This window comes from Priestia megaterium (genome assembly GCF_009497655.1).
In the GTDB taxonomy this organism is placed as follows: Bacteria; Bacillota; Bacilli; order Bacillales; family Bacillaceae_H; genus Priestia; species Priestia zanthoxyli.
This window is the reverse complement of sequence record NZ_CP023317.1, coordinates 500,344-556,373: the sequence shown is the minus strand read 5'-3', so window position 1 is coordinate 556,373 and position 56,030 is coordinate 500,344. Positions and strand designations below refer to the sequence as shown.

General features: G+C 38.2%; 64 protein-coding genes, 1 tRNA gene and 1 riboswitch. Of the genes, 24 read left to right on the top strand and 41 right to left on the bottom strand.

Translation table 11 applies throughout. The features are described from left to right. Nucleotides 1-139 precede the first annotated feature (139 nt). Both CEQ83_RS02970 and CEQ83_RS02965 read right to left on the bottom strand, forming a co-directional pair. The gene (locus tag CEQ83_RS02970) at nt 140-583 is read right to left on the bottom strand and encodes a GNAT family N-acetyltransferase (RefSeq protein WP_098112850.1); all 444 of its coding nucleotides are present in this window, start codon (nt 581-583) and stop codon (nt 140-142) included. A gap of 17 nt (nt 584-600) precedes the next feature. Beyond that, the gene (locus tag CEQ83_RS02965) at nt 601-1,155 is read right to left on the bottom strand and encodes a PadR family transcriptional regulator (protein ID WP_028412553.1); all 555 of its coding nucleotides are present in this window, start codon (nt 1,153-1,155) and stop codon (nt 601-603) included. A 253-nt stretch (nt 1,156-1,408) separates the two neighbouring features. Between CEQ83_RS02965 and serC the strand changes: the two genes are divergently transcribed. The 4 genes from serC to CEQ83_RS02945 all read left to right on the top strand — a co-directional run bounded on the left by serC (nt 1,409) and on the right by CEQ83_RS02945 (nt 4,816). Further along, nucleotides 1,409-2,506: a 3-phosphoserine/phosphohydroxythreonine transaminase gene (gene serC / locus CEQ83_RS02960; protein ID WP_098112849.1), complete on the top strand. Its 1,098-nt coding sequence runs from the start codon at nt 1,409-1,411 to the stop codon at nt 2,504-2,506. Nucleotides 2,507-2,630: 124 nt separating this feature from the next. Beyond that, nucleotides 2,631-3,161 carry a tryptophan transporter gene (locus tag CEQ83_RS02955; protein ID WP_028412555.1) on the top strand — a complete coding sequence of 177 codons (531 nt, stop codon included), beginning with the start codon at nt 2,631-2,633 and terminating at the stop codon, nt 3,159-3,161. 549 nt (nt 3,162-3,710) lie between these two features. Further along, the gene (locus CEQ83_RS02950) at nt 3,711-4,106 is read left to right on the top strand and encodes a YtxH domain-containing protein (RefSeq protein ID WP_028412556.1); all 396 of its coding nucleotides are present in this window, start codon (nt 3,711-3,713) and stop codon (nt 4,104-4,106) included. A 113-nt stretch (nt 4,107-4,219) separates the two neighbouring features. Beyond that, nucleotides 4,220-4,816 carry an HTH-type transcriptional regulator Hpr gene (locus CEQ83_RS02945; protein WP_014461677.1) on the top strand — a complete coding sequence of 199 codons (597 nt, stop codon included), beginning with the start codon at nt 4,220-4,222 and terminating at the stop codon, nt 4,814-4,816. 3 nt (nt 4,817-4,819) lie between these two features. Here CEQ83_RS02945 and CEQ83_RS02940 read toward each other — a convergent pair whose 3' ends face one another. Beyond that, nucleotides 4,820-5,164 carry a DUF1878 family protein gene (locus CEQ83_RS02940; RefSeq protein WP_013081673.1) on the bottom strand — a complete coding sequence of 115 codons (345 nt, stop codon included), beginning with the start codon at nt 5,162-5,164 and terminating at the stop codon, nt 4,820-4,822. A gap of 476 nt (nt 5,165-5,640) precedes the next feature. Between CEQ83_RS02940 and CEQ83_RS02935 the strand changes: the two genes are divergently transcribed. Next, nucleotides 5,641-5,820, top strand: coding sequence for a hypothetical protein (locus CEQ83_RS02935; RefSeq protein WP_013055312.1), 180 nt, complete (start codon nt 5,641-5,643; stop codon nt 5,818-5,820). Nucleotides 5,821-5,855: 35 nt separating this feature from the next. On the opposite strand, the gene CEQ83_RS02930 is transcribed toward CEQ83_RS02935, so the two are convergent. Together CEQ83_RS02930 and CEQ83_RS02925 are read right to left on the bottom strand one after the other, a co-directional pair. Then, nucleotides 5,856-5,951, bottom strand: a complete 96-nt coding sequence (locus tag CEQ83_RS02930) for a YjcZ family sporulation protein (RefSeq protein ID WP_016762974.1) — start codon at nt 5,949-5,951, stop codon at nt 5,856-5,858. Between the two features lie 36 nt (nt 5,952-5,987). Next, nucleotides 5,988-6,077, bottom strand: a complete 90-nt coding sequence (locus CEQ83_RS02925; RefSeq protein WP_074682953.1) for a YjcZ family sporulation protein — start codon at nt 6,075-6,077, stop codon at nt 5,988-5,990. Between the two features lie 307 nt (nt 6,078-6,384). Between CEQ83_RS02925 and CEQ83_RS02920 the strand changes: the two genes are divergently transcribed. Next, a complete protein-coding gene (locus CEQ83_RS02920; protein WP_098112848.1) occupies nt 6,385-7,308 on the top strand; it encodes a peptidylprolyl isomerase in 924 nt (307 codons plus the stop codon). Between the two features lie 42 nt (nt 7,309-7,350). Here the strand turns inward: CEQ83_RS02920 and CEQ83_RS02915 are convergent, their stop codons facing one another. From CEQ83_RS02915 to CEQ83_RS02900, 4 genes are all read right to left on the bottom strand, one after another. Continuing rightward, nucleotides 7,351-7,533, bottom strand: a complete 183-nt coding sequence (locus tag CEQ83_RS02915; RefSeq protein WP_013055310.1) for a sporulation YhaL family protein — start codon at nt 7,531-7,533, stop codon at nt 7,351-7,353. Between the two features lie 65 nt (nt 7,534-7,598). Next, nucleotides 7,599-8,540: a 3'-5' exoribonuclease YhaM gene (gene yhaM, locus CEQ83_RS02910; protein WP_013055309.1), complete on the bottom strand. Its 942-nt coding sequence runs from the start codon at nt 8,538-8,540 to the stop codon at nt 7,599-7,601. 469 nt (nt 8,541-9,009) lie between these two features. Next, complete coding sequence (locus tag CEQ83_RS02905) at nt 9,010-10,263, bottom strand: ABC transporter permease (protein WP_033580649.1); 1,254 nt, start codon at nt 10,261-10,263, stop codon at nt 9,010-9,012. After that, nucleotides 10,256-11,155 (bottom strand): ABC transporter ATP-binding protein, encoded by a 900-nt coding sequence (locus tag CEQ83_RS02900; protein ID WP_028412559.1) that lies wholly within the window; start codon nt 11,153-11,155, stop codon nt 10,256-10,258. Before CEQ83_RS02900 ends, CEQ83_RS02905 begins: the two co-directional genes overlap by 8 nt. Before the next feature lie 141 nt (nt 11,156-11,296). Between CEQ83_RS02900 and CEQ83_RS02895 the strand changes: the two genes are divergently transcribed. Continuing rightward, on the top strand, nt 11,297-11,482 hold the full coding sequence (locus CEQ83_RS02895; protein ID WP_028412560.1) for a YhzD family protein: 186 nt from the start codon (nt 11,297-11,299) through the stop codon (nt 11,480-11,482). A gap of 40 nt (nt 11,483-11,522) precedes the next feature. Here the strand turns inward: CEQ83_RS02895 and CEQ83_RS02890 are convergent, their stop codons facing one another. From CEQ83_RS02890 to CEQ83_RS02865, 6 genes are all read right to left on the bottom strand, one after another. After that, nucleotides 11,523-11,795: an HU family DNA-binding protein gene (locus CEQ83_RS02890; RefSeq protein WP_013055305.1), complete on the bottom strand. Its 273-nt coding sequence runs from the start codon at nt 11,793-11,795 to the stop codon at nt 11,523-11,525. A 112-nt stretch (nt 11,796-11,907) separates the two neighbouring features. Further along, nucleotides 11,908-12,711: an enoyl-CoA hydratase gene (locus tag CEQ83_RS02885; protein ID WP_028412561.1), complete on the bottom strand. Its 804-nt coding sequence runs from the start codon at nt 12,709-12,711 to the stop codon at nt 11,908-11,910. A 6-nt stretch (nt 12,712-12,717) separates the two neighbouring features. After that, the gene (locus CEQ83_RS02880; RefSeq protein WP_098112847.1) at nt 12,718-14,331 is read right to left on the bottom strand and encodes a long-chain fatty acid--CoA ligase; all 1,614 of its coding nucleotides are present in this window, start codon (nt 14,329-14,331) and stop codon (nt 12,718-12,720) included. A 114-nt stretch (nt 14,332-14,445) separates the two neighbouring features. Beyond that, nucleotides 14,446-15,948, bottom strand: a complete 1,503-nt coding sequence (locus CEQ83_RS02875) for a coproporphyrinogen III oxidase (protein WP_176521409.1) — start codon at nt 15,946-15,948, stop codon at nt 14,446-14,448. Nucleotides 15,949-16,292: 344 nt separating this feature from the next. Next, nucleotides 16,293-17,171 (bottom strand): Cof-type HAD-IIB family hydrolase, encoded by an 879-nt coding sequence (locus tag CEQ83_RS02870; RefSeq protein ID WP_028412564.1) that lies wholly within the window; start codon nt 17,169-17,171, stop codon nt 16,293-16,295. Nucleotides 17,172-17,350: 179 nt separating this feature from the next. Next, nucleotides 17,351-17,701 (bottom strand): YlbF/YmcA family competence regulator, encoded by a 351-nt coding sequence (locus CEQ83_RS02865; RefSeq protein ID WP_013055299.1) that lies wholly within the window; start codon nt 17,699-17,701, stop codon nt 17,351-17,353. Between the two features lie 187 nt (nt 17,702-17,888). Between CEQ83_RS02865 and CEQ83_RS02860 the strand changes: the two genes are divergently transcribed. From CEQ83_RS02860 to CEQ83_RS02830, 7 genes are all read left to right on the top strand, one after another. Next, entirely contained in the window at nt 17,889-19,235 is a 1,347-nt protein-coding gene (locus CEQ83_RS02860; RefSeq protein WP_047751684.1) for a YheC/YheD family endospore coat-associated protein, read from the top strand. Then, nucleotides 19,232-20,311 (top strand): YheC/YheD family endospore coat-associated protein, encoded by a 1,080-nt coding sequence (locus CEQ83_RS02855; protein ID WP_028412566.1) that lies wholly within the window; start codon nt 19,232-19,234, stop codon nt 20,309-20,311. Before CEQ83_RS02860 ends, CEQ83_RS02855 begins: the two co-directional genes overlap by 4 nt. Nucleotides 20,312-20,315: 4 nt before the next feature. Continuing rightward, entirely contained in the window at nt 20,316-21,665 is a 1,350-nt protein-coding gene (locus tag CEQ83_RS02850) for a YheC/YheD family endospore coat-associated protein (RefSeq protein WP_047751686.1), read from the top strand. Then, nucleotides 21,662-22,822, top strand: coding sequence for a YheC/YheD family endospore coat-associated protein (locus CEQ83_RS02845; protein ID WP_098112845.1), 1,161 nt, complete (start codon nt 21,662-21,664; stop codon nt 22,820-22,822). The genes CEQ83_RS02850 and CEQ83_RS02845 overlap by 4 nt, the downstream gene beginning before the upstream one ends. Nucleotides 22,823-22,888: 66 nt before the next feature. After that, entirely contained in the window at nt 22,889-23,098 is a 210-nt protein-coding gene (locus tag CEQ83_RS02840) for a YheE family protein (protein WP_028412569.1), read from the top strand. 29 nt (nt 23,099-23,127) lie between these two features. Further along, the gene (locus CEQ83_RS02835) at nt 23,128-24,030 is read left to right on the top strand and encodes a PucR family transcriptional regulator (RefSeq protein ID WP_028412570.1); all 903 of its coding nucleotides are present in this window, start codon (nt 23,128-23,130) and stop codon (nt 24,028-24,030) included. Between the two features lie 139 nt (nt 24,031-24,169). Beyond that, nucleotides 24,170-25,279 (top strand): ABC transporter ATP-binding protein, encoded by a 1,110-nt coding sequence (locus tag CEQ83_RS02830; RefSeq protein WP_025752961.1) that lies wholly within the window; start codon nt 24,170-24,172, stop codon nt 25,277-25,279. Nucleotides 25,280-25,302: 23 nt separating this feature from the next. Here CEQ83_RS02830 and CEQ83_RS02825 read toward each other — a convergent pair whose 3' ends face one another. After that, a complete protein-coding gene (locus CEQ83_RS02825) occupies nt 25,303-25,545 on the bottom strand; it encodes a hypothetical protein (protein WP_034268022.1) in 243 nt (80 codons plus the stop codon). Between the two features lie 180 nt (nt 25,546-25,725). Here CEQ83_RS02825 and CEQ83_RS02820 point away from each other — a divergent pair. Next, nucleotides 25,726-25,801, top strand: a tRNA-OTHER gene (locus CEQ83_RS02820). A 37-nt stretch (nt 25,802-25,838) separates the two neighbouring features. After that, entirely contained in the window at nt 25,839-26,057 is a 219-nt protein-coding gene (locus CEQ83_RS02815) for an alpha/beta-type small acid-soluble spore protein (protein WP_013055290.1), read from the top strand. 65 nt (nt 26,058-26,122) lie between these two features. On the opposite strand, the gene CEQ83_RS02810 is transcribed toward CEQ83_RS02815, so the two are convergent. Beyond that, nucleotides 26,123-27,388 (bottom strand): hemolysin family protein, encoded by a 1,266-nt coding sequence (locus CEQ83_RS02810; RefSeq protein ID WP_108674383.1) that lies wholly within the window; start codon nt 27,386-27,388, stop codon nt 26,123-26,125. Between the two features lie 185 nt (nt 27,389-27,573). On the opposite strand from CEQ83_RS02810, the gene CEQ83_RS02805 reads away from it, so the two are divergent. Further along, nucleotides 27,574-28,194, top strand: a complete 621-nt coding sequence (locus CEQ83_RS02805) for an NAD(P)-dependent oxidoreductase (protein WP_028412573.1) — start codon at nt 27,574-27,576, stop codon at nt 28,192-28,194. 38 nt (nt 28,195-28,232) lie between these two features. Here CEQ83_RS02805 and CEQ83_RS02800 read toward each other — a convergent pair whose 3' ends face one another. Continuing rightward, a complete protein-coding gene (locus CEQ83_RS02800; RefSeq protein WP_098999426.1) occupies nt 28,233-28,430 on the bottom strand; it encodes a hypothetical protein in 198 nt (65 codons plus the stop codon). A gap of 181 nt (nt 28,431-28,611) precedes the next feature. Here CEQ83_RS02800 and gpmA point away from each other — a divergent pair, with 181 nt between their 5' ends. Further along, complete coding sequence (gene gpmA, locus CEQ83_RS02795; RefSeq protein WP_028412574.1) at nt 28,612-29,337, top strand: 2,3-diphosphoglycerate-dependent phosphoglycerate mutase; 726 nt, start codon at nt 28,612-28,614, stop codon at nt 29,335-29,337. A gap of 30 nt (nt 29,338-29,367) precedes the next feature. Here the strand turns inward: gpmA and thiD are convergent, their stop codons facing one another. The 9 genes from thiD to CEQ83_RS02750 form a co-directional block, all read right to left on the bottom strand. Then, nucleotides 29,368-30,177: a bifunctional hydroxymethylpyrimidine kinase/phosphomethylpyrimidine kinase gene (gene thiD / locus CEQ83_RS02790; RefSeq protein WP_028412575.1), complete on the bottom strand. Its 810-nt coding sequence runs from the start codon at nt 30,175-30,177 to the stop codon at nt 29,368-29,370. Nucleotides 30,178-30,199: 22 nt separating this feature from the next. Then, the gene (locus CEQ83_RS02785; RefSeq protein WP_028412576.1) at nt 30,200-31,219 is read right to left on the bottom strand and encodes a thiazole biosynthesis adenylyltransferase ThiF; all 1,020 of its coding nucleotides are present in this window, start codon (nt 31,217-31,219) and stop codon (nt 30,200-30,202) included. After that, nucleotides 31,216-31,983: a thiazole synthase gene (locus tag CEQ83_RS02780; RefSeq protein ID WP_013055283.1), complete on the bottom strand. Its 768-nt coding sequence runs from the start codon at nt 31,981-31,983 to the stop codon at nt 31,216-31,218. The genes CEQ83_RS02785 and CEQ83_RS02780 overlap by 4 nt, the downstream gene beginning before the upstream one ends. Nucleotides 31,984-31,988: 5 nt before the next feature. After that, complete coding sequence (gene thiS, locus CEQ83_RS02775; RefSeq protein ID WP_028412577.1) at nt 31,989-32,192, bottom strand: sulfur carrier protein ThiS; 204 nt, start codon at nt 32,190-32,192, stop codon at nt 31,989-31,991. Next, nucleotides 32,189-33,316, bottom strand: coding sequence for a glycine oxidase ThiO (gene thiO, locus CEQ83_RS02770; protein WP_098999427.1), 1,128 nt, complete (start codon nt 33,314-33,316; stop codon nt 32,189-32,191). The genes thiS and thiO overlap by 4 nt, the downstream gene beginning before the upstream one ends. Beyond that, the gene (locus tag CEQ83_RS02765; protein WP_028412579.1) at nt 33,300-33,923 is read right to left on the bottom strand and encodes a thiamine phosphate synthase; all 624 of its coding nucleotides are present in this window, start codon (nt 33,921-33,923) and stop codon (nt 33,300-33,302) included. Before CEQ83_RS02765 ends, thiO begins: the two co-directional genes overlap by 17 nt. A 121-nt stretch (nt 33,924-34,044) precedes the next feature. After that, a riboswitch (TPP riboswitch) is annotated at nt 34,045-34,146 on the bottom strand. A 158-nt stretch (nt 34,147-34,304) separates the two neighbouring features. Further along, nucleotides 34,305-34,520 carry a hypothetical protein gene (locus CEQ83_RS02760; protein WP_013055279.1) on the bottom strand — a complete coding sequence of 72 codons (216 nt, stop codon included), beginning with the start codon at nt 34,518-34,520 and terminating at the stop codon, nt 34,305-34,307. Between the two features lie 51 nt (nt 34,521-34,571). Further along, nucleotides 34,572-34,958: a fluoride efflux transporter CrcB gene (gene crcB, locus CEQ83_RS02755; RefSeq protein WP_028412580.1), complete on the bottom strand. Its 387-nt coding sequence runs from the start codon at nt 34,956-34,958 to the stop codon at nt 34,572-34,574. Continuing rightward, entirely contained in the window at nt 34,959-35,357 is a 399-nt protein-coding gene (locus tag CEQ83_RS02750; RefSeq protein WP_028412581.1) for a fluoride efflux transporter FluC, read from the bottom strand. A gap of 341 nt (nt 35,358-35,698) precedes the next feature. Here CEQ83_RS02750 and CEQ83_RS02745 point away from each other — a divergent pair, with 341 nt between their 5' ends. The 3 genes from CEQ83_RS02745 to CEQ83_RS02735 are packed head-to-tail and all read left to right on the top strand — an operon-like array spanning nt 35,699 to nt 37,973. Beyond that, nucleotides 35,699-36,520, top strand: a complete 822-nt coding sequence (locus tag CEQ83_RS02745; protein WP_013081647.1) for an amino acid ABC transporter substrate-binding protein — start codon at nt 35,699-35,701, stop codon at nt 36,518-36,520. Beyond that, complete coding sequence (locus tag CEQ83_RS02740; protein WP_013055275.1) at nt 36,504-37,208, top strand: amino acid ABC transporter permease; 705 nt, start codon at nt 36,504-36,506, stop codon at nt 37,206-37,208. The genes CEQ83_RS02745 and CEQ83_RS02740 overlap by 17 nt, the downstream gene beginning before the upstream one ends. 30 nt (nt 37,209-37,238) lie before the next feature. Next, nucleotides 37,239-37,973 carry an amino acid ABC transporter ATP-binding protein gene (locus CEQ83_RS02735; RefSeq protein ID WP_098112842.1) on the top strand — a complete coding sequence of 245 codons (735 nt, stop codon included), beginning with the start codon at nt 37,239-37,241 and terminating at the stop codon, nt 37,971-37,973. Nucleotides 37,974-38,007: 34 nt separating this feature from the next. Here the strand turns inward: CEQ83_RS02735 and CEQ83_RS02730 are convergent, their stop codons facing one another. Continuing rightward, nucleotides 38,008-38,952 (bottom strand): nucleoside hydrolase, encoded by a 945-nt coding sequence (locus CEQ83_RS02730; protein WP_028412584.1) that lies wholly within the window; start codon nt 38,950-38,952, stop codon nt 38,008-38,010. 179 nt (nt 38,953-39,131) lie between these two features. On the opposite strand from CEQ83_RS02730, the gene CEQ83_RS02725 reads away from it, so the two are divergent. Continuing rightward, nucleotides 39,132-40,127 (top strand): NADPH:quinone oxidoreductase family protein, encoded by a 996-nt coding sequence (locus CEQ83_RS02725; protein WP_028412585.1) that lies wholly within the window; start codon nt 39,132-39,134, stop codon nt 40,125-40,127. 52 nt (nt 40,128-40,179) lie between these two features. Here the strand turns inward: CEQ83_RS02725 and CEQ83_RS02720 are convergent, their stop codons facing one another. The 3 genes from CEQ83_RS02720 to CEQ83_RS02710 all read right to left on the bottom strand — a co-directional run bounded on the left by CEQ83_RS02720 (nt 40,180) and on the right by CEQ83_RS02710 (nt 42,543). Next, entirely contained in the window at nt 40,180-40,611 is a 432-nt protein-coding gene (locus CEQ83_RS02720) for an Rrf2 family transcriptional regulator (RefSeq protein ID WP_013081642.1), read from the bottom strand. Nucleotides 40,612-40,677: 66 nt separating this feature from the next. Next, entirely contained in the window at nt 40,678-41,007 is a 330-nt protein-coding gene (locus CEQ83_RS02715; protein ID WP_033580661.1) for an antibiotic biosynthesis monooxygenase family protein, read from the bottom strand. A 126-nt stretch (nt 41,008-41,133) separates the two neighbouring features. Continuing rightward, nucleotides 41,134-42,543, bottom strand: coding sequence for a SpoVR family protein (locus CEQ83_RS02710; protein ID WP_014461707.1), 1,410 nt, complete (start codon nt 42,541-42,543; stop codon nt 41,134-41,136). Between the two features lie 321 nt (nt 42,544-42,864). On the opposite strand from CEQ83_RS02710, the gene CEQ83_RS02705 reads away from it, so the two are divergent. Both CEQ83_RS02705 and CEQ83_RS02700 read left to right on the top strand, forming a co-directional pair. Beyond that, nucleotides 42,865-43,116, top strand: a complete 252-nt coding sequence (locus CEQ83_RS02705) for a YhdB family protein (protein WP_013055267.1) — start codon at nt 42,865-42,867, stop codon at nt 43,114-43,116. 210 nt (nt 43,117-43,326) lie between these two features. After that, nucleotides 43,327-43,935: a biotin transporter BioY gene (locus CEQ83_RS02700; RefSeq protein ID WP_014461709.1), complete on the top strand. Its 609-nt coding sequence runs from the start codon at nt 43,327-43,329 to the stop codon at nt 43,933-43,935. Between the two features lie 34 nt (nt 43,936-43,969). Here the strand turns inward: CEQ83_RS02700 and CEQ83_RS02695 are convergent, their stop codons facing one another. The 10 genes from CEQ83_RS02695 to CEQ83_RS02655 all read right to left on the bottom strand — a co-directional run bounded on the left by CEQ83_RS02695 (nt 43,970) and on the right by CEQ83_RS02655 (nt 55,881). Continuing rightward, a complete protein-coding gene (locus CEQ83_RS02695; protein WP_028412589.1) occupies nt 43,970-45,724 on the bottom strand; it encodes a phospho-sugar mutase in 1,755 nt (584 codons plus the stop codon). A 164-nt stretch (nt 45,725-45,888) separates the two neighbouring features. Beyond that, nucleotides 45,889-47,568 (bottom strand): glycerol-3-phosphate dehydrogenase/oxidase, encoded by a 1,680-nt coding sequence (locus CEQ83_RS02690; protein ID WP_028412590.1) that lies wholly within the window; start codon nt 47,566-47,568, stop codon nt 45,889-45,891. A gap of 186 nt (nt 47,569-47,754) precedes the next feature. After that, the gene (gene glpK / locus CEQ83_RS02685; RefSeq protein WP_098999428.1) at nt 47,755-49,245 is read right to left on the bottom strand and encodes a glycerol kinase GlpK; all 1,491 of its coding nucleotides are present in this window, start codon (nt 49,243-49,245) and stop codon (nt 47,755-47,757) included. 67 nt (nt 49,246-49,312) lie between these two features. Further along, nucleotides 49,313-50,140 carry an MIP/aquaporin family protein gene (locus tag CEQ83_RS02680; RefSeq protein WP_033580666.1) on the bottom strand — a complete coding sequence of 276 codons (828 nt, stop codon included), beginning with the start codon at nt 50,138-50,140 and terminating at the stop codon, nt 49,313-49,315. Between the two features lie 177 nt (nt 50,141-50,317). Then, on the bottom strand, nt 50,318-50,872 hold the full coding sequence (locus tag CEQ83_RS02675; RefSeq protein WP_033580667.1) for a glycerol-3-phosphate responsive antiterminator: 555 nt from the start codon (nt 50,870-50,872) through the stop codon (nt 50,318-50,320). A 113-nt stretch (nt 50,873-50,985) separates the two neighbouring features. Then, nucleotides 50,986-52,524: a carbon-nitrogen hydrolase family protein gene (locus CEQ83_RS02670; protein WP_013055260.1), complete on the bottom strand. Its 1,539-nt coding sequence runs from the start codon at nt 52,522-52,524 to the stop codon at nt 50,986-50,988. 71 nt (nt 52,525-52,595) lie between these two features. Beyond that, nucleotides 52,596-52,736 carry a hypothetical protein gene (locus CEQ83_RS27330; protein WP_165573913.1) on the bottom strand — a complete coding sequence of 47 codons (141 nt, stop codon included), beginning with the start codon at nt 52,734-52,736 and terminating at the stop codon, nt 52,596-52,598. Nucleotides 52,737-52,874: 138 nt separating this feature from the next. Further along, a complete protein-coding gene (locus CEQ83_RS02665) occupies nt 52,875-53,645 on the bottom strand; it encodes a L,D-transpeptidase (protein ID WP_098999429.1) in 771 nt (256 codons plus the stop codon). Nucleotides 53,646-53,834: 189 nt separating this feature from the next. Then, a complete protein-coding gene (locus CEQ83_RS02660) occupies nt 53,835-54,629 on the bottom strand; it encodes a SurA N-terminal domain-containing protein (RefSeq protein ID WP_033580669.1) in 795 nt (264 codons plus the stop codon). A 259-nt stretch (nt 54,630-54,888) separates the two neighbouring features. Continuing rightward, the gene (locus CEQ83_RS02655) at nt 54,889-55,881 is read right to left on the bottom strand and encodes a Gfo/Idh/MocA family protein (protein WP_098999430.1); all 993 of its coding nucleotides are present in this window, start codon (nt 55,879-55,881) and stop codon (nt 54,889-54,891) included. Nucleotides 55,882-56,030 lie beyond the last annotated feature (149 nt).

Sequence of the window (56,030 nt, the reverse complement as noted above, 5' to 3'; positions counted from 1 at the left end):
ATTCACTATCTATCTTATTCATAAATTACTAATTTAGTAGTAGTCATATCGATTCTATCTGCATGCCACTAAACCCTACACGTTTCTTTCACCTTACCCGTTTTAAAAATAGAAAAACTTCACACAAATGGTGAAGTTTCTAAGGTGTCTTTAGCATATCGACGTGTGGGAGTCCTTCATCTGAATAAATATCGGAAATAGGTCTAAAACCAAACGATCCATAAAATGTTTGAAGTCTGCTTTGAGCTTGAATTTTAATTGTCTTCTCGTGCAATTCATTCTCTAGAAAAGCAATTCCTCTTGCTACTAGTTCTCTTCCGAGACCTGTACCGCGCTGTGCTTGTTTTACAATAATACGTCCAAGAGAAGCTTCCTTATAGCTAATTCCTTTTGGTAAAACTCTAAGGTATGCGATAATTTTCTCATCTTCTTTTTTGAACAAATGATAAGCAAATTTGTCTTTTCCATCTACTTCTAAGTAAGCACACTTCTGTTCCACAACAAAAATAGAGGTGCGAAGCTGTAGAATTTCATAAAGCTCATCGTTTGTCAGCTCTTGAAATGATTTTATGCACCAACTCATGATCTGCTCACCTTTTCTTATTGTTCTTTTTCAATTAAATTCAGCGTACGTTCAAGCCAATTGATATAGCTTGTCTCCCGGTCTTGAGCGCGAGATAGCACCAAGTAATGACCAAATTGAGGAGAAGAAACGGTAATGTGGTGATTAACTTCTTCTAAAAGATCATCCATTCGTTTCTTTAAAAAAGTCAGCTTCATTTTCCTGCTTGATAATTGGTTATCTATTTGTTGCTTTAACTCTTCTATTGACATGGATGAAGCAAAATAAGCTTTTAACATAAATTCATCTTTAGTTGTTTCAGGAATAGGATCAATCGTAGTGAGCCACTTGCTTAGCTCGACTCTTCCTTCTTCCGTTATCGAATACATCTTTTTTTCTAATTTTTTGCCTTGAATCACCGTTTCATAGCGAATAAATCCCTCTTCTGTTAATCGCTTTAGCTCGGGATAAATCTGGCTGTGTTTAGCGCTCCAAAAATTACCAACCTCTTCTTTAAAAAGTCTGGTAATGTCATACCCGCTGAGCTCCTCCTGATTTAAGAGCCCTAATATTGCATATTTTAATACTCTCATTCTGTTCCTCCACATTATTTCTTCCATCAGTATAGCATATAAACATTTCATTTACATGTTTGCCAAAACATGTTTACGTATACTTTTTATTTATCTTTTTTCTATTATTTTCTCTTTACAGATTAATTTAAATTTTTGAAAAGTTACCTCCACAACCAATGGTTTTCATGATAGTATAATGATATTCTTTCTGACATCAGTCATTAGCCATTTTGTATGATGAGTGTTCGAACTAATTTGAGGAGGAATTAATGTGATTACGTTAAACAGAGCTTATAATTTTAATGCAGGTCCATCTGCGCTTCCCCTACCTGTCTTACAACTTGCTCAAGAGGAGCTAGTTAACTTCAAAAATACAGGTATGTCTGTGATGGAATTATCACATCGCAGCAAAGAGTTTGAAGATGTATTAACACATGCTAAAGAAACACTAACGGAATTGCTTAATATTCCAGATACACATGAAATTTTATTCCTGCAGGGCGGAGCAAGCCTGCAATTCTCTATGATTCCAATGAACTTTTTAGCTCCTGATCAAGTGGGGGCATATGTGCTAACGGGATCATGGTCAGAAAAAGCGTTAAAAGAAGCAAAGAAACTTGGAAAAACAGCAGTTGTTGCTTCTACTAAAGAAGAGAACTACAGCTCTATTCCAGCTTTAGATGATGTAAAGCTTCCAAAAGAAGAGATTGGGTACTTGCATATCACGTCCAATAATACCATTTTTGGTACACAATGGGCTGACTACCCTTCTATTGAAGGAGTAGACTTAATTGCTGACATGTCAAGCGACATTCTTTGCCGTCAAATTGATGTATCTAAGTTCTCACTCATTTATGCTGGTGCTCAGAAAAACCTCGGACCATCTGGTGTAACAGTTGTCATTTTGAAGAAAGAATTGCTTAAACGTATCCCTGAAGGTTTACCAACAATGCTGAACTATGAGACTCACGTAAAGAGCAATTCTCTTTACAACACTCCTCCAACGTTTGGTATTTATATGCTTTCACTTGTTTTAGATTGGATTAAAGAACAAGGGGGCGTTAAAGCCATTGAAGCTCAAAATCATAAAAAAGCTAAGTTACTCTACGCAAGCATGGAACGTTCAAACGGTTTCTATACTCCTCACGCTACAGAGGAAAGCCGTTCAATTATGAATGTCACGTTTACTTTACCAAACGATGAGCTAACGGCTGAGTTTTTACAGCAAGCAAAAGAAAAAGGCTTTGTAGGATTAGCTGGACACCGTTCAATCGGCGGATGCCGCGCTTCTATTTACAATGCTGTGCCGCTTGAAGCGTGTGAAGCTCTTGCCGTCTTTATGGATGAATTTGCGCAGGCAAACGCGTAATTGGCAGAATTAGCTGATTCTTTTTTCACATAAATATGTTATAATCAGTATGTAAATATATGCAATGGGCATAGACGCACTATTGGTATATTTCGAGCTTAGCTTAGAAGAGGAGAGATGAGAAATGAATACAAAAGTTTTAGTTTCTTTAGCGTTATTAGTCGGAATTGGAGCGGTTCTCCACACGGTGGTACCTCCTATTTTATTTGGAATGAAGCCAGATATGATGTTAACAATGATGTTTTTAGCAATCCTGTTGTTTCCTAGCGTAAAAAATGTTGCATTGGTTAGCTTAACCACAGCAGTTATTTCTGCTTTAACAACAAGCTTTCCTGGCGGACAAATTGCAAACTTGATTGATAAACCAATTACAGCATTTGTTTTCTTTGCATTATTTATGCTTGTGAAAAAAGCAATAGGCATGAAAACACCAGTTGCCGCTGCTTTAACAGCTGTTGGCACGCTCGTATCAGGAACCGTATTCTTGTCTGCTGCCGCGCTAATCGTCGGCTTACCGGGCGGAAACAGCGTCATGGCGCTTGTTGCTGCGGTTGTGTTACCTGCAACAGTAGTGAATACAATCGTTATGGTCGTTATTTATCCAATTGTTCAATCCGTTCTAAAACGCACAAGCATCAAAGCAAAATTATCGTAACGTCAAGAGCCTGATTTAGTTAAGAATCAGGCTCTTTTTTTACACCAAAAGCTAAGGCCCGCCAAAGCGTGGCGGACCTTTAGATAAAACGGTTCATTTATAGTATGTTGCTGATCTTTTAGAGACAACCTAAAGTCCGGCTCTTAACTTGTTGTTTAAAAAGAAATGATACAGGATGCTTTTCACTTAAATTTCATTTGCAGCTCATACAATAGGTATGAAGACTTACTATGTAATAAAGGTTTAAGTTCCCCATCCTAGGTTACATAATAAAGTATAAGCGCCAATAAAAAACTCGCAAAAGCCACTGTCGCACATGTAAGAGACTTTTGTTTAAGTACGTGTTTAGGTGGATATGATGCCGTTCTAGTCGTAAGGCTAAACCATTTAAAAGCAGCGAGAAAAAAACTCAGGCTAATCATCAAAAGAATGAATAAAGCTATCCCATGTTGATAACCTCCTTCTTTTGTATAAATCTATGCTATTTTTTTATGATTATGTCAGAAGGAAGTGTTAGCAATTACTTTACTACATAGGAGGAAATAAATAATGAGTAGAATGAAAAAACTAGCAGCTGGAGCAGCAATCGGAAGCACCGTAGCCGCTATTACAACGCTTCTTATTACTCCATATTCAGGACGAGAACTTAAACAGCGTGTCAGTTCTCGAAAAGACCGAGTTAACGCTTCACAACAAGAGCTCTCAACAAAAATAAAAGCTGTTTCTCAACAAGTACAAATGACCGCCAGAGAAGGAAATACTATAGTGAAAAATATCGCAAGTGACCTTTCTACTACCCTTGGTCAGTTTAAAGAAGAAATTGTCCCTCATAAGGAATCCATTCAGCATCATTTGAAAGAAATCCAAAATTCTTTGTCAAACCTAGAGGAACATGTACAGACAACTAAAAATCCCAATGAAAAAATTGACAAAAAAGAAGGTTAAAGCGCCTTCTTTTTTAATTTTTTAAAATTTTGTAAATTTACATCTTTATAATTTTTTATTTTATTGGCATAATAGAAGATAAATAAAAAAAGAGACTAAGTAGGTGGGAGAAGATGAAAAAGACTAGTGATCAGGATTACAGTTTGAAAGAAGCACTTCTATTTAGCCAACGTATTGCCCAATTAAGTAAAGCCCTTTGGAAAACCGTAGAGAAGGATTGGCAGCAATGGATTAAGCCTTATGACCTTAATATTAACGAGCATCATATTTTGTGGATTTCATATCATTTAAACGGGGCTTCCATTTCCGAAATTGCCAAGTTTGGAGTTATGCATGTTTCTACTGCATTTAACTTCTCCAAAAAACTAGAAGAACGAGGTTTACTTGAGTTTTCTAAAAAAGAAAGCGACAAGCGAAATACGTACATTCAGCTGACAGATAAAGGCGAGGCCATTTTACTGGATTTAATGGAACATTACGAACCTTCTAATAATTCAGTATTCAGTGGCGCACTTCCGTTGCGCGACTTGTACGGCAAATTCCCTGAGTTTATGGAACTAATGACCGTCATCCGCAAAATTTACGGTGAAGATTTTATGGATATCTTCGAGCGATCTTTCCATCATATCGAAGAAGAATTCACTGAAGAAGATGGCAAGCTTGTCAAGAAAGATAAAGAGAACCACCAGGAGACTATTTCAAACTCTTAATGGTTAGTCCCTTATCCATTGAATAATTTCAAAAAATTCATTCATCACATCTTGATAAGAAGGTTGATAACGAAGCGATTCGACCGTCTCTCTGGGAGTTAATTTATAATTCAGCATACCAACAAATTGTGTAAGAAGCGGAACAAAGTCTGTTAGGCCTTCCGCTTTTTGCTCAATATATTCGTTTTTTGTATCTTCACACAGAATTAAAATTTCCTCTACTTCCTTCTTTGTAAGCTGATTTCTTACCACTAAATCAATAAATGGTTTAGCTTCTTGTTCAGATGTCCCAGATAACAGTTTTATGTAATATTCTAAACGTGATACTCGAGATTCTAAAGTTTCCATCCGCTTCCCCTACTCCTTCAACGTTCATATATCTCTACTCCATATTGTACATGATTCATTCATGTTCTTCCAAATAATTCTTTCTTCGTCAATTACATTTCCTGTTTGAGTAGCACCGTATAAAGATTTTCATATACTGATTATGTACTCACTGCATATATTAATATAAATCCCTCTGTCCTTTTTAACAATCCTTTTGCACAATGGCTGATTGTTACTCATTTCTTATCCATTCACTTTGCTATTTCGTTTAAAACCTATTTCTCAACTTCTTAACTACCCTTTATAAAATAAAAACCGCATTTCTGTGTAAATACCTTTTGAAATTCTTTGTTCAACTGTATATATAACTATCTATTTTACCGCTTTTTTGGTAATGTTAATATAGATATTTGTAAATTCATACAAAGCTGTACTATATAAATGACTATAAGACTTTTTGTCTTCGTCACACTGATTTTGTTAGGGGGATTTTTATGTACATATTCTTTATTGTATTTGCACTATTCATTTTATTCTACATCAATGCACTAACAAATACATTGTGTATTCAAAAAGAAATTCCAGCTGAAAAACAGCCTAAAGTTTTTCGTACGATTAATGTATTAATTACCATTTTATTAGTTTCATCTTATATTGAAGTATCATTTACATAAAAAACGGTGAGATGTCTCACCGCTTTTTTATAGGCTTAGCAAAAACAGCTAGCGCCGATGATAACTAATAAGATGAATAATACGACTAATAGAGCAAATCCACTGCCGTATCCGCATCCGTAAGAACCCATATCTATCGCCCCTTTCCTTTTATATTCATCTGTTTCCTAGTGGTAACATGCACAACCAACAATGACTAATAAGATAAACAGTACAACTAATAGTGCAAAACCGCCTCCATATCCGCATCCGCTCATTTGAGCACCCCCTTTGTTTACTAATACTGCATCTTATGCATCAGCTCAAAAAACGTCTAGGCTTTTAGCCCAAACTCCATAATTTATTTCTCTTGCTTCTCGTTTGGAGATTACTCTGTGAGTTTGTCCACCATTTTGAAAACGCTTTATAAAAAAGCCATCATAAGCGTATAATCACTCCATGCTTAGTGGAAAATAAATGTAAATTTACGTGGTTTTAACTTCATTTGCTAACATCAGGAAATGTGATATAGTAAATCTTGAGTCAAGCTACATAAGTAAAAATGATGAGTAGGAGTGTTTACGTATGAAAAAAAGCTTAGTTGCACTAACAACGGCAGCCAGCCTCGTTGCTTTATCAGCATGCAGTGGGGGAAATGATGCTTCAAATGCAAACGATTCTTCAAAAGTAATTGTAGAAACAAAAGCAGGCAATATCACTCAAGGTGATTTGTATAAGCAAATGAAAGATACAATCGGACAAGACCAATTTAATACACTCGTACGAAGCGTTACCGAAGAAAAAGTATTGAGTAAAAAATATAAAGTAACGGATAAAGAGCTTGATCAGCAGCTGAACATTCTAAGAGAACAATACGGTGATCAGGTGGATTCAGTTATTAAGCAAAAAGGCGAAAAAGAAGTCAAAGATATGCTAAAAGTAGATATCCTCCGTGAAAAAGCTGCTACGGCAGGCATTAAGGTATCGGACAAAGAACTGAAAAAAGCTTATGATGAATATAAAGCTCAAAAACCTCAAATTCGCGCAAGTCATATTTTAGTAAAAGACGAAAAAACAGCAAACGAAGTAGAAGCGAAAATCAAAAAAGGCGAGGACTTTGCTAGTCTAGCAAAAGAATATTCAACGGATCAGCAGTCTGCAGCTAACGGCGGCGATTTAGGCTACTTCGGTGAAGGCCAAATGGTTAAAGAATTTGAAGAAGCGGCTTACAAGCTGAAAAAAGGTGAAGTAAGTAAACCAATCAAAACAGAGTACGGCTACCATATCATTAAACTAATCGATAAAAAGAAAGTAGAATCGTTTGAGAAAAAGAAACCCGAACTTGAGCAGCAAATCAAACGTTCAAAAGTAGATCAAGCAGAAGCGAACAAGAAGATTCAAAAAGAGCTTGATAAAGCAAAAGTGGAAGTCAAAGATAAAAATGTAAAACCAATTTTCGAAGAAGGTGCGACAGATAGTCAATCTGGCGTAGAAACTCCTCAGCAGTAATGCTAAGAGCCTGTCACTCATGTGACAGGCTCTTTTATATAATCAGATAGAATCGCTGTTGCGTCTTTCTTTTTCCACTTGCATTCTTTCGATGAAGACTTGTCCCTCTTTTTCAATAAACGAATCATCCACTTGCTTATCATGTTGTGCAGCACGAATTGCCATAAATCCACTAAAGAAAATGCCTGCTACAACTAAATAAATCCAAATTGGTAGTGTCACCATATATTGATCCCCCATCACAGTTATTTACAACCACTATATGCGAAGGAAGAAAGACTTATACCTTTTTAATCAATCGTTGGTTTATAAAATGAACGATTATCAAGTGCAAAAATACGCTCTGTAAATTCACCAGGCTTCACTTTTGTTAATGCTCGGTCCAGCATATTCATTTTAGCGTCTACATTGTCAATCAAATGAAGCATCTCAGCCTCTTTAATTAACGGCTTTTTCGGACTTCCCCACTCTTCCTTACCGTGATGCGATAATACAAGGTGCTGAAGAAGCATGACCTCTTCTCCTTCAATCGCTAATTCTTCCGCCGCTTTTCCAATTTCATTCACCATAATCGAGATATGGCCAAGCAAGTTCCCTTCGACTGTGTATATCGTCGAAACAGGACCTGAAAGTTCAAATACTTTGCCAAGGTCATGAAGAATAACTCCAGCGTACAGCAAGTCGCGGTTTAAGCTTGGATAAAGGGTTGAAAATGACTCAGCCAGCTTCAGCATAGACACCACATGGTAGGCAAGCCCCGATACAAACTCATGGTGATTTTTAGTTGCTGCCGGATATTCTAAAAATTCCGTTTGATATTTTTTAAACAAATGGCGAGTAATGCGCTGGACATTTGAATTTTTCATTTCAAATATACTCTTTGTAATATGTTCCACCATTTCTTCTTGAGATAAAGGCGCCACTTCTAAAAAGTCAGATGTGCGCACTCCGTCTTGGGGCTGTGCAGGACGAATGTTGCGTATTTTCAGCTGGTTGCGCCCGCGGTAATTCATTACTTCTCCAGCAGCTCGCACAATCTTTTGAGCAGCATAATTTTCCTCGTCATCTGGGGATGCATCCCACAGCTTGGCTTCAATATCACCTGTTTTATCCTGTAGGATTACCGTTAAAAATGGTTTTCCATTGCTTGCAATTCCTCTCGTTGAGGATTTAATTAAAAAATAAAGATCAACTTGCTCTCCTACTTCGTATTGAGCAATTCCTTTTGTCATGCCCTTTTCCTCCTTACCACTTCATTCTATGTATTTGATAGCAAAGCTCTTATCGCTTCGTCCGCTTATTTACAGCTCTTTACATTTCATTTTACCATCGCTTGGCACCGAATGCACGGGTAGACGCTTTTTCATAAGAGATGAGATTATGACACAACAAAATCAATACAATCTAAAGACAAACAGATTGGATAAAGGAGCGAGTATGAATCGCTTGAGGCACCGCTGTTGATTTCCGTGCAAGACTTCTCTTTCCGGCAGCCGCTGAGCCTCCTCGTCGCTTCCGCTTTCTCCGCAGGAGTCTTCGTCTTGCTCTCCAATACACAGCTAGAAACAACTACATACATGCAAACTATGGTCACCATACCAATAAAAAAATCCGGACGAGTTGGATTCTCCATCAAGAATCTAGATTGTTCGTCCGGACCTCCCTTCAACTAATCTACTTTTGTCTCAGCCTCTCACTTCTTTATGTTTCTTTTTTCGTTAACTGCAGCGCCTTTTTAATATCTTTAAAAGAGGTAGATTGACCATACATAAGGACTCCTCCTTTATACACACGGGCACCAAATATAGCTAAAGCAGTAATCGTCACAATCAAAATCCCTATCGATACACTCACTTCCCACATAGGAACATTTAACATACCTACACGCAAAAACATAATCATCGGAGCAAAAAACGGGATAAAAGATGTGACCGTAATGATTGTGGTTTCAGGATCACCAAGTCCAAACATAGCAATTAAAAAAGCGGCCACAATCACAAGGGTCATGGGCGTAATCATTTGCTGTACATCTTCAATACGGCTCACAAGAGAACCTAAAAAAGCCGCGAGCGTAGCAAAAAGAAAGTACCCTAATATGAAAAAGACAAATGCATACACGAATGTAGTCAGCGGAACATCATTAAATCCGAGATAAGAAAAGATGCCGTTATGATTTGTTTCCACACTGGCTTTTAACGATGTGTAGCCCACGCTCAGTATCACTGCAAGCTGTGTTAAGCTGAGCAGTGCAATTCCAATAATTTTAGCAAACATTTGTGTAATAGGTGATACGCTCGATACAAGGATCTCCATAACGCGGGATGATTTTTCAGTAGCTACTTCCATCGCAATCATGCTCCCATACATGATAACGGCAAAATAAATAACAAACAGCAGAACATACACAAGACCTCTTGCTTGATTTAGCTCTTGTTCTGTTTTGGCATTTTCAACTAACGCTTCTTTTTCAAATGAAACAGGGCTGTAAAGCTGATCAATTTGCTTTTCTTCTAAACCAATTTTCACTGTAGCCATAGCCACTTTTGTTTGCTGTACCGCCTGTTCTAAGGTAGACGAAAGATTTGATTCGGCCAAAGAGTTAGCTTTGTACACAGCTTGAGGCAGCTGCTTATCGTTTAAAGATAAAAGTAAATAGCTATCGAGCTGCCCGCTTTTTACCGCTTGCTTTGCCTTAGACTCAGACGTAAATTCTTTTAAATGAATGTCTGAATCCATAGCATTTACATTTTGTTTGAACAACGTATATACGCTTTCCACTTCATAGATGACACCCACATTTGTGCCATTATCGTCTGAATTAAAAACGTCGATAATTTTCTCCATATTTGTAAGAGCAACTAGAATAAGAGCAGTAATAATCGTCGTAATAATAAAAGATTTTGTTTTTAATTTATTAAGATATGTATGAAAAACGATGACCCAAAATTTATTCATAGGAAGCACCTACCTTTTCAATGAAAATATCATTTAATGAAGGCTCTTCCACTGCAAATTTAGATACAAATGAAAAATGTTTAAGTTCTTGAAAAATGAGTTGCGATACGGATTCATGCTGAATTTGAACAATCATGCCTTCAACCGTTTTTTTCACCTTTACAACACCTTCAAGCTCCGTAATTCTCTCAAACGGACCTTTCCCATGTATAATGACGTTTTTCTTGCCAAATGAACGCTTGATCTCCGGCAGTCTTCCATATACAACAGGCGTACCATGATGCATAATACATAAATATTCACAAAGTTCTTCCACATGTTCCATTCGATGACTTGAAAAAACAATCGTCGTCCCGCGTTTTTTCAAATCAAGTACCGCTTCTTTTAGTACCTCTACGTTTACAGGATCCAAGCCGCTAAAAGGTTCATCTAAAATAAGCAGCTCGGGACGATGAATAACGGAAGCGATAAATTGAATTTTTTGCTGGTTTCCTTTGGATAGCTCTTCTACTTTTTTTGAAGCATATTGAGGAATATTAAATCGAGATAACCAGCGCTCCATTTCTTGCAGCACGTTAGCTTTTTTCATCCCGCGCAGCCGTCCTAGATAAACAAGCTGATCTTTGACTTTTAATTTCGGATATAATCCCCTTTCTTCTGGAAGGTAACCAACTAGATGGCTTCTACTGTAAGTTAAAGATTTATCATTCCATTGGATGTGACCTGAGGTTGGTTCAATGAGCCCTAAAATCATTCGAAACGTCGTTGTTTTGCCAGCACCGTTTGCACCTAAAAAACCAAACACTTCACCCTTTGGAATTTGCAAGGATAGTTCATTTACAGCTGTAAATTCACCGTACCTTTTTGAAACTTCACGGATAGAAAGAGACATTTAATTCCTCCTTTGTAAATAAACCTATGTTTATTGTATGGAAAAAAATGATATCTGTAAACCTTAGCAGGATTTAGAGGAATAAGACGAGAAATATGTTGAATACGCTTACAATTATACTATAAGAGGAGAGTAGATTTTATGAGTACTTATACATTAACCGCTTTTGAAAAGACTGGAGAAAAATTAATAGATGAAAGCTTCGAAGCAGCTTCTGAAACAGAAGCAAAGACGATCGGCACCAAAAAGTTAGAAGAGCTTGCCTACTTAGAAAAAACACATCGATGCGTTAGCTCTAGCGGAAAACTTGTATTATTTCATCGTTAATACAAAACGCCGGAAAGGTTTAGCTTTCCGGCGTTTTATATTACTTTACAGCTTCTTTTAGTTCTTTACCAGCTTTAAATGCCGGTACTTTTGATGCTGGAATTTGCATTTCTTCACCCGTTTGAGGGTTACGGCCTGTACGAGCAGCACGCTCGCGTACTTCAAATGTACCGAAGCCGATTAACTGAATTTTTTCACCTTCACCTAGCGTTGATGAAATTGTTTCTAGTAATGCGTCAACTGCTTTAGATGCATCTGCTTTTGTTAACTCTGATTTTGTTGCCACTGCGTTTACTAAATCTGTTTTGTTCATTTCCAATCACCTCATTAGTTTCTACATTATCTTGTGTTACCACTGTTTTGCAACTTTTAAACATGCTCTATCAATATGATAGACAAAAATATTGGCTTTTAAACTAGTTCACTTAATTTTCGGAAATATCTTTTTCACTTTGATTAAAAACAGGCGCTCGCTTTTCCAGAAACGCACGTACACCTTCCTTATGATCCGAACTTTGGCTCATAGCAAACTGACTTCTTTTCTCAAGCGCAAGCACTTGCTTTAATTGTGAAATAGATGTCTCCACATAAATTCGCTTTGTTTCCTTCAAAGCACGTGAAGGTTTTTTTAGCCAATATGAGAGATAATCTTCTACACGCTTCGCCAAATCTCCTTCTTTTATTTCATCAATTATGCCAAATTGATGAGCTTCCTCTGCTTTTAATGTCTTTCCTTCCCAAATCAGCTGTTTCGCACGATGAGAACCGATGCGCTTTTCTAGTAAAAAGTGACCGCCTCCGTCTGGAATTAGAGCAATGCCGATAAAGTTCATCGCAATTTTCGTGTGTCTTTCTGCAATAATATAATCAGAAGCAAGCGCAATGCTGAGCCCTAGCCCTGCTGCCGCACCGTGCAGTACACTTATCGTCATTTGAGGCAGGCTGTATAAAGTCAGCACGGCTTCATTAATTAAATCCATCACCTGCTCAAAACGTTCTGATTGTGAAGGTGACATCATCATATTAATATCTCCCCCTGCTGAAAACACTTTTCCGTTTCCTTTTACTACTAAGAAGTCCACTTCACTTTCTTCGACAACTTTTAAACATTGAATAAACTGCTCTAGCACTTCTTCGTTTAATGCATTTAACGCATCCGGCCTGTTAAACGATATTGTGGCGACACGTTCTTGCAAAACTAGTTCTACTACTTTTAATTCGACGGTCATATTTACTCACCCTTTCTGATAATGATTGAGGACTTGTTCACGAAGCGTACGTTTTAAAAACTTTCCGACCGTTGTCTTTGGGATTTCATCCATAAATAAAATGTCATCTGGAAGCCACCATTTTGTGAACTGCGGCGCTAAAAATTTGAGCAGCTCTTCTGACGAAACGACACCTTTATATGCATCTTTTAACACGACACAAGCAACTGGACGCTCTTGCCACACCTTATGAGGGACTGCTATGACACAGGCTTCGAAAACAGATTCATGGGCAATCAGCGCGTTTTCTAGATCAACCGATGAAATCCATTCTCCTCCGCTTTTAATTAAATCTTTTGTTCGGTCTACAATTTTGATCGTTCCCTCTTCGTCAACCGTCACAATATCTCCCGTATACAGCCAGCCGTCTTTAAACGTATCTTCTGTTCTTTTATCCTTGTAATATTCAGAAGCTACCCATGGCCCCTTTAGTAATAGCTCACCCATTTCCACTCCATCCCAAGCAACTTCTCCATTTTGACCTATTACTTTCATTTCAACGCCAGGAACTAAGAAACCTTGCTTCGCTTTTACGCTGAGCTGATACTCAGGGTCTTCGCTGTACTGATAGCTTTTTAAGCGGGAGACGGTTACAACAGGGCTTGTTTCCGTCATTCCGTATGCATGCATAAATTCAATTTGATATTTTTCCTGAAATTCTCGAATGACGCTTTTTGGGGCCGCTGATCCGCCGCATAAAATAGCCCGCAAACTATCAACTGCGTAAGGCTTTTTTTCTAACTCTTGTAAAAAATTTAACCAAACGGTAGGTACTGCTGCAGCAAGAGTTACTCTCTCTTGTTCAATGAGAGAGGCAATCGTCTCTGAGGTACAAAAAGCGCCCGGCAGCACGAGCTTTGTCCCAAACCAGACCGCAGCAAAAGGAATTCCCCATGCATTTACATGAAACATTGGAACGATAGGCATAGCGGTATCACCTTCTGATAATCCAGCACTATCAGCAAGTCCTAGCGCCATACAGTGTAAATAAATAGCGCGATGAGAATATACAACGCCCTTTGGCTCTCCTGTAGTAGCAGAGGTATAACAAAGGCCTGCTGGTTCTTCTTCGCTTAAATCTTGAACAAAGGAATGCGATGCATCCCCTTGCTGAATCCAATTTTCGTAATGATACACTGGCAACTCTGTTTCTGGCAGCTCACCTTCATCTGACATAAGGATATAGGCTTCAACATGTGGAAGCCTTTGATGAATGCTTTCAAATAAAGGTAAAAAGCATTCATCAAGTAAAATGACTTTATCGCGTGCATGGTTAATGATGTATACAATTTGCTCAGAATCTAACCGGATATTAATTGTGTGAAGCACAGCGCCTATTCCCGGTACAGCAAAATAAGCCTCTAGATGTCTATGATGATTCCATGCAAACGTTCCGACTCTTTCTCCTCGCTTCACTCCAATTCGTTCTAGCATACTAGAGAGCTGCCGAGTCCGTTTTATTAACTGATTATAAGTTAAACGTTGAATCCCTTTTGAAGATTTAGAAACCACTTCTTTTTTACCAAACAGCTTTTCAGCTCTTTCCATCATAGATGGTACGGTTAACTGTACATTCATCATTAAGCGGCACCTCGCATCGTCATAATAAGAAAACGCTTACAACTTTCTTATATATTCAACAGATTCCGACATTTCCCTGCTGAAAATAAAAAAGATCACTAAAAAGTGACCTTTTTATTTCCTAAACAATTCATCTAAAATCTTGAGTTTCTCTTGCGTATAGTGCTCGAATCCATCGTTGTACGATTTTGGGTCTTTTGGATTCGCAAACCTTGTAATAATGCCTGTTTCTGGATGCACGAACTTACTGGATGCCCCGCACCCAAGGCCAATAATCGTCTGCTTTTCTTCCATGATCATAATATTGTACAGGCTCTCTTGACCAGGGAATGAATATCCAACGTTCTCTAAATTACCTAAAATATTTTTTTGGCGATATAAATAATAAGGTTCATATCCTTGTTCTTGAGTCCACTCAGTCGCTAAATCCATCATTTTACCAATTTCATAGCGATCTGCTACTTTGTATTTCCTTTTATTTTGAGTCATTTCAGACGCGCGTTTAAACGATAGCGTATGAACAGTTAAAGATTCAGGAAGCAATTTTTTAGATTCGTCTAGCGTATGCTGAAATTCTTCTACACCTTCATTTGGAAGCCCAATAATTAAGTCCATGTTAATGTTATTCATCCCCATTTTTCGAGAAAGATGAAATTTATCAATCGTTTCTTCAACTGTATGATGACGTCCAATAGCTTTTAAGGTTTCTTGAATATAAGACTGCGGATTTACACTAATCCGGTCAATATTCCATTTGTTCAAAACAGCTAGCTTTTCTTCCGTAATCGTATCGGGTCTTCCTGCTTCTACCGTAATTTCACGGATATTTTGTACATCAGGGAACGATTCATACATCTCTTCATACAGCATGTCCATTTCTTCAGCGGTAATGCTCGTTGGTGTGCCTCCGCCATAATAGACGGTTGTAATCTTGACGTCATTGTCTTTTAACCATTTCCCTACTTCACGCATCTCATAATGCAAGCCGCCTAAAAATGACGTAACGGATCCTTGACGTCCGTTAATCGCATAGGCTGGGAATGTACAGTATGCACACTTCGTCGGACAAAACGGAATGCCTATATAAATGCTTACCTCGTTCTTTAACTCATGTAAATCGGGAATAGCTGCTAGTTGACGATCCACAATATGCTGCATTAAATTAATTTTGTCATTAGTGATTAAATATTCTTCCTTTAGCTCACGATGTGCTTGTTCTTTACTTTTGCCTGACTGCAGTTTCATATGAAGCAACTTCGTTGGACGTATACCGGTTAAAATACCCCATTTTTGAACAATGTTTGTATACTCCTGTAACACAGATAAGTAGACGCGAAGCACCACATTTTTTATTTGCTTAAATTTTTCTTTTTCTGTTTCATATGGCGTAAACGATTTAGAAAGCTCTTCTGTAAACACCTTGTCCGTTGCAGCATCATGCAGCACTGCTTTCGCATAAATTTCTTCATGAACTTTTAGCTCTACTTCGACCTTCAGCTGAGCTTCGTTATCATCCTCAAAGGAGACGTTGCTTTCTTCAAAAAACAAATCTGAAATTCGGTGAAGCGGACGTAAAAAACGCTCATCTTCTATACCTTTTATATAAATGTTCAATATAATCACCTTTCAAATCAATTCTATCTAAGTAATCAGTTTACAAAACCTACGTATGTCCGGTCAAGGTGCTCAGCTCAAGGGAATATGCGGACAGGAAACAAACGGAAAAAGAAATTGAACCATAATTACATTAATTCAACCTACAGACGAACAAATGGGACAAATAAGCTCATATGAATTGCTTGTTACACTTCTGTTGATTTACGCAGGAGTCTTCGCCTTGCCCTTCAATCAACAGTTAGAAACAGCTACATACGTGAAGCTGACGTTTATCCTACCAATGAAAAAAATCCGAACGAGTTGGATTCTTCGTTCGGATTTCCCTTCAACTAACATACTTTTATTTATTTTAAACGAAAGCTGTCAATTTGATGAAGATAACCAAGACGCTGCTGCTTTCTAAATAATTCTTTCACCATATATGCTACACCATTTTCATTATTAGAACGAGTAACCCAATCCGCAAGCATTTTTAATTCCGTTGGTGAATTACCCATGGCCACACCCATTCCCGCGTGTTCAATCGTTTCTACATCATCATAGCAATTTCCAATGGCTACTACGTCTTCCATCGGTATCCCTAGACGATTTGCTACATAACGAACGCCGGCAGCTTTTGTGGCTCCTTTTGGCGTAATATAGCATCTATTTTCATTTGGATACGAAAACCATTCAATATCCGGAACTGCACTGGCAATTGTTTGCTCAGCGTATTCTTTTTCTCTACGATCTGCAAAATACACTTCTATTTTTGGAGTAGAAACAGGTTCATCACGAAGCGTATCTCCTAATGAATCTACGAACTGCACGGGATAAAAGAGCGGTTCTCCCGTTTTTAACACGCTTTTAGCTACAATATTATTAGGAAGCTTTACACGATTTCCAATTGAAAACCTTTCATGCAAAATGCGGACATGACAATTAAAATTTTCAAAAAGCTGAATGAGATTAAATGTTTTTTCCTCGCTAATTCTCTTATCTAGTATCGGTTTGTCTATCGATGTTCCGATAAAGGCACCGCTATGAGTAATGAGCATTGCTGGATGAACTTTAAGCGATCGAGCAATTTTTTTAGCAGACGGAAAATGCCTGTTTGTTACTAATGTAACGTAAACCCCTTTATTTTTCACAAATTGAATTGCGTCTTTCGTTTCTTTTGTAACGCGCCCTTGGCTATTTAAAATGGTTCCATCAATATTCAACGCTAGCAATCGATAAGCCATATGAGAACCCCTTCTTTCATAGATGTCTAATCCGTTAGGATACGGTTATAAATGACCTTTTCATGATAGTCGGCATGTGTAGCCTTGTTACTAAGCTTATGAGCAGAACTGCACAATTAGAAGGAATTTCCGCATAAAAAAAGAGGAAAAGATTTCTCTTTTCCTCTTTTCTCTATCTCTTATTCAGCCGCACCGTAAAGTTCTTCAAGTGGCTTCATGATAATTTTGTTTAATTCACCAATTACCATGCTCATACGTTGCTCAGCTTCCATTAGCTTCGCGATATTTTGATCTTGTTGAACGATTGCAACTGTTTGTTGAGCTTGCTGAACTTCTTCTTCAGTGATCTCTTGGCCCATCATTTGCTTTTGTTGCAGCTCCATTTGCATTGTACGGAAACGCTCAAATAATTGTTTTGAACCTTGATCAGCGTTTACTGCTGCATATAAGTTTTTTAAGTTTGTGTAATCGTCGCTTTGACGAATTGCTTTTTCTAAATCATTTGCTACATCATGTAAGTTTACAGACACGTTAAGTTCCTCCTAATTCAGTTCTATAATTTCTTGACTTCCCTAACTATAACAAATTATTATATAAAATTCAGCTTAAGACCTTTATTTTCTCAGAAAACGATAAATTCTCTTCACAGATTGGGCTAATTCCTCATAGTATATATCAGCATTCGCCTACTAAAGGAAAGAAAAAGAGGATTCGTTTATGAATACTTTTACCATTTCTCTAAAACCACTAGAGAACCATATGAGCGACGACATTTACATTAGTTCTGCTCTGTTCTCACGTGTGAAATGCAAGCACGAGTTTACGTTAACAGTAGGCTCCATCACGAAAGAAGTCAAAGCCACTGTTTTTCAGCATCGAGAATGCTGCTTCATGATGTCGGAAGCTCTATTTGCAGACTTTTGCTTTCCGTATGAAACGCATCAGCTGAGAGGCATTTACGAAGAGAACACGTTTAGGATGGGACCCGTGATTAGCATCGTAACAGAAGTTCGAGAAGATGAAGAACCCTTTGGCTCCATTTCTGTATTTTGTAAGGAATTTGTTCAAGCTTGCAAGGAGTTAGGGTGTTTTTGCTATGTGAGCAAATTGAGCGACGTGAAGTCATTGTCCCCTAAAGGATATGTTTATCGCGGTGATCGATGGGTTTATTCAGACGTTCCCTTTCCGGGAATCGTACACAACCGGATTCATGCCAGGAAAACCGAGCAAAGCGCTGATTTTCAAACCTTTAAAACATTTTTGAAAGAGCATGACGTTCCTTTCTTTAACGCACGCTACTTAAATAAATGGACGGTTTTTCAACAGCTTAAAGATGTTGTACACTTGCTTCCATATTTGCCAAAAACGTATCAGCTTCGTTCACGTCAAGATCTTCTTGACGCTTTGGAACTTCATGACGATGTTTTTCTGAAGCCTGTTCATGGTAGCCAAGGAAAAAATATTTTTAAAATTTCAAAGAAAGAGAAGTATATTTTAGACTATACAACGTTTACACAGACGTATGAAAAAGAATATGAATCTCTCTATGACTTATTTGAAACGCTTTATAGTCAATTAAAAAGGCAAGGATTTCTCATCCAAGAAGGAATTTCACTGCAGACATACAAACAGTGCCCTTTTGATTTCCGCATTCTCTGTCATAAAAAAGACGACTTGACGTGGAAAATCACGTCCATTGTCACGCGTGTATCAAAACCCGGCAATTTCGTCTCAAATCTTGCTCGTGGAGGGGATATTCATCCTCCTCAGCAAGTTTTAACTCAGCTCTATGATTCAAAAACGACGCGCCATATCCTTTCACTTTTAAAAGAGATTGCGATTGAAATTTGCACACAGCTTTCTCACCCGTCTGAACTTTATGCAGAATTTGGTATTGATTTAGCGATTGATCAAGAAGGAAAGCCTTGGATTATTGAAGTAAATGTCAAACCTTCCAAACAATTAGATTCAAGCGCTTCCTCTGTTCGTCCCTCAACAAAAGCACTGCTTGATTATTGTCTGCATGCAACGAATTTTCAATTTGCCAAGGAGGATTTACGATGATTTCATTAGGCTTTTTAACGATTCACCCACAGCAAGAAGTGGAGTATGTGACCGAAATTGCTAAACATGCTTCTGAGTTTTCAATTGAAATATACCGTTTTACTCCTTTTAACATTCATCCTAACACCGAAAATATTGAAGGCTTCCGCTACGATTTACAACAAAAGAAATGGATAGAAGATTCCTTTTTACTTCCTTCGTTTATTTACGATCGCTGCTTTTATCGAAAAGACTCGCTGTCTAATAAGGCTCGCCCTATTGTAAACTGGCTTAAACAGCGGGAAGATGTTACATTTTTAGGCCATGGATTGCCCAATAAGCTAGATGTCTATGAAGCCATTAAAAAAGATAGCTATTTATCTTCATATATTCCTCCTACCACTCCAATCGAAAGTGTAGAGCAGCTTGTTCAGCTGCTTCGAACAAATGATAGCCTAATGATTAAGCCTGCCAACGGTTCACAAGGTAAAGGAATTGTGAAATTAAGACAGCGTGGACGTGAAATTGAAGCTTCTTATCAACAAAATGACATTGTAAACACCATTCTATTTTCCTCTTTTCAGGAGTTTAAGAACTGGTTTACGAAAACGACCCGTGATGTATTGTATATTGCTCAGCCCCATATTTCATTTTTCCCTTATGAGCGCACTCCTTTTGATATAAGACTGCTATTACAAAAAGGAAACGATGGTGCTTGGAAAGAAATTGGAAGAGGAATTAGACAAGGTGAACGAGACTCCATCGTAACAAATGTAAGTTCAGGAGCCTCTATTGTACCTTTTGAGAACTTGCTGCCTCGCATCCCTCGCGTTCACCGTCAATATGTAATGGATGAAATCAACACCATTTGTAAAACGATTCCGTCCGTGCTGGAAAATCATTTTCCTTCTCTTTTTGAATTAGGTATTGATTTATGTATCTCGAGAGACTTCAGCATCTGGATTCTAGATTTAAATTCGAAACCAGGAAGAAAAATCGTAATGGAGACAGCTCCTGAACAAAAAGAAGTCATGTATAAAAATGTCCTGTCTTACTGCATCTATTTAGCTAACACACTATCGTATCGTAAGGAGTAATGCTATGAAAAAAACTCTTACTCGCCTTGTTGTAGTAGAGCAGCTAGGATGCGATCTTTCTGTTCCTGCATCTCTTTACAAAGACTCCTTGAAACAAGCAGCTTTTGGAACAATGACAGCTCCATGCCTTATACAATCTTCAGAATGTGAAGAAATTCAGATTTCAGCTGAGCTAATGACAAAACTGCAAATTCCTTTCGCTCATATGATGCACCCTATTATTGTGAATGAGACCATTCACTTAGGACCTTTAATTGGTGTGTTATCAGCTGGTTTTACTGGTTCTCTGCTGCGGCCAATTGGAAAGCGTTCCCTTCACTTAGCTAAACTTCTTTCTACTGCAAGTATAACAGGGGGACTTCCTTTTATTTTTGGAACTCATCATATCAACTGGGAAACCGGGACCATAAACGGCTATTTTTACGAAGAAAGCGGCTGGACACAGCATGAAGTCCCGCTTCCTAACGTTGTATATAACCGTTTGCCAAATCGAAAAACAGAGGGGTTAGCTCCTTTTAAGTTCATTAAAGAAAAGATGATGACTGATTACGGCATTCCATTTTTTAATCCTGATTTTTTCAACAAGTGGGAAATTCATGAGCTTTTAAAACTGAACGAGCAGACAGCCTATTTGTTACCTTACACGGTTGAAAGTCCTTCGTGTGAGCAAATAAAAAAACTTCTGCTTCTTCATCAAACCGTTTATTTAAAGCCGAAAAACGGAAGCTTAGGCCGCGGCATTTATACCCTATCTTTTAAGGATTCCATGTACACGCTGACTTACAAAGGAGAAAAAGGTCTTCATGTTCAAGAAAAAGAAACCTTGGAGGAACTATTATCAGAATTTGAATATTTACTTACTAATCCTTCATACATTGCTCAGCAAGGTATTTCATTAATCAAAAAAGAAAAGCGCTGTGTAGACTTTCGCGTGCATACGAATAAAGACGGGAATAACCAATGGGTGCTTACTGCTCTAGCTGCTAAAGTAGCCGGTCCCAACAGCATCACTACGCATCTTGATTACGGCGGAGAAATTGAAGCTACAGCCAAAATATTCACTAACCCTTCTTACAAAAAAGAAATTGAAAATAAGCTAAAAGATGCCGCTATCTCAATTAGTCATATACTTGAACAGGAGTTGAACGGATTAATTGGAGAGCTTGGATTCGATTTTGGAGTGGATTATCAAGGAAACGTGTGGCTGTTTGAAGCTAACTCTAAGCCCGGTCGCTCTATTTTTTCACACCCTGCCTTACGAAAAGCAGATCAACAAACTAGAAAACTTTCTCTAGAATATGCGATTTACTTATCTGGATACTATCTAAATACACCTGAAGGCATCAGCATATGATTACAATTTACTATCACAAAGAAAAGCAGCAGTGGTTTCATAATAATCCTTCAGCATCTTACACATGGGGAGTTCAAGAAATTGAACTTCCCTTTACTCAAAGCATTTCTCCTACTCAAGCTTTTCTTCGTTTAAAAGGAGAAAAAGCAGGTCCTATTGTGGGAGTTTTAACGAACAAAGCTGTTTTGGAAAAACTGAATGTAAAACAGCGTCCTTTATTAGAACTCTTACATCATACCCTGCAAGAGAAAGGCGGGCTTCTTGCTTTATTCGCTGAAGAAACAATGTCTCATCACTTCTTTGAAGGGTATTGCTTTGACGGGGCAAAAAAGCAGTGGATCAAAACAACTTTGCCGCTGCCAAACGTTATATATAATCGTTATCCAGGAAGAAAATCAGAAACCAAAAAGCTGAAATCTTTACACAAAAAAATAAAAAGCAGGCACATCCCCCTTTTTAATTCCGCTTTTTTTTCAAAATGGAAAGTGTATCAGTTATTTTCAAAACATCCACTATTATCTTCTCACCTTCCTAAAACCTATCGTTTAACACCAGAAATTGATATTGCTAAGCTTCTGCAAAAACACTCTTCTCTTTATTTTAAGCCTATTAACAGCAGTAAAGGCGCTGGAATTTTCCGATTATCTTCCGATAAGCATACGATTATTTATCAAGATCATACACGCAAAGAAGAATTTTCTTCTTTACAAGCAATTGACCTTCCCAGGTCTGCTTATCTCATTCAAGAAGCAATTGAGACGCAGCCATTCAAAGACCGGCGCTATGACTTACGTATTTTAGCGCATCACAAAGATAGCCGGTATGTTATTAGCGGCGTCGGTATTCGACATAGTCCCTATCACTCCATTACAACACATACGTTAAACGGCGGAAGCATTTCACCTTCTCAAGATCTTGAAGATGAAGTAGATACTTCCTTTCTTTCGTCTTTTGTAAATACGTGCGGGCAAGTCCTTCAAAAGTCCTTCCCTCTCATTGAAGAATTTTCTCTTGATATGGCAAAGTCAGTCCAAGGTCATTATTATCTGTTTGAAGTGAATGCAAAACCGATGATTTTTGATGAAACAGACATTCAAACGCAAGGTGCTAAACACATATGCAACATATTTTACAAATTAACAAAATTTTTAGATTAAATGATTTTTCATCTCCTTTTCTCATGGTAAGCTTATAATAACTACTTGAGAAAGGAGATTTTCTTTATGGTTGCACATTTTCAGGTTAAACCACTGTATCAAAATAATCGAATGCCGGGCTGGCACATCTCGTTTTATATGAATCGGGTTTATTACGAGGCTGATTATTTAAAAGATGGACAAATTGTATGGAAAACTGCGCTTTCTAATCAAATAGATGAAACACAATTAATTGATTATATTCATGAGCTTATGCTTTTTCACGTTTATGAATAGTAAGCTTTCACCGAAGGGAACGAGCACAGATGAAACAGCTGCACACACTATTTGGGGATAAAATGATTAAGGCTAAAATCCCTTCTCAATTTGAACGATACAAATGGTTTTCATGTGATGAAGGCTTCATTGGAATTGAACACACGGCTTTGTCTCAAAAAGAGCAGGCATTACTTTCTGCTTTTTTAACGCCTTATGATGAGGAAGTTTCTTTCCTGACGCCAGAACAATTGTATTGGTCAAACCTGTTATTTAAAGCACCTGAAAAAGTCATTCACTCTCATCATACGCACCATTCTTTTCGCTTTACCCAGTTTTTAATTAAACGTTTGTTTGAACAAAAAATAGAGTTTGAAAATGCGCTTCACGCCTTGTATTCTACCTCGATTACTGTGTTGTGGATTGATAAACAATCAGGTATCGTTATCGAAACCTTTGATGATCCTAATGACTTAACTGAAAATTTATCAGATTCTATCGAGGTGCTATGTCATGATTTTGAAACTTCAATTCAGTTCTTTGAAGGACAAATTCACTTTTTTCCGTCTTCACCGCGATTAATTTTTGAGCGTGAAAAGAAATGGTTTTATCAAATTAAGCATACAGTCGAACAAAACCATGTTATCCATTTTACCGACGTTTTACCCCATTTGGTTCTGCAAGAGTCTTCAGAGGCAATCCAAAATCATATGATACATTTACTTGACTTAGTAAAAGATGATGGAGATCTTTTAGAAACGATTAAAGTTTATTTAGAATGTAATTTAAACGTATCTCTTGCTGCTAAGAAATTGTACATGCATCGCAACAGCTTGCAGTATAGAATTGAGAAATTTATTGATCGCACACACCTTGATATCAAACACTTCACGGGAGCTGTGTCTGCTTACTTAGCTATTCTTGCGTTAAAAAATTCGCAGGATAAAAAATAAAATGAAAGGGTTTTCGTAAATAGTGCACGAAAACTCTTTCTTTTTTTTGTGCATGTTTGCCATTTACCGTTTCATTAAAAAAAATTACACTAGAGTTAAGAAAACGGTTTCACAGAGTACATACAAGGGGGAAATGGAAATGGCTGAATTACGTTTAGAACATATTTATAAAATGTATGATAAAGATGTGACGGCGGTAAAAGATTTTAACCTTCACATTCAAGATAAAGAATTTATTGTATTTGTTGGGCCTTCAGGCTGCGGGAAATCGACAACGCTTCGTATGGTTGCAGGGCTAGAGGAAATTTCCAAAGGTGATTTTTATATTGACAGCAAGCGTGTAAATGACGTTGCTCCAAAAGATCGCGATATTGCAATGGTATTCCAAAACTACGCATTGTATCCGCATATGAGCGTATATGACAACATGGCTTTCGGCTTAAAACTTCGTAAATTACCAAAAGATGAAATCGAACGCCGCGTAAAAGATGCCGCTCGTATTTTAGGACTTGAGCAATACTTAGAGCGCAAGCCAAAAGCATTATCCGGCGGACAGCGTCAGCGTGTAGCTCTAGGTCGTGCAATCGTTCGTGATGCTAAGGTCTTCTTAATGGACGAACCTTTATCAAACTTAGACGCGAAATTACGTGTGCAAATGCGTTCTGAAATTGCGAAGCTTCACCAGCGTTTGGGTACAACGACAATTTACGTAACACATGACCAAACCGAAGCAATGACAATGGCTTCTCGTCTGGTTGTTATGAAAGATGGGATTATCCAGCAGGTTGGTACACCAAAAGAAGTATATGAAAAACCTGAAAATGTATTTGTAGGCGGGTTTATTGGTTCTCCTGCTATGAACTTCTTAACCGGAACGTTAAAAGACGGAAAGGTTCAAGTAGGCGATTCTCTTCTTGCAGTTCCGGAAGGTAAAATGAAAATACTTCGCGAGCAAGGATATTTAAATAAACAAATTATTTTAGGCATCCGTCCTGAAGATTTCCATGATGAGCCTGTATTTATTGAATCTTCACCCGGCACAAAAGTTACCATTAAAGTCGATGTATCCGAGTTAATGGGAGCTGAAACCATGCTTTATTCTAAACTTGGCGGACAAGATTTTGTAGCACGCGTAGATTCAAGAACAGATATTAAACCGCTTCAGTCTCTAGACTTAGCATTAGATATGAACAAAGCACATTTCTTTGATGCAGAATCTGAACAGCGCATCCGTGCTGAACACGAATAAAAAAGACCCTTAGGGGTCTTTTTTTATTCCTGTATTTGCTTCAATTCCTCACTGTGACAAGTAGAGCAATAAAAGAGATGAATACATTGGTGATTTGCTAAATCACTAGGATACCCATTTTCTACTTTTAACTGATCGATTTCCATGTAAGCACTGTAATCATCAAAATAATCGCTGACTTTTCCCATATCCCCTAGCACTTCTCCACATGCTTTACACGTCATTTGTACATCACTAAACCCATTACATAAGGAACAAATCGACATCCGCACACCTCGCTTTACCTGATCAATATGTACCTATAATATGCACGGAATAAAACTCTCTTACTCTTTATCAAACTCCACACAAAAATTTCTATAAATTACCAATAATTTTCTATGTATATGTTTTTTTACCTTTCGCCATAATACTAGTAACAACCGAGCACAACAGCTCGCAAACATTGAGTTACGCCGCGGTAGGCAAGCAGGTCTAATCGATGTATCTGCTCGGCTGGTTCAACTCCAGCTAACTCAACCATTACAATCTATTTTATCTAACGAGGAGATGAATACACATGGCAAATTATCAAAACGCATCAAACAGAAATTCATCAAACAAGTTAGTAGCTCCTGGTGCTCAAGCTGCTATCGATCAAATGAAGTTCGAAATCGCTAGTGAGTTTGGTGTAAACTTAGGACCAGATGCAACAGCTCGTGCGAACGGATCTGTTGGTGGCGAAATCACAAAACGTTTAGTACAATTAGCTGAGCAAAACTTAGGCGGCAAGTACTAATATTAACTAATTTCATATTATGGCTTTAGCGCTCCAAGATCTCTTGGAGCGCTTTCTAATTTCTTTTAATCAGCTTCCTCATTCTTATTCGCAAATGATTTTACGGAAACTTTGCGAATGCGTCGATTTTCTACTTCCTTAATGGTAAACAATATCTCTTCATATGAGAAAAAGTCTCCTTTAGCAGGAATATGATCAAACTGCTCATATATCCATCCCCCTAAGGTATGGCACGTACTGTCAGGAGAACTAACTGCTACATAGGTTAAAAATTCATCAATAGGGATGTCTGCGTTAAATTCGTACTCCTTTTCCCCTATCTGATGTACATACTTAACAGCTTCATCATGTTCATCCCAAATCTCTCCCACAATTTCTTCTAATATATCCTCTAAGGTCACAAGACCGGCCGTTCCACCAAACTCATCAACTACAATTGCCATGTGCACCTTACTTTTTTGAAGCTCTGGCAATAGTACAGATATTTTCATGGATTCTACTACAAAAATAGGTTGTCTCAACAAATCACGAATAAAAATCTCTTTTCTTTGGACTAAACAGGTTAAAAATTCTCTTTCTGATAAAATGCCAATAATGTTATCAATATGATCTTCGTATACAGGGACTCTCGAATATCTCTCTTCAAGAAACATTTGACAAACCGAATCAATATCGGCATTTACGTCAACCGCTGTGACATCTATTCTAGGTTTTAAAATTTGCCCCACCACAATGTCATTAAAATTGAGTGAACGATGAACTAGCTCTTTTTCAATATTATTAATCGTTCCTTCTTCTTCGCTTAAATCTACCATCACTTTAATTTCATCTTCTGTAATCGTTGGTGTAGGAGCAGACGCTAACAAGTGAGAAGCTCCTTTTCTCACCTGTAAAAATAAGAAGGAAATCGGGGTTAATAATTTAATAATAAGAAATAACAAGGAAGAAATCCTCAGCGCAAAAGATTCGGCATGCTCTTTCGCTAACGATTTCGGCAAGACTTCACCAAAAATCAAAATGATGATGGTCATAACGATGATACTAATCACAAGTGCTAGGTTTCCTTTAAACACATCGAGGGCAATTTTAGCTGCCAAAGAGGACGCAGCAATGTTTACGACAACATTTCCTACTAAAATTGTCGATAGCGTCTGCTCAAAGTGTTCAGCAATATGCAGCGCTTTTTTACTTCCTCGATATTTTTTCTCAGCGTAATGTTTTAAACGAATTTTATTTACGCTTGAAAAGGCTGTCTCAGCAGATGAAAAGAAAGCTGATAACATAAGCAAAACGACTAATATCATCATTTGATTCAGAGGCAAGTCTCCCAAAAGACATTCACTCTCCTATTTTTTTGATTTTTCTGTCTTTTTATCATATCAAATTTTTTTGATGTTGAATATTTTCTTCATCAACTTTGTATTACTTTATGCTACACATGCTTTTTATTATGAATAAGTATACAAATTGTATATTCTAAAGAATAGATACTATCTTTTATAGAGGGGTGCAACCAATGAAAATTTTACTATTAGGCTCAACAGGACGAGTTGGACAGTCTTTATTAAAAATGATGCTAAAAGATGAAAACGACGTTACGGTACTTGTTAGAGACCGCAATAAGCTAAAGATTAGTCATCCAAACCTACATATCTTACAAGGCGATGTCCTTGATCAAGAAAATATCAGCTTTGCCCTCAAGCACCAAGATATCGTAGTCAGCGCGTTAAATACAGATGGTGCAGAGACCATTTCAAAAAGTATTCCGCTTATTATAAACAGCATGAAGCATTACGGCGTTCATCGTATTCTTACTATCGGAACTGCAGGTATTTTACAGTCACGAACAGAACCGGAAAAGTATCGTTTTCAATCAAATGAATCGAAGCGTAAAACGACCAGAGCAGCAGAAGATCATTTAAAAGGATACTTACACTTGAAGGAAAGTGACCTAAACTGGACCGTTATATGCCCAACCTACTTGCCTGATGGTGAAGTAACAGGCACATACCGAGTGGAAAAAGATATTTTGCCAGCAGATGCCGTTAAAATTTCAACGGGAGATACCGCTCACTTTACCTACCATGAAATATGGGCTCAAAAATTCCCAAAATGCCGCGTTGGAATTGCTTATTGAAAAATCAGGAGAACTTTTCGTTTTCAAAACGAAAAGTTCTACATCCAAAAAATACCAATTATAGCTAATCCACCTAGAACAAAACCTCCTATTTGACCAACGAGAGACGGTGTCAAAACAGGCTTTCCTTTTTCTTTCTCTAATGTGCTAATATCAAGCTTCATCTGATAAATTTCTTCTTTTAAATCTTCAATCTGGCCGTGCAGCGCTTGAATCTGACGTTCTTGGTCACTCATCCACTATCTTCCCTTCCCTTTTTTATTTTTATCATATGCGTAAAAAAGTTAAAGCTTTACTTTTCAGCATCACTTTTTCTAAATGTTAAAAACTCCTTTCCCCGGCTTTAGGATAAAAAACACTTTCCTTCTCATAATAAAAAAGAATAGAGTCCTTAGTCACTGTTGAAAGGAGAACATGATGATAAAACTTGTGTTGATTAGGCATGGACAAAGCGTATGGAACCTTGAAAATAAATTTACAGGCTGGACGGATGTAGACCTTTCTAAAAATGGATTGCAAGAAGCGCGAGAAGCCGGAAAAGTGCTAAAAAAAAACGAATATGCTTTTGATATCGCCTATACTTCTGTTTTAAAACGATCCATTCGTACTCTATGGATTGTCTTACATCAAATGGACTTCATGTGGATTCCTGTATATAAATCTTGGAGACTGAATGAACGACACTACGGGGCTCTTCAAGGTTTGAACAAAGAAGAAACCGCAAAAAAATTTGGAGAAGAGCAGGTGCATTTGTGGAGAAGGTCGATGGACGAACGCCCTCCTGCTTTAGAGACAACAGATATTCGCTATGAAGCTTCCAACCCTAAGTATAAGGAATTAGCCAAGGGACAATTTCCTGTAACGGAAAACTTAGCCGATACAGAAAAGCGGGTTCTAGAATATTGGAACAAAACTATTGCTCCTTCTATTAAAGCTGGCAAAAAGGTTATTATTTCCGCTCACGGTAATACGATTAGAGCTCTGATGCAGTATTTGGATAACATTTCACCTGATGGCATTGCGAACTTGAATATTCCCACAAGCGTACCGCTTGTGTATGAGCTTGATGATAATTTAAAGCCCATTAGACATTATTATTTAGGCATCGATGGAGAAATTCCGACACATATTCCTTCTTCATAAAAAACGTGCCTAGATTGTAGGCACGTTTTTTTATATATTTGAACGAAAGTATTTTCTATACGCCCAATGATTAGTAGGACCGTGTCCCGAACCAAGTTCAAGCGTATGCTTAATCGCATAGTGAACAAAATCCGAAGCGGTTTGAACTGCTTCAACTACGCTTTTGCCTTTCGCTAGTTCAGCCGTGACGCAAGCAGCAAACGTGCATCCCGTCCCGTGTGTATGCTTTGTATTCATCTTTTCATGCTTGATTTCAACATACGTATGACCATCATACACTAGATCAATCATATCCTGATGAGATTGGTCATGTCCGCCTTTAATTACCACGTGCTTTACACCTAGCTCATGCATCTGTTTTGCCGCTTCTTTTCTGTCTTCAATCGTGTGAATTTCTTTCCCCGTGATGACTTCCGCCTCCGGTATGTTCGGCGTAATGACTTCACAAAGGGGCAATAATTCTTTTAGAGCCTGTATAGCTTCTCTTTGAAGAAGAGATTGACCGCCTTTTGCAATCATAACGGGATCAACTACAACATTTTGCAGTCCGTGCTGTTTGATTTTACGAGCCACTGCGTAAATAATATCAGCACTGAACAACATACCTGTCTTCACTGCATTAGGAAATAAGTCAGTCGCAATTGAATCTAACTGCGTTTCAACTGCTTCTACTTCTAAAGGATAAACTCCTTGAACGCCAACTGTATTTTGTGCAGTCACAGCTGTAATAACAGACATGCCAAAAACGTCACGCTCTTGAAATGTTTTTAAATCTGCTTGAATGCCTGCTCCTCCACCGCTGTCTGATCCAGCAATGGTTAATGCTTTTGGTACTGTCATGCTTGAAACCTCCATCTCTTTCTTACCCAATATACCGATGATAAAGTGACTTTGCTTCTACTATATCGTTTGTTCCATGGACAAAGACGCGCCCGTCTTGAAACATCACTAAACGGTAATCATCTACATAAAAAGAAAGCAGATACGGATTTTGTTCAATTTTATATCCTTTTTCTTTTAATCGTTCACCTAAAGACTGCAGCGGCTGCTTGGCTGATTTGCCCGGACGGATTTGTACCGTGTTTCTTCCGCATAGCACAGCTGTTTTCGTTTGATTTTCATATTGTAAAAAGGGATACGTTTGTTCACTGCCGCATGAGCGGCAAGCAGATTTGCGAAATACGTTCACATTGATGCTCGTATACTCATTTTTCCATACGTCAAACGAAACAAGTTCCCTCCTGAGCGCATTCCAGTCTCCAACTAATATTTTTAACACCTCTGTTACTTGATGAGCGACTACCATTTGTACAGCAGGACTAATAATCCCCACTGTATCACATGTTAACCCTCCAAGCGGTACAGATTCAAGCAAACAGGATAAACACGGTGTTTCACTTGGTATGATAGTATAACTAATTCCGTAACTTCCTACACATGCTCCGTAAATCCAAGGAATATCATATTTTTGTGATAAATCATTCATTACAAGGCGTGTGTCAAAATTATCGGTTGCATCAATCATAACATCTACCCCCTCAACAAGCTGTTCTAAAACTTGAGGGGTACCGTCCGCTACGTGGGCTTCTACTTTTACATCATGATTAATATCGTGAAGCCTTTTTTTAGCGGCAACTGCTTTTGGGATTCTTTTATCAGCATCTTTTTCACTATACAATTGCTGACGCTGAAGGTTACTCCACTCTACATAATCGCGGTCAATGAGCGTTATTTTCTTTACTCCCGCTCGTGCAAGGGCCTCGGCGTTCCCTGTTCCAAGAGCACCTGCTCCTACAATCAGAACATGCTTTTCTTGAATTTGCTGCTGTCCGCCTTTTCCAATAGGTTGAAACAATTCTTGGCGGGAATAACGATTAATCAACCGATACTCATCCCTTCTGTTGGACTGCTTGCCGTTGCATATTGTTTCTTTTCAATACGTCCTGCTTCAAATGCTGCTCTTCCTGCCTCAATCGCTAGCTTCATAGCACGAGCCATTTTCACAGGATCTTTTGCTCCTGAAACAGCTGTATTTAATAACACACCATCTGCTCCTAGCTCCATAGCTTGAGCTGCGTCTGAAGCCGTTCCAATACCTGCATCTACAATTACTGGAACGGTTGATTGTTCAATGATAAAACGCATGTTCAACGGATTAATAATACCTTGACCTGAACCGATAGGCGACGCTCCTGGCATAATGGCATGTACGCCTAACTCCTCTAAACGACGCGCAAGTAAAACATCATCTGATGTGTAAGGTAAAACGGTAAAGCCCTCTTTTAACAGTTCTTCACTAGCTTTTAATGTTTCAACTGGATCAGGAAGCAGCGTCTTATCACATCCAATTACTTCTACTTTCACCATGTCACAAAGTCCAGAAGCCTTTGCTAATTTAGCAATACGTACGGCCTCTTCTGCATTTTTTGCTCCAGCAGTGTTAGGCAAAAGAGTGAAACGCTTCACATCAAGTGCTTCTAATAAATTAGGCTGATTTTGATCAAAAATATCCATTCGTCTAACAGCAAATGTTAAAATTTCTGTTTCCGACTCTTCTACCGCTTGACGCTGAGTCGTAAAGTCCGGAAATTTCCCTGTTCCTAATAATAAACGTGAATTAAATGTATATTGTCCAATTTTTAACATACTCTTCATCCTCCTCCAACAAATGAAACAACTTCTAATGTATCTCCATCTTTTAAGCATGCATCGCTATGTTCTTCTTTTTGCAAAATATTCTTGTTTAATTCAACAATTACAACTCGCTCATGCAGACTCTGAGCCTGCAGCAAGTGCTCGACCGTTTCAATTTCATCTCCGACAGTGACGGTCTTACCGTTAATAATTAGATTCAATGAACTCCCTCCATTGCTCTCGTTAGCTGAAATGATGTAAAGAATGAATGATTTGGCTTTTTCCCTAACAAAGCATCAGCCATAATTTTTCCAGTTGCAGCGCTTAATAAAATACCGTTTCGGTAGTGGCCAAAAGCCATGTGCAGATTCGCTATTTCAGGGTGCTCTCCTAAATAAGGCCAGCCATCATTTGTTTGTGGACGAAGACCAGCCCATGCTTTTTCAAATGTGGCTTCTTTAATGGCCGGCAGAAGCGCAGAAGCTTTATTCAGCAAAAATTGAATACCTTGTGCAGAAACGGTCTTAGTAAAATCATGCTGCAGCTTAGTTGCCCCGATTACGATTCTTCCACCAGTCTTAGGGACTAAGTAAAAACCTTCATCTAAAAAAATCGTTTTAGAAAGCAGGGGCTTATAACTTTGCAGAGCAATACACTCTCCTTTTACAGGAAACACCTCGCCTAAATGTTCAGAAGAAATAAAGCGTTTAGCCCATGAGCCTGCTGCAATCACTACTTTTTCTCCATAAAAAGAGCCTTTGGACGTCTGTACCCCTTTTACTGTTTCATTTTCCATAATCAGAGAGTGAACGTCACAGTATTCGAATACATCTGCTCCGTGATACAAGGCTCCATGAGCAAGAGCTTGTGTTAACTTAGCCGGAGCTAGCTGGCCGTCTCCCGGTATTGTAATGGCTCCGTATATGTCTGGAGAGAGCCCGGGTTCTAACAAACGCGCTTCTTTTACATCGATCCATCTTACATCTTTGTCCCACCGGTGGTGCTGAGCGGCTTTTTTCTTTAATACGTGTGCATCTTCTTCTGTTACAGCGACTTTTAATAAGCCTTTTTGAATGAGCTCTACGTCGATAGCCGTTTTTTCTTTTAGTTCCTTCACCAGTTCAGGAAACATGCTTCTGCTCTTAATAGCAAGGTCTAAAAGAGGACCTTCTTCATCAATTTCAGCTTGAGCACCTAAAATACCAGCGGCTGCACTTGAAGCTTCACAACCAACTTGATTGCGTTCAAGAATAGCTACTGACGCTCCTTGTTTTGACAAATGATAAGCGATAGAAGAGCTGATTATACCTCCTCCGATTAACAGTACATCATAATGCTGCTTCATTTTCTCCACCTCCAGATGTCCATATATGAGAATATTGTTTAATCGCTTTCAGGGGATCTTGCGCAAGCATGACACCAGACATCACGGCTATACCGTGTGCTCCTGTTTGAAGTACCTCTTTGGCATTTACAGGTGTAATTCCTCCAATGGCAATAACCGGTATCTGCACAGCGTCTACTACTTCTTTTAGTGCCGCTATCCCTCGACTTTTTAATTCTTTTTTTGAATGTGTTGAATAAATATGTCCGTATAAAATGTAGTGAGCACCATCTTTTTCAGCTTCTAAAGCCTCTTCCACAGAGTGAACTGACTTTCCAACAATAAGAGAAGGAAATGCGTCTATAACAAACGAAACGTCTAAACTATGATAGGCAAGCTGTACACCTTTTGCTTTTAAAGCATGCGCTACATCAACTCGGTCATTCACAATAATTTTAGAGCGACAAAATGGTAGGCTTTCTAGTAAACATTGAATCTGCTTTGCCGTTTTCTTTTTTTCTCTAATATGAATGGCGCCCGCAAAAGGCGCGATAGCCGTTAAAATTTTTTGAAGCTCTTCGATTGGCTGCTTATCTGTTGTAATGACATGAAATTTAGGAATATCCACATGATCGAAACCTTTCCACTCAGAATAAAGAGAAATTTCAATCACTTCATCTTGTGCAGAGGGCTTTATTACATACAAAAAACCACTCTACAACGTAGAGTGGTTAGCATGCATCGTTATGTAAACATGATCGCCACTTCCCTACGCTGGTCCAAACCAGATCAGGTTCAAAGGGTCCGAAATACATCCGTCTCAGCTTCAAAAAGCTCCCCTAGTGATTGCTATTTATTGATTTTGTTTTTGCACTTAAAATTATAACACAACTAGATGTAAATACAATATCTCTTTATGCTCTTACGGCTCTCTTCCTTTTATAGATGTATCTTTTAAGCTTCTTTACTAAGAGGCCCGGCGCACCGAATCATTCTGCTTTTTATATAGTTAGTAATCGGTATAGTCGTCAAATTCTTCTTTGTCTTTTTCCTTTTTCCGATCCCATATAAACAGCAGGAGTAACATAATAAAAGTTAGAATATAAAAACCGTAAAAAATAAATGCCGCCACAACATTTATAAATAAAAATAAAAAACCAATGATCTGACCTGCAACAGCTACAATCAACAAAATGTATTTCCAAACTTCTGCTTTTCTATCCATTCTCTACTTCTCCGTCTTTTTGTTTTTCCCTACTAGAAACGTTCTCTTTACTTATAATAAAAACGTTCCTGCCAGTAAACCGACTGTAAATAAACCAACTGTTCCAAATGCTGAAATCCCCACGTACGCCAACATTTTCCGATAAGATTTTTCCCGAATTAACTGTACGGTTTCCACACTAAACGTTGAAAAAGTGGTAAAGGCACCAAAAAACCCAATGCCAATCATTAAAAATATTGAATCATCATAAGCATGACTCGGAACCTTTCCATAATAACTACCGTAAAAAAGACCAAGCCCAAACGCACCGAGCAAGTTTACAAACAGCATTGAGACTGGAAAAGGAGGGTTTGAAACTGTTTTTGTAACTTTTAAACCCAAAAGATAACGGCATATTCCTCCAGCTGCCCCGCCAAGTGCCAAGCTCACTATGCTCATTTACTTCACCTCATGTACTTTCACTAAATTTTTCCCTGCCGCTTCACCGCATAGATAGCCTGCTAAAGCAAGAAGGATTCCACCTACTAAAGAGACAATGACATAAATGGCTCCCCAAAATAAATGGTGCTGAGTGAGAGAAATGACGTCTCCTGCAAAGGTTGAATACGTTGTAAAACCGCCGCACACGCCAACTCCTAGTCCAAGCTTTATCCATTCTTTTGGCTTTTTCCACGCAAAAAATCCTGTTAATAGGCCTAGTATGAAGCTTCCTAATAGGTTTTCAATTACCGTTCCTATTGGATAGCCCGTATATAATAAGGAAAGATTTAGCAAATAACGCGCATATGTACCAGCGATAGCACCAAAGGCAATTGAGATTAAGTTTATGGCTTTCATCATATCGCTCCGTTTCATAAATTCTTCTTTAAGTGTACCATAAGGAATTTATTTCTACCTTAACATTTAACTATATGTTTATTGCACCAAAAGTCATGAAAAAATGAAAGAGAAAATCGTCGCATGAAACTTCCTTTTTACTCCTCAAATATCCCTTAAAAATCCACTTAATCCAAATTTTAAAATCTTTCTGTATCCTTATGACAAACCGTGTATAGAAGGTATATTTCCCTTATTTTAAGTCACATTAATCGTATAAGTTTTTTTTGTTGACTTTTGCTGTGTTCTTGTTTAGTATCACAGAGTATCATTTCCTATCAGAATACTAGGGGGTTTAGAAAATGAAGAAATTTGCTGCACTTTTGTCGCTACTATTAGCTTTCACAGTTGTGCTTGCCGCATGCGGTTCTAGCTCAAAAAATGAAGCAAACAATGGAGACAATAAATCTTCACAAGAGGATTTATATAATAAAGTGAAAAAAGATGGCGTATTAACAATTGGAACTGAAGGTACATACCCTCCGTTCACTTTTCATGATGACAAACAAAAGCTAACTGGGTTTGATGTAGAATTGGCTCAAGAAGTAGCTAAACGTCTTGGCGTAAAAGCTGAGTTCAAAGAAACACAGTGGGATGGCATGTTTGCCGGATTAGATGCTAAACGCTTTGACATGATTGCTAATGAAGTGGGTATTCGTGAAGATCGTCAAAAGAAATACGATTTCTCTGACCCATACATCCAGTCAGGCGCCGTATTAATTGTTCGTAAAGACGAAAAAGATATCAAATCATTTAAAGATTTAAAAGGAAAAAAATCAGCACAGTCATTAACAAGTAACTACAAAGACATGGCTCAATCTTATGGTGCAAACATTACGAGTGCTGAAGGTTTTGCTCAAGCAGTAGAACTAATGAGCGCAAACCGTGTTGATGCTACAATCAACGATAAATTATCGTTCCTTGACTATAAGAAAAAGCACCCTAACGCACCTATCAAAATCGCGGATGAAAAATCCGATGGTGCTGCAAGCGGCTTTATGTTTAGAAAAGACAGCGGTAAGTTAGTGGATGAAGTAAACAAAGCATTGAAAGATATGAAAAAAGACGGAACATACGCAAAAATTTCTAAGAAATGGTTTGGCGAAGATGTTTCTCCTAAATAATATTTTTCCTGATGGAGAGCGATTGAATCAATTGATTTCAATCGCTCAATCATCTCTCTTACCAATGCTAAAGGGAGCTATTCAATATTCTATTCCACTAACATTAATCACGTTTGTACTCGGTATCATTTTAGCTGTCTTAACAGCCTTGGCTCGTTTATCATCTATAAAAGTTTTAAATATAATTGCGCGCATCTATGTATCGATTATTCGAGGTACACCGCTGCTTGTGCAATTATTTATTATTTTCTACGGCTTACCCAATTTAGATATAACAATTGACCCATTTATCTCTGCTATTATTGGATTTTCATTAAGTGTAGGTGCGTATGCATCTGAAATTATCCGAGCAGCGATTCAATCTATTCCTAAAGGACAGTGGGAAGCTGGCTACTCACTTGGTATGACCTATTCCCAAGCGTTAAGACGGATTATTTTACCGCAAGCAGCACGTGTATCGATTCCGCCATTATCTAACTCTTTTATTAGCCTTATTAAAGATACGTCACTTGCATCGCTTATTCTTGTTTCTGAGATGTTCCGTAAAGCTCAAGAAATTGCTTCGACTAACTATGAATTTTTACTTCTTTATAGTGAAGCAGCGCTCTTGTACTGGATTATGTGTACAATCTTATCCATTATCCAAGGACGCATTGAAATAAGACTAGATCGTTACGTATCTAAATAACCGTTTCGAGTAGCTAAAGGAGTTTTTCATATGATTAATATCAAAAATTTGCATAAATCATTCGGTGATTTGCAAGTATTAAAAGGGATTGATTTAGAAGTTGAACAGGGCAAGGTAATTGTATTAATTGGTCCTTCTGGATCGGGTAAAACTACTTTTTTACGTTGCTTAAATCTTTTAGAAATCCCAACAGACGGCACGATTGAACTTGATAAAAAAAGCATGAATTTCAACAAACCTGTTCGTAAAAAAGACATTACTTCATTTCGAAGCCTAACAGGTATGGTCTTTCAAAACTATAACTTATTTCCTCATAAAAGTGCGCTTGAAAATGTTATGGAAGGTCCTGTAATTGTAAAAGGCGTTTCTACTCAAGAGGCAGAAAAAAGAGGTAAAGAATTGTTAACACGCGTTGGCTTAGGCGATAAGCTCGACTTTTACCCTTTCCAGCTGTCTGGCGGACAACAACAGCGTGTTGGCATCGCCAGAGCAATGGCGATGGACCCAAAAGTTATGCTATTTGATGAGCCTACTTCAGCTCTTGACCCTGAGCTTGTAGGAGACGTTCTTCAAGCGATGAAAGACCTGGCAAAAGAAGGAATGACGATGGTGGTGGTAACTCATGAAATGCGCTTTGCCCGTGAAGTAGCAGATGAAGTTATTTTTATGGATCAAGGTGTCATTATGGAAAGAGGTACACCGGATCAAATATTTTCAAATCCTCAACAAGAGCGGACACGTCAATTCTTGAATATGATTCATTAAAAAGGTTGCACATTTTCACGTGCAACCTTTTTCTTTATTTGGCTACTGCTTTTTTCATTAAATCTGTAATGTACGTAAAGAATGCTTCAGCTGTGACGTCATACACGACGTCTACAGGTCGTCCCTCTTCAGAAATTTCTGTTCTTCCTTGTCTTGGTGTTTCTGTATACACAATACTCGAAACGGTTTTTACCTTCACAAGTGTTGAATTCCCTGTAAATGCTGTTGTGAGTACGTCCCACAAATAATAAGTCGAATTGGTTTCAACATGCACAAGCGGCGGGCAAGCCGCGTAGCACTGCCCTACAAAGTCTACTCCTTCATACCTGCGAAGTGAAGCCCACATTTGGCGAATAGCCGGCGTTAATGGAACTTGATTCGTGCTTTCTAAAGCAACCATCTCAATTTTAATGCTGCTTTCCCATACTCTTGCTACTGCTTCTGGATCCCAAAAAGCATTCCATTCCGCCGTTCCATCATGTTCAGGCTCCTGCACATTTCCTACTTCTTGAAATGTACCGCCCATCCACACTAACTTATCAATTTTCTCTTCTATTTCAGGCGCTTTTTCAAGTGCTCTTGCCAAATCAGTTAGCGGTCCTGTAAATAATAAAGTCGTTTTTCCGTCTGTGTGCTGCAATGTTTCAATTAAATGATCATGAGCAGGCAGCTGACTTATTTTTGTTTGCACTTTCCCTTTTTCATTTAAAATTGGCAGTGCATCTACATAAAACGTATGCATGCGCCATTCTTTTGGAAATGGGTTCATACCACGTGAAGTAGATTTGGCTACCTCGATATCATAACTTCCAAAACGATCAATAATTTTTTGGCTTGCGCTGATACCTGGCTCTAAGTATCCGTCAGCAGGAATGACAGATACCCCCGTTACCTTTACATCATCCATTTGCAGCAGTAAAAAAAGGGATACTAAATCATCAATCCCTGCATCATGGTTAAAATATATGTTTGTGCTCATGTCTCTTCTCCTCTTTTCTATGTATCGCTACGTAATAGCTGTACCGCTATTTTATAATGAAATGGCCTCTTTGGTAATCAAAGTATTATGAACTTCTTTTACTATTTTCTATAATGGGTATAGAAATAAGGTAATCTATGTATAGGCATATACATCTCAGTATAGAAAGGAGAAATAAAATGAAGCAATCATTTTCAGCATTAGTAGTAGATAAAACAGGTGAAGAACAAGTGGAGGCGTCTGTCCAAGAACTGACGCTAAACGATTTGCCAGAAGGCGATGTACTTATTCGCGTTCATTATTCAGGGGTGAATTATAAAGATAGCTTAGCCAGCATCGCAAACGGCAATATTGTGACAAGCTATCCGTTTGTTCCAGGTATTGACCTAGCAGGAATCGTTGTATCTTCTGACAGCCCTGATTTTAAAGAAGGTGATCGTGTCATCGCAACAAGCTATGACATTGGCGTATCACACTTTGGAGGCTACAGTGAGTATGCGCGCTTACGCAGCGAATGGATTGTCCCTCTTCCTGAAAATTTGACGTTAAAAGAAGCAATGATTATCGGAACAGCTGGCTTTACAGCTGCTTTATCTGTGCATCGCTTAGAGGAAAACCATACTAGTCCATCTAACGGCTCTGTGCTTGTAACAGGGGCTACGGGAGGTGTAGGAAGCTTTGCGGTTGCCATTCTTTCAAAATTAGGCTACACAGTGGAAGCAAGTACAGGAAAAAGCTCGGAAGCAGCTTATTTGAAAGAGCTTGGCGCTTCCTCTATTGTAGCGCGTGAAGACGTTTATAACGGCAAATTAAAAGCATTAGGCAAGCAAAAATGGGCCGCTGCAGTGGATCCTGTGGGTGGAGAGCCCCTAGCTTCTGTCCTCAGTCAAATTCAGTACGGAGGCTCTGTAGCGGTCAGCGGGCTAACAGCTGGAGGCAAAGTGCCAACAACGGTCTTTCCCTTCATTTTGAGAGGGATTAATTTACTCGGCATCGATTCTGTTTACTGTCCAATGCCTACTCGAAAAGAGATTTGGAATAGACTCGCTAATGACTTTAAACCTGAAAGCTTCGAACCTTTCATTCAGCAGGAAGTTTCTTTACAAGATCTCCCTCAGGTTCTTCCTACTTTATTAAAAGGACAAGCTCGAGGACGAACAATTGTGAAGCTATAAAAAAACGGAGAAACCTGGGTTTCTCCGTTTTTTTACGAACAGACGCATGTTATTATGCATCTATTTTTGCTATTAAATCCGTCACTAATTCTTTCATCGTCACATCGGCTAAGACTTGTTCCATGGCATCTTGAGAACGTTTTAAAATCAATTCAAGGACACTTTGAATATTGGCTCCTACAGGACACTCCACATTCGGATTTTCATGCATTTGAAACAATTCTCCTTCTTCCACAGCCGCTACCGCTCGATAAACGTCTAACAACGTTATCTCTTCTAAATCTTTCAATAGATAAGCTCCGCCAGCTCCGGCTTTTACGCCCACAAGTCCAGCTTTCTTTAACATCCCAATTACTCGTCTTATAACAACAGGATTTGTATTTACACTGCTAGCAATCCACTCTGAAGTACTAGGATGACTGCTATCTACTTTAATTAAAGACAGTATGTGAACGGCCACGGTGAATCGACTGCTAATTTTCATTACTCTCACTCCTATTTTGTTGTAATCATTATAGTTACAACATTTATGAAAGTCAAGCGTGCTTTTTTAGGAAAGAATGTCTTCTTCTACCGCCTCATAAAAACGCAGCGTTTTCTTGATTTCCATAGCTTCAGAAAATGCTTTCGTTTTCTTTTTATTCGCTTCTTTATGTTCATTCACATGTTCTTCTCTTGAAATCCAAGCTTGAAAGAACTGTTTTTCTTCCCACTTGGATACAAAGATATATTCGACTTTATCCGCGGAATCTTTTTTCCAGCATTCGAACGATAAATTTCCTTTGGCTTCCTCAATTTCTGTTTTGTTTTTCTTAGCTTTTTGCTTGAGCCGTTCTTCAAATTTCTTTTCCGTTTCAAAACTTGCGTTTACAACAAACATCTTATCTCCCTTTCTAAATGAAAATGATTCTCACCAAATTATTGCATAGTAATTTTATTTTTTCAATTTATATGGATAATAAAATTACAGAAGCACAAAAAGACCGCTGTTTAAGCGGTCTCCTTTTTATAAATGTTTTCGATGCACTGTCTTCCCATCATACGTGAAGGCAATTGGCTTGCCTTCCATCATCGTTTCTAAATGAACCGGTCGGCCCCAAAGCTGATGAACGTACGGTACCACTTTTTCTAAGTATTTAACATCTAATTCAATTCCTTCATACCAGTGTTTTAAATAGAGCTCTCCATTTTTTAAATAGTCTCCATTGGTTACTGTGATGTAAGGAAATCCTCCGTTTACGCGCATATTAACAAGCTGATCTCTAACTTCTGTCCACTCTTTATCGACGATTTTATAGTCTTTTCCTTGTTTTTGGAATAAGTACATATCCTCCCGCATAACTAAATCTTTTGTTAAGTAATTGCGGATAAAGGAAATATCTGATTCAACCTCACGTACCTCAAACATCTTCTCTCTTCCTGACCCGGGCTCGACGCCCCGGCGAATCATATCTTCGGTTGGATTGTTGTAGCGTTCTTCAATGTCTTCAAAGATTTTTAATCCCAAATAATATGGATTGATTCCCGTCTTGGACGGCTGCACAACCCCTGCATTTAGCTTCGCGAATTCTATCGCTTCATCACTCGTTAAGTCCATTTCTCGAATAATGCGTTGATGCCAGAAAGAAGCCCAGCCTTCATTCATAATTTTTGTTTCAAGCTGCGGCCAGAAATAAAGCATTTCTTCTCGCATCATCGTTAAAATATCCCGCTGCCAATCCTCTAAATAAGGACTGTATTCTTCAATAAATAATAAGATGTCTTTTTCAGGCTGAGGCGGAAATTTTTTAAAAGACTTTGGAGGTTTTGGTTTTTTCTTTTCTTTATAATCCAAATTCCATAAATCATCATAAGGAGAAATGATTTCTTCTTCCGATGATTCTACATCATCTATGCTCCAAGAAAGCTTGGCACGCATAAGAGACGGATCAATATGTTCCTGAATCGATAAGACAGCATCCAAAAACTTTTCTACTTCACGCTTACCGTGCTTTACTTCGTATTCTTTAATTCGATCAGCGGTCGCTGCCATACTTTCTACCATATCCCGTTTCGTGTTGGCAAAACGGCTGTTATTTTTAAAGAAGTCACAGTGAGCTAACACGTGAGCTACAATTAATTTATTTTGAATAAGCGCATTGGAATCCAATAAAAATGCATAACAAGGATCTGAATTGATAACTAATTCATAAATTTTACTCAATCCAAGATCGTAGTGTAATTTCATTTTGTAAAATTGTTTTCCAAAGCTCCAATGTGAAAAACGAGTTGGCATCCCATATGCACCAAACGTATAAATAATATCTGCCGGGCAAATTTCATAGCGCATCGGATAAAAATCCAGGCCGAAACCGCTAGCTATTTCCGTAATTTCATCAATCGCACGGTATAATTGCTTATAATCTGCTTCTTTCACGACAGCTCCCCCTTTCACTCCTTACTTCAATCTATGTACAAACATGTCAATTCATGTGTTTTCATCAAAAAGAAGCTTTATTTTTTCAAGAAAAGGGGATTTTTATTTAGTTGTCTTAAATAATGGATGTAATTTAAGTGTTACGCTGCATCATTCTTTGCCTTTCTTATCATTTAGCTGGTGCTGTACGTTTATTCTTCTTACATAATGACTACAACCTCTTTTAATTATGCACTGGTCTTTTGCCCAACATTTACAGCGTAAGAATTCCCGCAAATATCATACACTAATTTCAACTCCTCAAAAGGAGGAACGTTATTAATGGATGTAATTGATTATGATCGAGCTTTATATTACACACACCGTTCACAATGGGATAACTTATTAATTTTAATGGTTCGAACAGACGACGATTTTCTTTCAAAAAAGATTGAACATTTTTTGCACGCCTACAATTTTGAACGAAACTACCGCATCATTCAAGAAGAGCTCTATTCTTTACTACGCTACATTGATCATGCAACGGAATATTCGGAGCACAACCCGGAGCTTCTGGAAGAATCATTGTACTAGTATTTTTGATACACACACTTGGACAAAGAAGGGATGAATTCCCTTCTTTATTTTTTTATGTTGCACTAAAAATATGCATATTTTATTTCAAAAAACATCAAATAATATATGTAAACATATTTATTTTTATCGTTGACATAAAAGTGAATTCGACGTACAATCTTCAGTACATACGCTAAGATATTTCAGTACATACTGGGAGGAACATATATGAATACTAAAAGGTTTCGCACATTAGATTTAACATTAGCTGGTATGTTTGCAGCTCTTATGGCTATTGGTGCAAACATTACTTCTTGGGCACCTTTTTTACAAGTAGGCGGCGTGCCTCTTTCGCTTCAGCCTTTTTTTGTTATATTAGCAGGACTTTTACTTGGGAGCCGAATGGGTTCTATTTCGATGATTGTATATGTATTAATTGGCATTGCCGGCGCTCCGGTATTTGCTCAATTTAAAGCAGGAATTGGTATTTTATTTGGAAGCACCGGCGGCTTTTTGCTTTCTTATATTGTCGCTGCATTTATCACAGGAAAAATTATGGAAATGCGCGGCAAGCCGACTTTTTCTATCTTTTTAATTTCATCGCTAGTTGGTATTGCCGTTATTTATTTAATTGGTACTACGTATATGTATATAGCGGTTAACTACTGGCTTGAAGCTCCTGCAATGACATACGCAGCTGCTTGGAAGATTATGTCGTGGTTTGCCGTAAAGGATCTTATTTTCACTGTTCTTGGGGCTATGCTTGCTCCGAGAATTTATAAAGCCCTACGATCTTCTTCATATTTGTCAAATACGCAATCAAATAAAGTATCCTAAAAGAAGCCTGCTCAAGTTTGAGCAGGCTTTATTTTTATACCGTTTTCACTTTATCTAGTACATGCTCCACTTCACCCATTACAGCTGTTTGTACAGCTTCTAAATGGGCAATGCTCGTTGCTTCATCTTCTGACACGACGCCAAAATAGAACTTCACCTTTGGCTCTGTACCAGACGGACGAAGGCAGAACCAAGAACCGTCCTCTAAGATATATTTTAATACATTTGATTTTGGTAATGTAATCTCTTCTACTTTTCCTGCTTTAATATGCTGGCGCTCACTTAATGTATAATCCTCTACAACCGAAACATTTAACCCTGCAATGTCAGTAGGAGGCTCATTTCTAAATGTAGCCAAAATATGCTGAATTTGCTCAGATCCTTCTTTTCCTTTAAGCGTTAAAGATTTCAGACCTTCACGATAGAAACCATATTTAGTAAACACTTGCTGAAGCGCTTCATATAGCGTCATGCCCTGCTTTTTATAATAAGCACAAGCTTCTACCGCTAGAATGGCTGCTTGTACAGCGTCTTTGTCACGAGCAAAGTCACCAATTAAATAGCCGTAGCTTTCTTCATAGCCGAATTGGAATGTATACTCGCCCGTTTGCTCATATTGCTTAATTTTTTCACCGATAAATTTAAAACCTGTTAGAGTGTCAACAACTTGCAATCCAAATGAACGAGCAATTTGTGCGCCGATTTCTGACGTTACAATCGTTTTTAACACAACGCCATTAGCAGGCAGCACGCCTTTTTCTTTCTTTTGAGAAAGCAAATAGTGAAGCAATAAAGCACCGGTTTGGTTTCCTGTTAATAACGCATATTCGCCGCTTGGATCTTTGACAGCAATTCCTAAACGGTCTGCATCTGGATCCGTTGCGATTAAGATATCGGCATCAATTTCTTTTCCTTTACGAACAGCATATTCAAATGCAGCCGGCTCTTCAGGATTCGGAGATTTAACCGTCGAGAAATTCGGATCAGGAAGTTCTTGTTCTTCAATAACCGTAACATTTCCGTAACCGATGGATTGAAGCGCGTTGCGAACTGGCTTATTAGCTGTACCATGTAGAGGTGTAAAAACTACCTTTAAGTCTTTACCTATTTCAGAAGCTAGCTCTGGATTAATTAAGATCGTTTTTAGCTTCTCATTGTATGCTTCGTCAATCGCTGAACCAATCATTTCAATAACACCTTTTTCTTTTAGCTCCGCTTCAGATTGAACAGCTAATGTAAGTTCATTTTCCACAGCATTTACAAAGCCAACTAGTTCATCAGCTTCTTTTGGCGGCAGCTGACCACCGTCTGGACCATATACTTTGTATCCATTATATTCAGGAGGATTGTGGCTCGCTGTAATAACAATACCTCCAAATGCGTTTAACTCACGCACTGCAAATGAAAGTTCAGGTGTTGGTCTTAGCTCTTCAAATACATACGTTTTAATTCCGTGGCTTGCTAATGTTTTTGCTGCTTCCATCGCAAATTCAGGCGATTTGTGGCGAGAATCATATGCAATGACTACGCCTTGCTTGATAGCTTCTTCGCCAGCTTGTTTAATGTACTCAGCAAAGCCTTCAGAAGCTTTTCGGATTGTATATGTATTCATACGGTTTGTACCCGCTCCAATTTCTCCACGCATTCCGCCTGTTCCAAATTCCAATGTTTTGTAAAAACTATCTTCTAATTGTTTTTCATCACCTTTGATTGCATCCAAATTTTGACGTAATTCAGGATCTAAATTTGGGTGATTAATCCAAGATGTATACGTTTCTTTCCAACTCATAAAAAAAGCCCCCTTATATAAATGTAAATATGTATGAAAAGAGAAAAACGAGTAATCGTCTTTCTCTTTTTTTAACAGTCATATTATATTTCTTCGTCAAAATTTGACTTCCTGCTATTATATTATGGCTGTATTGACAAATTTTGAGGTACTTTTTTATTTTATCATGAAATACCTGTCATACGGTTAACTTTTTCATCTACTGGTACAACTGCGTCATGAAGGTGCTGTTCTAATTCATCCGTATAAGTTTTTGTTTGCTCAGGCGTCCACTTTAACTCTTCGGCCATATGAGCAATCACTTGTTTTTTCCAGCTTCTTACCCAGTTGATATCAAAGAATAAAGCGCCCGTACGTCGAATGAAGAAGTCCACTGGTTTCGAAACCATTTCTTCTTCGATACCATATTGAATTTGCAAAAATACACTAGCTGGAAGATCGCTGTTTTTTAGCTGATCCGGACGTTCAATCATGTAGCGGTATACTTTGTCTACGTTTGAGCCATAGCGTTTTACAAGCTTTTCAGCAGCGTCACGTGATAACCCTAGTTTGATGCCTTCTTTGACTTTTTGCTCTACAAACGTTGGGAACCCGCCTGAACCTCCTACATTACCTCCAGAAATCGGTAAATGTTTAGTTTGACAGCTTTCAAATTCGCGTCCTTCTGCTTTAAAATCTTCAGCTACGCGATTTACGACAATTTCAGCCATTTTACGGTACCCAGTTAATTTCCCTCCAGCGATTGTAATTAAACCTGATTCTGATGTCCAGATTTCATCTTTACGCGAAATTTCAGAAGGATCTTTTCCTTGTTCGTGAATAAGTGGACGAACACCCGCCCAGCTTGATTCTACGTCGTCTACTGTAATATCAACCGTTGGGAACATATAGTTAATTGCATCAACAACATATTGACGGTCTTTTACAGTCATACGCGGATGTCTAGCGTCTTCTTTATAGACCGTGTCTGTTGTGCCTACGTATGTTTTTCCATCACGCGGAATCGCAAATACCATACGTCCGTCAGGTGTATCAAAGTAAATGGCTTGTTTTAACGGAAAGCGCTCTTGATCAATAACTAAGTGAATTCCTTTTGTTAGTTGAAGCTGCTTGCCTTTTTTTGAATTATCTTTTTCACGCAGCGTGTCCACCCATGGACCTGCAGCGTTGACGATTTTTTTTGCATAGATATTATATTCTTTATTCGTAAGCTGATCGCGAACAACAGCCCCTACTACTTTTCCTTTATCGTAGATGAAGTTTTCCACTTTTGTGTAATTGACTAAATCTGCTCCTCTTGCAGCAGCTTCTTTAGCTACTTCAATCGTTAAACGTGCATCATCTGTTTTATATTCAACGTAGTAACCGCCGCCTTTTAACTCTTTAGATTTCACCAGTGGCTCGCGTCTAAGCGTTTCTTCTGCGCTAAACATTTTGCGGCGCTCTGCACGTTTTACCCCTGCTAAGAAATCATATACGCGCAGTCCAATTGAAGTTGAGAATTTCCCAAATGTTCCACCCGTATGGAAAGGTAACAGCATCCACTCCGGAGTCGTTACATGAGGGCCATTTTCATATACAATGGCACGTTCTTTACCAACTTCGGCTACCATTTTAACTTCAAACTGTTTTAAATAGCGTAGACCGCCGTGAACAAGCTTCGTTGAACGACTAGATGTTCCTGCTGCGAAATCCTGCATTTCAACTAATGCCGTTTTCATGCCTCGATGAGTCGCATCAAGTGCAATACCTGACCCAGTAATTCCCCCACCAATTACTAATAAATCATATTGATTTTGTGTCATGTCTACCAATTTATTCGAACGTGTTTGACTTGAAAACATACGTCATTCCCCTTTCATTTTTCAAAGATATCAAAATTTTCCAATATACAAAAAGAGAGACCACAAATCACATATATAGTATGCCTACATATGGATCTGTGGTCTCTCCGATTCTCCAACCAATTTATTAACTTGAATACATTATATCATACATGCGCTTTTAATTAAAGGATTTTCATCAAATAATTACTTAAAAGCCATTGTTGCATGTACGGCTTTTTTCCAGCCGCTATATAATTCTTCACGTTGTTCTTCTTCCATATTTGGTTCGAAAGATTTTTCCATATTCCACTGCTTCGCAATTTCATCACAATCTTTCCAGTAGCCGACCGCAAGACCCGCTAAATATGCTGCCCCAAGAGCGGTTGTTTCATTCACTTGAGGACGCTCAACAGGAACATTTAACACATCACTTTGGAACTGCATTAAGAAATTATTCTTAACTGCTCCTCCGTCTACACGCAATGTTTTTAATGTAATTCCAGAGTCTGCTTCCATCGCGCTTAATACGTCTCTTGTTTGATAAGCTAATGATTCAAGCGTTGCACGGATAAAGTGTTCTTTTTTTGTACCGCGAGTTAATCCAAACATCGCTCCACGTACATCGCTGTCCCAATAAGGTGTTCCAAGTCCTACGAAAGCTGGCACAATATATACGCCGTCTGTCGATTCTACTCTTGTTGCATAGTTTTCAGTTTCAGACGCATTTTTAAACATTCTTAAACCGTCGCGAAGCCACTGAATAGCAGATCCTGCTACAAAAATACTGCCTTCAAGCGCGTATTCTACTTTGCCGTTGATCCCCCATGCTAATGTAGTTAACAAACCGTGATCCGACTTAACTGCTTTTTCACCTGTATTCATGAGCATAAAGCAGCCTGTTCCATACGTGTTTTTCGCCATTCCTTTTTCATAGCACGCTTGTCCAAATAAAGCGGCTTGCTGATCTCCTGCTGCTCCCGCAATTGGAATGCTCTGACCGAAGAAGTGATAATCTACTGTATGAGCGTATACTTCAGAAGAAGGCTTTACTTCTGGAAGCATAGATTTCGGTACTCCTAAAATATCTAGCAGTTCATCATCCCATTTTAAATCGTAGATATTGAACATAAGCGTGCGAGAGGCATTTGAGTAATCCGTTACATGCGCTTTTCCGCCTGATAACTTCCAAATTAACCATGTATCGATTGTTCCGAACAACAATTCACCGTTTTCCGCTTTTTCTCGTGCACCTTCTACGTTATCTAAAATCCACTTTACTTTTGTTCCAGAGAAGTATGCGTCAATTAATAACCCCGTTTTGTCGCGGAACGTATCGTTTAATCCTTTTGCTTTTAACTCTTCACAAATACCAGACGTTTGTCGAGACTGCCATACGATAGCATTATACACGGGTTTTCCTGTTGCTTTTTCCCATACTACGGCTGTTTCACGCTGATTGGTAATCCCAATTGCTTCAATTTGGTCCGCGTGAACGCCTGACTCAGATAGACAAGATGCAATAACAGCAAGGATAGAACCCCAAATTTCACTTGCATTATGCTCTACCCAACCTGGTTTTGGAAAGTACTGTGTAAACTCTTTTTGAGCTACATGCACAACTTCACCTTTTTTATTAAATAACATTGCTCGTGAGCTCGTTGTTCCTTGGTCTAAAGATAAAATAAATTTTTCCATATCAATATCCCCTATTCTCTGTATAGTGTCGTTTCTTTATTGTACATAGTTAGATGGTAAAGCGCATTCATTTTTTCGGTACTACTGCTGATTGAATTTGCGCTGCTTTTTGTTTAGAAACCGCGTAGATAACCGCTAAAACAATCACTGCAATACTTAAGACAATCCATAAGCTGTTAGACATTTTATTTAAGAATGCTGCTTGATAAAAGACTGCGCCAATTGATCCGCCTAATAGAGGCCCCACTACTGGCACCCAAGCATATTTCCAGTTCGAGCTGCCTTTACCCGGTATCGGCAAGATAGCATGAGCAATACGAGGTCCTAAATCACGAGCAGGGTTGATAGCATACCCCGTTGTTCCTCCTAATGATAAACCAATACTTACGATTAAAAATCCTACTACTAAAGGATTTAATCCATCTGTAAATTTATTTGCTCCAATTGCTAAAATTCCTACTACTAATACAAATGTTCCAATCGCCTCACTTAAAACGTTTGCAAATGGGTTCGCAATTGCTGGCCCCGTTGCAAATACGCCTAGTTTTGTACCAGCATCTTTTGTTTCTTTCCAGTGTGGAAGATAGTGTAAATAAACAACTGTTGCACCAAGAATCGCTCCAATAAACTGAGCTAAAATGTACATCGGTACTTGCGACCATGGAAAATCACCTGTAATAGCAAGCGCTACTGTTAGCGCTGGGTTTAAGTGTGCTCCACTCATATTACCAACCGCATATGCTGCCATGGCTACTGCCATTCCCCACCCCATTGTGATAACGATCCATCCTGAATTAGCAGCAAACGATTTTTTTAAATTGACGCCCGCACATACACCAGCGCCAAGGATAATTAGTATCATTGTTCCAATTACTTCTCCTAAAAATGCTTGCATATAAATACCTCCCCTTTGTATAAACACGGTTAACATTACAAGAAAATAAGAAAATCCACCATACATCCCCCTAATAAAATCATTAAAAGGCTATACCGTGGATCTCCTATTCTCCCTCACAACTATTAACTTATCTAGAAGTTTACTAGATGATGAAAGCGTTGTCAAACAGTTTTTTTAAGTTGAAATACTCCACAGTTCTCTATTTGATGTTGTAACAGCAGAAGCCCCAGCTCCTAAAGCATTACGAACTTCTTCTTCGGTTCGTATTAAACCTCCGGCTAACACTGGAATGCCTGTTTCAGCTTTGACTTCTTGGATTAAAGTGGGCACAATTCCAGGAAGAAGCTCAATATAATCGGGTTTTACTTTCTTCATTAACTCGTAGCTTTTCTTCAAAGCCGTGCTGTCTAATAAAAAGACCCGTTGAATGGCATAGATTCCTCTTTGTTTAGCTTTTAAAATGACGTTTGTTCTTGTCGAAATAATCCCCGCAGGCTTAAACTCCTGACACAAAAAATCAACCGCATACTCATCGTGCTTTAAGCCATGAATTAAGTCTAAATGAATGATTAGCTTTTTTTCATGCTTATGAACCTCTCTCATAATTCCTTTTAGCATGCCCACTTGATTGTCTAAAAGAACTCCGTACTCGTAATTGCTTACTAAAAAATTTTCCAATTGCTTCATATCTCGAACAGCGGGTAATACCGATTGTCCATGAAAACTCATGTTTTCCCCTCTTTTCCATGGTTAGTCCACAAAATTCATTGTAATAGTTTTTATTATGGCAAAAGTTGAAATAAAAAACACCATGCATTTGCATGATGTTTTTAGAAACTGCGTTATTTTTTATATTTAATATTGTAAACGTCATGGCGTCGATCTTTTAATTGACGAACCGTTCCTGATTGACGCTGGCGACGAAGAATTTCTAAATCTACATCTCCAATAACCACCATTTCAATATTAGGGTTACATTCTCCTACAATACCGTCTCGTGCAAATTCAAAGTCAGACGGTGCAAAAATAGCAGACTGAGCGTACTGAATATCCATATTTTCTGTTTCAGGCAGATTTCCAACCGTACCTGCGATAACCGTATAAATTTGGTTTTCGATCGCACGAGCCTGAGAGCAGTATCTTACGCGCAGATAGCCTTGACGATCTTCCGTACAGAATGGTGTAAAAATAATATTTGCACCTTTATCTGTAGCAATACGAGCAAGCTCCGGAAATTCAATGTCATAGCAAATTTGGATCGCAATTTTCCCGCAATCTGTATCAAACACTTCAACTTTATCTCCTGGGCTAATTCCCCACCATTTTCTTTCATTAGGTGTAATATGCACTTTGTACTGCTTTTCAATTGTTCCATCTCGGCGGAATAGATAGGCAATATTAAAGATATCTCCATTATCTTCTTCGACGAAGTGGGATCCTCCAATAATATTTACGTTATATTTAACCGCTAAGTTAGTAAATAACTCAATGTACTCTTCCGTATATTCTGCTACGCGCTGAACCGCTTTGCTTGGAATTTTTTCATTCAAGAAAGACATGAGCTGAGTTGTGAAAATTTCCGGGAATACGCAGAAGTCGGCTTTTGCATCATAAGCAACATCTGTATAATATTCTACCTGTGTTGCAAACTCTTCAAATGAATTGATCTGTTTCATCATATACTGAACAACACAAATACGCACTGGGAATGATGTTTTAAAATGGCGTTTTGAACGGCGAACATAATCTACGTTGTTCCATTCCATCAGCGTTGCATACTTATTAGAAGCTAGGTCATCAGGAAGATAACCAGGGTTTATACGCATAAGCGTAAATCCGTTCATTAGCTGAAAAGATAGTACTGGATCATAAATTTTATGATGAATAACTTGCTCTACATACTCTCTAGGCGACATTTCAGCTGAATGCTTATGGTAATTAGGAATTCTTCCTCCGATGATGATACTTTTAAGGTTCAATTCACGTGCTAAATCTTTACGCGCTTCATATAAGCGGCGTCCTATTTTCATGCCGCGATACTTTGGATGAACCATTACTTCAATTCCATACAGATTGTAGCCTTCCGGGTTATGATTTGTAATGTATCCTTCGTCTGTAATATCGTCCCACGTATGCTGATCATCGTACTCATCAAAGTTCACAATCAAGCTGGAACAAGATCCGATAATTTCCCCGTCGTACTCTGCACATATTTGTCCTTCTGGAAAAATGGCCAGATGACTTTCAAGCTGTTCTTTTTTCCACGGATCCATTCCGGGGAATGATAGCTTTTGAAGTGCTAAGATTTCATCTATATCGTCCGGTTTGATGTTACGAATAATCATTTTTTTCTCGAATTTTGATAAGTCTATTGTAGACATACGCTCAAACAACCCTTTCTCTCTCTTCATTAGGCAATTAGTTTCCCTGTTTTTTATTATAATAAACATTATTAAAAATTCAAAAAATGAGGGTGAGACATAACGAAATAAATCCAATCTAAAGACGAACAAATGGATACATTAGCTTGTGACACCACTGTTGACTTCCGTGCAAGACTTCGCTTTCCGCGGGCTGCCGCAGGAGTCTTCATCCTCCCATCAACTGCTAGAAGGAACGAAACAGATGAAACCTGCGTTCACCATAATAAAAAAACGAACCAAGAATCAAAATTCTGATCAATGGTTCGTTTTTCACTTAGGCTAAAATACTTTTGTCCCAGCCTCATTTTCTATTTGCAAATATCTAATTTTATGGATGTTTTTTTATTAGGGTAATTTTCAATAAATCCTGGTCCTAAAGAGACTTTAATGCCATCTATTTTATATACATTGTAACGTTCACCGCGATTTAACGTACGAATCTTTACCCATTTTCCTTGTTCTTCTTTTAACAAAACCATCGGTGATTGAATCGTTACAAAACCAATTTGGCCTTTTGAGAGCTTTTTCGTTTTACAAAGATTCTGGGCAACTGGAGTACTGCTTATTTTGTATTTGTTTTTAATAGCGATTGAATCAAAACTTTGAGAATGAAATTGACCAATAACCACTTTTGTACCGGTTTGAACGCGGTCAAACAGCCAGCGTACCTCTTCATCATACATACGAATGCACCCTGAACTTGCGTAGGTTCCGATAGAACTTGGATTATTATTTCCATGAATAGCGTACGTGGTCCCATACGTTCCGCGCGCATTTAATCCTAGCCAGCGATCACCTAGTGGATTCCTAGGATCTCCTCCGCGAATGTTGTCTTTATAATAAGGCCGGTTTTTAATTTTATTCACAATGCTAAAAGTACCCTCTGGTGTATAACTCATCTGCCTCCCTGTCGCAACTTTGAACGTCTTTACTAATTTTCCTCCATTATAAAAAGCAAGGGTGTTAGTAGATTTATTAATGATAATAAGTTGATTTGACGCCGCAGAAGCATTGCCTGTCAGACCCATCCCTGCGAGTAAAAAAACAAGCCCAACAAAAAAAACAGCCACCTTTTTCATTTATCGACTCCCCCAATTTCTCTTATATCTATATAAGGAAAGTATAGGATGAAAGGCAAACCATCAGAACACTTTTTACCTTATAAGTCAAAATACATTAAAATCTTTCACGCACCCCTTTTTACTGACAAGAAGCAATAAATGTACATAACAAAAAAACGGCCCTTTAAAGGGCCGTTTCATTTGTATTTAAAGCTTCACTTCAACTTTTGCATTTTTCTTAAGTTCTTCAACTTTTTTCTGTAATGCTTCTTGTTTCTTTTGTTGTTCAAGCTGCTGCTTAATTTGAGGCTTTACGTCTTCAAGCTTTGGCATTTGAGATTGTTCTTTACTGCCGCTTGCTTGACTTTGGCTTTGTTTTGCAAATTGATCGTAATAATCTTGAATTTCCTTATCTGTTACTTCAGGTGTTTGGATATCTTTATCTACGTACTGCTGATATTTAATGCTGTCAGCCAGCTCAGACTTTAATTGTGATTGAGTGATTCCTGCATCTTTTAAAGCCGCTTTGAACTGTTTATCTGTTTTGAACTGCTTTTTCGTTTCTTTTAACTTTTTATTTACTTCTTCATCAGTTGCTTTATAGCCTTTGTTTTCAGCTTCTTGCAATAGCAGCGTTTGACCTACTAAATTGTCAATTGTTTGCTGCTTTACTTGTTTAGCTGCTTCTTTAGAAGTTGGGTCTTGTCCCATTTGTTGGTACTGATTTTGTGATGTAGCCAGGGCTGCATTATATTCTTCACCCGAAACTTTTTTACCGTTTACAACTGCTACGGTTTTCTTTTCATCTACTTTTTGTTTATCTAATTTCTTCTGCATTTCTTTTGCTTGCTTTTCCTGCTTTTCCTGAGCCTCTTTTTGCTTCTCAGTTTGTGCAGTTTTTTGATCATCGTTCTTTGATTGCTTTGCATCATCGTTTGAACCACAAGCTGTTAAAGCTGCAGCAATTAACCCAATGAGCAATGTATACATCAGTTTTCTCATGATTAATCTCCTTTCATAATCCCAAACGATTATTAGCTATTCGAAAAAATCATCTAGGGGGCATTGTATATGATATAGGCGTAAAAAGAAACCATTTAGGCTAATTTTAAACATATGTAATAAGATTGAAACGTTTTGTAATCTTATGAAAGGTAAATGCTTTCGTTTATACGACCTGTCTAATCATAACATTATTTAGTATGATTTACATAATTTACAGTAAGCTATTCATCGTACATTCTTTTCTTTAAAGCTTTCTTTACATTAAAGATGACAGTATTTGATCACATAATCTCATCGTTTTTACATTGTCGCTCCCACTGGAAAGAGGTTCTTGGTCATTTGTACAACACTCAATAAAATGAGCCATCTCTCCAACAAAACCACGAAGGTAAAGATCTCGGTAAGCTCCCGACATCGGTGAAGCAGAAGGTGTAAACACACGATCGTTTTCTTTTAATGATTTCCACGGTAATTCATCAAAAGTCTGGGATTCGTGAATAGTTAATGAATTTATTTCGTCAACAAAAGCAAAGCCATCGTCAAATGGCACTAATAAGTTTTCACTTTCTCGAGACCATGCTGTCATGCCAGTAAAATACAGGCTCTCTACAGTGCCATTGTCAAACTTCAGCGAAATACTATTTGAAATATATTCACCATGATTATTTCTGAACCCTGTCACGTGAACGACTTCGCCGAACAAGTGACGGACGAGATCAACAATATGTATGGCAGCAAGCTTCATAAACTGCTCTTCATCTTTACAAAAAGTGGTACTGTCTACAGCAAATCTTGCTTGAAATGAACGGACACTTCCTAGGCTACCTTCTTCAATTAATTCTTTTAACTTCATATAACAAGGCGCATAGCGCTTCATAAAACCTACCATAACTTTTACGCCAGCTTGCTTAGCAGCATCTGAAATCTCTTTTGCTTCTCTTTTATTCATCCCCAAAGGCTTGTCCACATAAACATTTTGTCCTGCTCGAATGCAATCCAGCACCAAAGCAGGATGATCTTCAGGCTGTGCCACAACCACTACTCCATCGCACTTTTCTTGCTTTAGCATTTTCTTATAATCATCGTACGGCGTACCGCTGCTCCCAAATCGTTGAAGAGCAGTTTTTGATCTTTCGATACTGCGTGTGGAAATTGCTTTAATTTCTGCTCCCGCTTCAATAACAGAGGGGTAAATGTTCGTTGATGCGTGAAAGCCTGCACCAATAAAACATAATTTTGCTTTTGTCATGTTTTCGCTCCTATTTATTTTTTGATGGATTTATACAAGTTTGACCATATCACAAGCTCTTTTTGAATGTCCAATAGAAGTCTGAAATATATGATTAAAAAGAGGCCGGTACAGAACTAAATGAATCCAACCTAAAGACGAACAAATGA

Bases quoted from the DNA above. Each gene is read 5' to 3' on its own strand.
- CEQ83_RS02970 (WP_098112850.1), bottom strand. From the start codon at position 583: ATGAGTTGGTGCATAAAATCATTTCAAGAGCTGACAAACGATGAGCTT.
- CEQ83_RS02965 (WP_028412553.1), bottom strand. From the start codon at position 1,155: ATGAGAGTATTAAAATATGCAATATTAGGGCTCTTAAATCAGGAGGAG.
- CEQ83_RS02955 (WP_028412555.1), top strand. From the start codon at position 2,631: ATGAATACAAAAGTTTTAGTTTCTTTAGCGTTATTAGTCGGAATTGGA.
- CEQ83_RS02950 (WP_028412556.1), top strand. From the start codon at position 3,711: ATGAGTAGAATGAAAAAACTAGCAGCTGGAGCAGCAATCGGAAGCACC.
- CEQ83_RS02945 (WP_014461677.1), top strand. From the start codon at position 4,220: ATGAAAAAGACTAGTGATCAGGATTACAGTTTGAAAGAAGCACTTCTA.
- CEQ83_RS02940 (WP_013081673.1), bottom strand. From the start codon at position 5,164: ATGGAAACTTTAGAATCTCGAGTATCACGTTTAGAATATTACATAAAA.
- CEQ83_RS02935 (WP_013055312.1), top strand. From the start codon at position 5,641: ATGTACATATTCTTTATTGTATTTGCACTATTCATTTTATTCTACATC.
- CEQ83_RS02930 (WP_016762974.1), bottom strand. From the start codon at position 5,951: ATGGGTTCTTACGGATGCGGATACGGCAGTGGATTTGCTCTATTAGTC.
- CEQ83_RS02925 (WP_074682953.1), bottom strand. From the start codon at position 6,077: ATGAGCGGATGCGGATATGGAGGCGGTTTTGCACTATTAGTTGTACTG.
- CEQ83_RS02920 (WP_098112848.1), top strand. From the start codon at position 6,385: ATGAAAAAAAGCTTAGTTGCACTAACAACGGCAGCCAGCCTCGTTGCT.
- CEQ83_RS02915 (WP_013055310.1), bottom strand. From the start codon at position 7,533: ATGGTGACACTACCAATTTGGATTTATTTAGTTGTAGCAGGCATTTTC.
- yhaM (WP_013055309.1), bottom strand. From the start codon at position 8,540: ATGACAAAAGGAATTGCTCAATACGAAGTAGGAGAGCAAGTTGATCTT.
- CEQ83_RS02905 (WP_033580649.1), bottom strand. From the start codon at position 10,263: ATGAATAAATTTTGGGTCATCGTTTTTCATACATATCTTAATAAATTA.
- CEQ83_RS02900 (WP_028412559.1), bottom strand. From the start codon at position 11,155: ATGTCTCTTTCTATCCGTGAAGTTTCAAAAAGGTACGGTGAATTTACA.
- CEQ83_RS02895 (WP_028412560.1), top strand. From the start codon at position 11,297: ATGAGTACTTATACATTAACCGCTTTTGAAAAGACTGGAGAAAAATTA.
- CEQ83_RS02890 (WP_013055305.1), bottom strand. From the start codon at position 11,795: ATGAACAAAACAGATTTAGTAAACGCAGTGGCAACAAAATCAGAGTTA.
- CEQ83_RS02885 (WP_028412561.1), bottom strand. From the start codon at position 12,711: ATGACCGTCGAATTAAAAGTAGTAGAACTAGTTTTGCAAGAACGTGTC.
- CEQ83_RS02880 (WP_098112847.1), bottom strand. From the start codon at position 14,331: ATGATGAATGTACAGTTAACCGTACCATCTATGATGGAAAGAGCTGAA.
- CEQ83_RS02870 (WP_028412564.1), bottom strand. From the start codon at position 17,171: ATGGCTTATCGATTGCTAGCGTTGAATATTGATGGAACCATTTTAAAT.
- CEQ83_RS02860 (WP_047751684.1), top strand. From the start codon at position 17,889: ATGAATACTTTTACCATTTCTCTAAAACCACTAGAGAACCATATGAGC.
- CEQ83_RS02855 (WP_028412566.1), top strand. From the start codon at position 19,232: ATGATTTCATTAGGCTTTTTAACGATTCACCCACAGCAAGAAGTGGAG.
- CEQ83_RS02850 (WP_047751686.1), top strand. From the start codon at position 20,316: ATGAAAAAAACTCTTACTCGCCTTGTTGTAGTAGAGCAGCTAGGATGC.
- CEQ83_RS02845 (WP_098112845.1), top strand. From the start codon at position 21,662: ATGATTACAATTTACTATCACAAAGAAAAGCAGCAGTGGTTTCATAAT.
- CEQ83_RS02840 (WP_028412569.1), top strand. From the start codon at position 22,889: ATGGTTGCACATTTTCAGGTTAAACCACTGTATCAAAATAATCGAATG.
- CEQ83_RS02835 (WP_028412570.1), top strand. From the start codon at position 23,128: ATGAAACAGCTGCACACACTATTTGGGGATAAAATGATTAAGGCTAAA.
- CEQ83_RS02830 (WP_025752961.1), top strand. From the start codon at position 24,170: ATGGCTGAATTACGTTTAGAACATATTTATAAAATGTATGATAAAGAT.
- CEQ83_RS02825 (WP_034268022.1), bottom strand. From the start codon at position 25,545: ATGTCGATTTGTTCCTTATGTAATGGGTTTAGTGATGTACAAATGACG.
- CEQ83_RS02815 (WP_013055290.1), top strand. From the start codon at position 25,839: ATGGCAAATTATCAAAACGCATCAAACAGAAATTCATCAAACAAGTTA.
- CEQ83_RS02805 (WP_028412573.1), top strand. From the start codon at position 27,574: ATGAAAATTTTACTATTAGGCTCAACAGGACGAGTTGGACAGTCTTTA.
- CEQ83_RS02800 (WP_098999426.1), bottom strand. From the start codon at position 28,430: ATGAGTGACCAAGAACGTCAGATTCAAGCGCTGCACGGCCAGATTGAA.
- gpmA (WP_028412574.1), top strand. From the start codon at position 28,612: ATGATAAAACTTGTGTTGATTAGGCATGGACAAAGCGTATGGAACCTT.
- thiD (WP_028412575.1), bottom strand. From the start codon at position 30,177: ATGACAGTACCAAAAGCATTAACCATTGCTGGATCAGACAGCGGTGGA.
- CEQ83_RS02780 (WP_013055283.1), bottom strand. From the start codon at position 31,983: ATGTTAAAAATTGGACAATATACATTTAATTCACGTTTATTATTAGGA.
- thiO (WP_098999427.1), bottom strand. From the start codon at position 33,316: ATGAAGCAGCATTATGATGTACTGTTAATCGGAGGAGGTATAATCAGC.
- CEQ83_RS02760 (WP_013055279.1), bottom strand. From the start codon at position 34,520: ATGGATAGAAAAGCAGAAGTTTGGAAATACATTTTGTTGATTGTAGCT.
- crcB (WP_028412580.1), bottom strand. From the start codon at position 34,958: ATGAGCATAGTGAGCTTGGCACTTGGCGGGGCAGCTGGAGGAATATGC.
- CEQ83_RS02750 (WP_028412581.1), bottom strand. From the start codon at position 35,357: ATGAAAGCCATAAACTTAATCTCAATTGCCTTTGGTGCTATCGCTGGT.
- CEQ83_RS02745 (WP_013081647.1), top strand. From the start codon at position 35,699: ATGAAGAAATTTGCTGCACTTTTGTCGCTACTATTAGCTTTCACAGTT.
- CEQ83_RS02740 (WP_013055275.1), top strand. From the start codon at position 36,504: ATGTTTCTCCTAAATAATATTTTTCCTGATGGAGAGCGATTGAATCAA.
- CEQ83_RS02735 (WP_098112842.1), top strand. From the start codon at position 37,239: ATGATTAATATCAAAAATTTGCATAAATCATTCGGTGATTTGCAAGTA.
- CEQ83_RS02730 (WP_028412584.1), bottom strand. From the start codon at position 38,952: ATGAGCACAAACATATATTTTAACCATGATGCAGGGATTGATGATTTA.
- CEQ83_RS02725 (WP_028412585.1), top strand. From the start codon at position 39,132: ATGAAGCAATCATTTTCAGCATTAGTAGTAGATAAAACAGGTGAAGAA.
- CEQ83_RS02720 (WP_013081642.1), bottom strand. From the start codon at position 40,611: ATGAAAATTAGCAGTCGATTCACCGTGGCCGTTCACATACTGTCTTTA.
- CEQ83_RS02715 (WP_033580661.1), bottom strand. From the start codon at position 41,007: ATGTTTGTTGTAAACGCAAGTTTTGAAACGGAAAAGAAATTTGAAGAA.
- CEQ83_RS02705 (WP_013055267.1), top strand. From the start codon at position 42,865: ATGGATGTAATTGATTATGATCGAGCTTTATATTACACACACCGTTCA.
- CEQ83_RS02700 (WP_014461709.1), top strand. From the start codon at position 43,327: ATGAATACTAAAAGGTTTCGCACATTAGATTTAACATTAGCTGGTATG.
- CEQ83_RS02695 (WP_028412589.1), bottom strand. From the start codon at position 45,724: ATGAGTTGGAAAGAAACGTATACATCTTGGATTAATCACCCAAATTTA.
- CEQ83_RS02690 (WP_028412590.1), bottom strand. From the start codon at position 47,568: ATGTTTTCAAGTCAAACACGTTCGAATAAATTGGTAGACATGACACAA.
- glpK (WP_098999428.1), bottom strand. From the start codon at position 49,245: ATGGAAAAATTTATTTTATCTTTAGACCAAGGAACAACGAGCTCACGA.
- CEQ83_RS02680 (WP_033580666.1), bottom strand. From the start codon at position 50,140: ATGCAAGCATTTTTAGGAGAAGTAATTGGAACAATGATACTAATTATC.
- CEQ83_RS02675 (WP_033580667.1), bottom strand. From the start codon at position 50,872: ATGAGTTTTCATGGACAATCGGTATTACCCGCTGTTCGAGATATGAAG.
- CEQ83_RS02670 (WP_013055260.1), bottom strand. From the start codon at position 52,524: ATGTCTACAATAGACTTATCAAAATTCGAGAAAAAAATGATTATTCGT.
- CEQ83_RS27330 (WP_165573913.1), bottom strand. From the start codon at position 52,736: ATGAAGACTCCTGCGGCAGCCCGCGGAAAGCGAAGTCTTGCACGGAAG.
- CEQ83_RS02665 (WP_098999429.1), bottom strand. From the start codon at position 53,645: ATGAAAAAGGTGGCTGTTTTTTTTGTTGGGCTTGTTTTTTTACTCGCA.
- CEQ83_RS02660 (WP_033580669.1), bottom strand. From the start codon at position 54,629: ATGAGAAAACTGATGTATACATTGCTCATTGGGTTAATTGCTGCAGCT.
- CEQ83_RS02655 (WP_098999430.1), bottom strand. From the start codon at position 55,881: ATGACAAAAGCAAAATTATGTTTTATTGGTGCAGGCTTTCACGCATCA.